At 70.8% G+C, this 57,671-nt stretch carries 42 protein-coding genes (1 of these 42 running past the window's edge); 24 read left to right on the top strand and 18 right to left on the bottom strand.

All coding sequences use genetic code 11. From position 1 onward, the window contains the following. The 4 genes in view from POF73_RS38545 to POF73_RS38530 are tightly spaced (each overlapping or abutting the next) and all read left to right on the top strand, a layout consistent with a single transcriptional unit that may run on beyond the window. Positions 1–2,476: the 3' portion of a dynamin family protein gene (locus POF73_RS38545; RefSeq protein WP_272123995.1), read on the top strand. The gene continues 197 nt to the left of window position 1, outside the view; the window shows 2,476 of its 2,673 coding nt (coding positions 198–2,673); the start codon falls outside the window, past its left edge; its stop codon occupies positions 2,474–2,476. Next, entirely contained in the window at positions 2,473–5,907 is a 3,435-nt protein-coding gene (locus POF73_RS38540) for a hypothetical protein (protein ID WP_272123994.1), read from the top strand. The genes POF73_RS38545 and POF73_RS38540 overlap by 4 nt, the downstream gene beginning before the upstream one ends. Beyond that, a complete protein-coding gene (locus POF73_RS38535) occupies positions 5,904–7,346 on the top strand; it encodes a hypothetical protein (RefSeq protein WP_272123993.1) in 1,443 nt (480 codons plus the stop codon). The genes POF73_RS38540 and POF73_RS38535 overlap by 4 nt, the downstream gene beginning before the upstream one ends. Next, positions 7,343–8,296, top strand: coding sequence for a hypothetical protein (locus tag POF73_RS38530; protein WP_272123992.1), 954 nt, complete (start codon positions 7,343–7,345; stop codon positions 8,294–8,296). The genes POF73_RS38535 and POF73_RS38530 overlap by 4 nt, the downstream gene beginning before the upstream one ends. Here the strand turns inward: POF73_RS38530 and POF73_RS38525 are convergent. From POF73_RS38525 to POF73_RS38500, 6 genes are all read right to left on the bottom strand, one after another. Beyond that, positions 8,291–9,115, bottom strand: coding sequence for a hypothetical protein (locus tag POF73_RS38525; RefSeq protein ID WP_272123991.1), 825 nt, complete (start codon positions 9,113–9,115; stop codon positions 8,291–8,293). The genes POF73_RS38530 and POF73_RS38525 overlap by 6 nt on opposite strands. Further along, positions 9,112–9,951: a vWA domain-containing protein gene (locus POF73_RS38520; RefSeq protein WP_272123990.1), complete on the bottom strand. Its 840-nt coding sequence runs from the start codon at positions 9,949–9,951 to the stop codon at positions 9,112–9,114. The genes POF73_RS38525 and POF73_RS38520 overlap by 4 nt, the downstream gene beginning before the upstream one ends. Before the next feature lie 41 nt (positions 9,952–9,992). Further along, positions 9,993–11,003, bottom strand: coding sequence for a M48 family metallopeptidase (locus tag POF73_RS38515; RefSeq protein ID WP_272123989.1), 1,011 nt, complete (start codon positions 11,001–11,003; stop codon positions 9,993–9,995). Further along, positions 11,000–11,569: a hypothetical protein gene (locus tag POF73_RS38510; protein WP_272123988.1), complete on the bottom strand. Its 570-nt coding sequence runs from the start codon at positions 11,567–11,569 to the stop codon at positions 11,000–11,002. Before POF73_RS38510 ends, POF73_RS38515 begins: the two co-directional genes overlap by 4 nt. A 92-nt stretch (positions 11,570–11,661) precedes the next feature. Then, positions 11,662–12,591, bottom strand: a complete 930-nt coding sequence (locus POF73_RS38505) for a hypothetical protein (protein ID WP_272123987.1) — start codon at positions 12,589–12,591, stop codon at positions 11,662–11,664. Positions 12,592–12,638: 47 nt separating this feature from the next. Beyond that, a complete protein-coding gene (locus tag POF73_RS38500; RefSeq protein ID WP_334313651.1) occupies positions 12,639–13,697 on the bottom strand; it encodes a hypothetical protein in 1,059 nt (352 codons plus the stop codon). A gap of 319 nt (positions 13,698–14,016) precedes the next feature. Between POF73_RS38500 and POF73_RS38495 the strand changes: the two genes are divergently transcribed. The 5 genes from POF73_RS38495 to POF73_RS38475 all read left to right on the top strand — a co-directional run bounded on the left by POF73_RS38495 (position 14,017) and on the right by POF73_RS38475 (position 20,720). Further along, positions 14,017–16,143: a CHAT domain-containing WD40 repeat protein gene (locus tag POF73_RS38495; RefSeq protein ID WP_272123984.1), complete on the top strand. Its 2,127-nt coding sequence runs from the start codon at positions 14,017–14,019 to the stop codon at positions 16,141–16,143. Beyond that, positions 16,136–16,609 carry a hypothetical protein gene (locus POF73_RS38490; protein WP_272123983.1) on the top strand — a complete coding sequence of 158 codons (474 nt, stop codon included), beginning with the start codon at positions 16,136–16,138 and terminating at the stop codon, positions 16,607–16,609. Before POF73_RS38495 ends, POF73_RS38490 begins: the two co-directional genes overlap by 8 nt. A gap of 66 nt (positions 16,610–16,675) precedes the next feature. Continuing rightward, positions 16,676–18,880 carry an McrB family protein gene (locus POF73_RS38485; RefSeq protein ID WP_272123982.1) on the top strand — a complete coding sequence of 735 codons (2,205 nt, stop codon included), beginning with the start codon at positions 16,676–16,678 and terminating at the stop codon, positions 18,878–18,880. Next, positions 18,877–20,082, top strand: a complete 1,206-nt coding sequence (locus tag POF73_RS38480) for an McrC family protein (RefSeq protein WP_272123981.1) — start codon at positions 18,877–18,879, stop codon at positions 20,080–20,082. Before POF73_RS38485 ends, POF73_RS38480 begins: the two co-directional genes overlap by 4 nt. 80 nt (positions 20,083–20,162) lie before the next feature. Then, positions 20,163–20,720, top strand: a complete 558-nt coding sequence (locus POF73_RS38475) for a glycoside hydrolase family 25 protein (protein WP_272123980.1) — start codon at positions 20,163–20,165, stop codon at positions 20,718–20,720. Positions 20,721–21,299: 579 nt separating this feature from the next. Here POF73_RS38475 and POF73_RS38470 read toward each other — a convergent pair. The 7 genes from POF73_RS38470 to POF73_RS38440 form a co-directional block, all read right to left on the bottom strand. Further along, complete coding sequence (locus tag POF73_RS38470) at positions 21,300–21,518, bottom strand: EF-hand domain-containing protein (RefSeq protein ID WP_126901671.1); 219 nt, start codon at positions 21,516–21,518, stop codon at positions 21,300–21,302. Positions 21,519–21,710: 192 nt separating this feature from the next. Then, positions 21,711–22,367 (bottom strand): ADP-ribosyltransferase, encoded by a 657-nt coding sequence (locus POF73_RS38465; protein WP_272123979.1) that lies wholly within the window; start codon positions 22,365–22,367, stop codon positions 21,711–21,713. 102 nt (positions 22,368–22,469) lie between these two features. Beyond that, a complete protein-coding gene (locus tag POF73_RS38460; RefSeq protein WP_272123978.1) occupies positions 22,470–23,657 on the bottom strand; it encodes a YncE family protein in 1,188 nt (395 codons plus the stop codon). Positions 23,658–23,812: 155 nt separating this feature from the next. Continuing rightward, positions 23,813–24,316, bottom strand: coding sequence for an ATP-binding protein (locus POF73_RS38455; protein ID WP_272123977.1), 504 nt, complete (start codon positions 24,314–24,316; stop codon positions 23,813–23,815). Between the two features lie 351 nt (positions 24,317–24,667). After that, complete coding sequence (locus tag POF73_RS38450) at positions 24,668–25,435, bottom strand: enoyl-CoA hydratase/isomerase family protein (RefSeq protein ID WP_272123976.1); 768 nt, start codon at positions 25,433–25,435, stop codon at positions 24,668–24,670. A gap of 338 nt (positions 25,436–25,773) precedes the next feature. After that, on the bottom strand, positions 25,774–27,012 hold the full coding sequence (locus POF73_RS38445) for a L,D-transpeptidase (RefSeq protein WP_272123975.1): 1,239 nt from the start codon (positions 27,010–27,012) through the stop codon (positions 25,774–25,776). Between the two features lie 201 nt (positions 27,013–27,213). Continuing rightward, complete coding sequence (locus POF73_RS38440) at positions 27,214–28,455, bottom strand: L,D-transpeptidase (RefSeq protein WP_272123974.1); 1,242 nt, start codon at positions 28,453–28,455, stop codon at positions 27,214–27,216. Between the two features lie 340 nt (positions 28,456–28,795). On the opposite strand from POF73_RS38440, the gene glgX reads away from it, so the two are divergent. Together glgX and POF73_RS38430 are read left to right on the top strand one after the other, a co-directional pair. After that, positions 28,796–31,051 (top strand): glycogen debranching protein GlgX, encoded by a 2,256-nt coding sequence (gene glgX / locus POF73_RS38435; protein WP_272123973.1) that lies wholly within the window; start codon positions 28,796–28,798, stop codon positions 31,049–31,051. An 89-nt stretch (positions 31,052–31,140) separates the two neighbouring features. Next, complete coding sequence (locus POF73_RS38430; protein WP_272123972.1) at positions 31,141–32,568, top strand: sulfatase family protein; 1,428 nt, start codon at positions 31,141–31,143, stop codon at positions 32,566–32,568. 159 nt (positions 32,569–32,727) lie between these two features. Here POF73_RS38430 and POF73_RS38425 read toward each other — a convergent pair whose 3' ends face one another. Genes POF73_RS38425 through POF73_RS38410 form a run of 4 tightly spaced genes read right to left on the bottom strand, consistent with a single transcriptional unit; the run spans position 32,728 to position 36,310 of the window. Next, a complete protein-coding gene (locus tag POF73_RS38425) occupies positions 32,728–33,372 on the bottom strand; it encodes a response regulator (protein WP_272123970.1) in 645 nt (214 codons plus the stop codon). Continuing rightward, complete coding sequence (locus POF73_RS38420; RefSeq protein WP_272123969.1) at positions 33,365–34,612, bottom strand: sensor histidine kinase; 1,248 nt, start codon at positions 34,610–34,612, stop codon at positions 33,365–33,367. The genes POF73_RS38425 and POF73_RS38420 overlap by 8 nt, the downstream gene beginning before the upstream one ends. 25 nt (positions 34,613–34,637) lie before the next feature. Then, positions 34,638–35,387 (bottom strand): ABC transporter permease, encoded by a 750-nt coding sequence (locus tag POF73_RS38415; protein ID WP_272123968.1) that lies wholly within the window; start codon positions 35,385–35,387, stop codon positions 34,638–34,640. Next, entirely contained in the window at positions 35,384–36,310 is a 927-nt protein-coding gene (locus POF73_RS38410; protein ID WP_272123967.1) for an ABC transporter ATP-binding protein, read from the bottom strand. Before POF73_RS38410 ends, POF73_RS38415 begins: the two co-directional genes overlap by 4 nt. Positions 36,311–36,539: 229 nt before the next feature. Here POF73_RS38410 and POF73_RS38405 point away from each other — a divergent pair, with 229 nt between their 5' ends. From POF73_RS38405 to POF73_RS38355, 11 genes are all read left to right on the top strand, one after another. Continuing rightward, positions 36,540–38,351 carry an ABC transporter ATP-binding protein gene (locus POF73_RS38405; protein ID WP_272123966.1) on the top strand — a complete coding sequence of 604 codons (1,812 nt, stop codon included), beginning with the start codon at positions 36,540–36,542 and terminating at the stop codon, positions 38,349–38,351. Next, the gene (locus POF73_RS38400) at positions 38,348–40,216 is read left to right on the top strand and encodes an ABC transporter ATP-binding protein (RefSeq protein ID WP_272123965.1); all 1,869 of its coding nucleotides are present in this window, start codon (positions 38,348–38,350) and stop codon (positions 40,214–40,216) included. Before POF73_RS38405 ends, POF73_RS38400 begins: the two co-directional genes overlap by 4 nt. Positions 40,217–40,258: 42 nt before the next feature. Then, complete coding sequence (locus POF73_RS38395) at positions 40,259–41,971, top strand: ABC transporter ATP-binding protein (RefSeq protein WP_272123964.1); 1,713 nt, start codon at positions 40,259–40,261, stop codon at positions 41,969–41,971. Next, positions 41,968–43,821, top strand: a complete 1,854-nt coding sequence (locus POF73_RS38390; RefSeq protein WP_272123962.1) for an ABC transporter ATP-binding protein — start codon at positions 41,968–41,970, stop codon at positions 43,819–43,821. The genes POF73_RS38395 and POF73_RS38390 overlap by 4 nt, the downstream gene beginning before the upstream one ends. Before the next feature lie 75 nt (positions 43,822–43,896). Further along, positions 43,897–45,927, top strand: coding sequence for an NAD(+) synthase (locus POF73_RS38385; RefSeq protein ID WP_272123961.1), 2,031 nt, complete (start codon positions 43,897–43,899; stop codon positions 45,925–45,927). Between the two features lie 305 nt (positions 45,928–46,232). Next, positions 46,233–48,281 (top strand): M4 family metallopeptidase, encoded by a 2,049-nt coding sequence (locus tag POF73_RS38380; protein ID WP_272123960.1) that lies wholly within the window; start codon positions 46,233–46,235, stop codon positions 48,279–48,281. Between the two features lie 210 nt (positions 48,282–48,491). Beyond that, complete coding sequence (locus tag POF73_RS38375; protein ID WP_272123959.1) at positions 48,492–50,150, top strand: M4 family metallopeptidase; 1,659 nt, start codon at positions 48,492–48,494, stop codon at positions 50,148–50,150. A gap of 72 nt (positions 50,151–50,222) precedes the next feature. Continuing rightward, positions 50,223–50,732 carry a DUF1990 family protein gene (locus tag POF73_RS38370; protein ID WP_272123958.1) on the top strand — a complete coding sequence of 170 codons (510 nt, stop codon included), beginning with the start codon at positions 50,223–50,225 and terminating at the stop codon, positions 50,730–50,732. 168 nt (positions 50,733–50,900) lie between these two features. Continuing rightward, a complete protein-coding gene (locus tag POF73_RS38365) occupies positions 50,901–51,461 on the top strand; it encodes a PASTA domain-containing protein (protein WP_272123957.1) in 561 nt (186 codons plus the stop codon). Positions 51,462–51,574: 113 nt separating this feature from the next. Further along, positions 51,575–51,934, top strand: a complete 360-nt coding sequence (locus POF73_RS38360; RefSeq protein ID WP_272123956.1) for a hypothetical protein — start codon at positions 51,575–51,577, stop codon at positions 51,932–51,934. Between the two features lie 26 nt (positions 51,935–51,960). Beyond that, positions 51,961–52,383: a hypothetical protein gene (locus POF73_RS38355; protein ID WP_272123955.1), complete on the top strand. Its 423-nt coding sequence runs from the start codon at positions 51,961–51,963 to the stop codon at positions 52,381–52,383. A gap of 73 nt (positions 52,384–52,456) precedes the next feature. On the opposite strand, the gene POF73_RS38350 is transcribed toward POF73_RS38355, so the two are convergent. Then, complete coding sequence (locus POF73_RS38350) at positions 52,457–55,075, bottom strand: glycosyltransferase family 1 protein (protein ID WP_272123954.1); 2,619 nt, start codon at positions 55,073–55,075, stop codon at positions 52,457–52,459. 355 nt (positions 55,076–55,430) lie between these two features. On the opposite strand from POF73_RS38350, the gene POF73_RS38345 reads away from it, so the two are divergent. Then, entirely contained in the window at positions 55,431–56,633 is a 1,203-nt protein-coding gene (locus tag POF73_RS38345) for a S8 family peptidase (protein ID WP_272123953.1), read from the top strand. 229 nt (positions 56,634–56,862) lie between these two features. Further along, on the top strand, positions 56,863–57,671 hold an 809-nt coding region (locus tag POF73_RS38340), incomplete at its 3' end, for a maltotransferase domain-containing protein (RefSeq protein ID WP_272123952.1).

The raw sequence follows: 57,671 nt of genomic DNA, 5'->3' as shown, positions 1-57,671 counted from the left end.
GGGCAAATCCCTGCTGCTCGGGCTGCTGTTGGGGCGGCCCGAACTCCTCCCGGTGGGCGAGGAGGCGGTGACCGGGAACGTCACCCTCATCCACGCCAAGGCGGCACCTCCTCACATCCGCGAGTCGTACCCGTCCGCCGTCCGCGTCGAGTACTTCACCCAGGCGCAGACGCTCGACTACCTGCGCCACCTTCGGGACGAGCTGGCGGACCAGGCCCAGAAGGCAGGCCTGTCCCCTCAAGTCGTTCTCCAGTTACGGGAGTTACCGATCCATGAACCCGACTGCGGTGGGCTGCTTGGCTTCCGGGACACGTATCTGACCGGCGGCCTGGCACAGTCGCTCGCCGGAGTGCTCCAGGAAATCGGCTCCCTGGACCGGGCGTTGCGGCGGATGCACGAGTCCGGTCTCCCGCTGCTCGGACACACCGCCGAGCTCAACGACGAACTCGCGCGCGCGGCCGTCGTCCTGCCCGGGGCGGACGCCGAGCAGGGGGTGGATCCGCGCGCCGGTTCCTGGTCCGGCGCCTCCGACAGCTCCGGCTTCTCCGCCCGTCCTGCCGGCCCCGCCCACTCCGGCCTCGGAGTGCCGCTCACCGCCGACCTGCTGCGCGCGACGCTCCCTCTGATCCGCAGGCTCGTCCGGGAAGTGCGGGTGGCCCCGTCCGTCTGGGACCTCTCCGCGTTTCCCGGAGCGGAGCTGCGGCTCCTCGACTTTCCAGGGCTCAACAGCGACTTCAGCGCCGTACGGGACGCGTATGTGTGCGGCACGGAACTCCACTCGGTGCACACCTTGCTGATGCTGCTGAAAGCCGGCGGGCCTGCCACCGACACACTGCGGCGCGTGTTCCGGATGTGGCACGCGGCGCAGCGGTCGGACTCCATGGAGGACTCCGTCATCGCGCTCATCAGCCGGTTCCACGACCTGCGCGTCCCCGAATCGGTGCTTGAGTCCTATCGGCGTGACACCCAGCAGCTCACCAGGGAACGGCTGCTGGGCGACGTCGCGGTGCTGGGAGAACTGCTTGCGAGCGCCGAGCGCCTGGTGACCTCGCCGGATACGCCCCCGGCGACCATGGGGCCGACCGACCGTGTGCTGCTCACCTCGGCCATGCGGGCGATGGGGGTCGGCGGCTGGAACGAGCGGGTGAGCAAGGAGTTCCGCGACAAGTGCGATCTCGACGCCCGGACAGCGGAAGCCGACGAGCGTGCGAAGACCTGGCGCGACATCGGTCGCCGGCTCAGCGCCGACGCCCTGAGCGGCGGCCTGGACCGGATACTCACGGACTTCGCGGACGACGGCGGACTTGAGCGGCTGCGCGGGCGGCTGGGCGACCATGTGAGCCGGCACGGTGCCGCGTTCCGCCTGGGCCAGTTCGCCGAACGTCGCGAAGACGTCGTCGAGGCGCTGCGCGAGTTGCACACGGCCCTGGAGGCGTCGGGCGGCCGGGACCACGTGGATCACCAGGCCGAGACCGCGGTACGCGAGCACCTCATCGCCCTGCAGACGGTATGGAACGAGGTACGGGACCGGGCCAAGGTCGAACTCCTCGATGCCCACCGGCTGTACTCCCGGCGGGCACAGAGCACACCGGGTCCGAGCCTCTTCACGGAACTGGAGCGGGAGACCGCCGAGCGGGTCTACACATGGCCGTCCTGGAACAGCCTGCTCGGCACGGTCGACGAGGAGCACGTGGACCCGCGCCGCCTCCAGGGCGGCCACCGGGTGCCGGTGCGGACGGACGAGTTCTTCGCGGAGTTCCGCGACTCGTGCCGCGAGATCGAGGCTGCCGGTTCGGCGCGGTTGCTGGCCGCGGTGGAGGCCTGGCTGCTCGGGTATCAGCGGCGGGTCGTCGCGACGGCCGAGCAACTGGCGACAGTGATCACACCGGAGGTCTTCGCGCTGCTGCGCTCCACGTCCGACGGGGAGAAGGCGGCCGCTCGTCTGTCTCGGGCCACGTCCCTGCAGTGGCTGCGCGACGAGGCGGAGAAGGTGTTGCGAGACATGGGTCCGGCCGAGGTGGTGGACGAGGAGAAGCTGCGTGAGCACTTCCCGCTGCGCCCCGGGCACATCCTGCCCTGGCATCCGGACAGCCTTGTCGCCTCCGGCATGGACGCCTCGTCGCGGCACCAGACCACCATCGCCCGCCACCGGCGCGAAATGGCGGCGATGGTGCTCCGCCAGTCCCTGGCCGGACTCGCGCGCCGGCAACGGCTGCTGGCGAGCCACCTGCGTACCCAGGCCGCGTCCTTCATCACCGATGAACTGCGTGTGAACGAGATGGCCGGCGCGCTGGCCACAGCCGCCGCCGGGGGCAGGGAGAGCACCCTGGGCCTCGCGGACGTCGCCGAGCAACTGCGCCGGCACGCGGCGGACTCGGTCTACTCCTGGGAGCCTTCCGCGGAGACCGGCTCCTTCGGGTCCGGAAGTCCGGCGGTATTCCCAGTAGGGCCTTTCGGCGGGGGAGACGGGAAATGACCCTGGAGACCGTTCTGCTGGGTACCGACCGCGCCGGCAACATCGAGCTGCGTCCCGACGGGCAGGGCCTGTACCTGCTGCCCACGGTCCGGCTGACGTCCATGGACCAGGGCACCGGTCCGGTGTGGGTGGAGTACTTCTCCTGCCGGGCCGAGGGGCTGCCACCGTCCGCCCGGGACTGGGCGGCGCGCCTGGCCGACATCTGGCAGGAGGACGATCCACGCGGCCGTCGTGTGGCGGGGACGTACGACATACGGCCGGCCCCGGTCCCGCATCCGGGCTTCTTCGACGAGCACGGGAACACGACCCTCCGGCTGGTGGTCGACGTGGAGTACTTCCATGTCGACCCGCTGACCGGCCGTGAGGTACGGGGCATCCCCTACCGGAGCGGTGCCTACGCCACCGTGTCCTTCCGTGCCCCCGCCGCTGTGCCGCCCGGCGCGCCGGTGTGGGCCGATCCGGCGCGAACCCGTGAAGCGACCTTCTCCGAGTCGGCGCCCCCCGTCACCGCGCCTGCCGCTCGCTCCGCGCAGTCGCTGAGTCGCGTCCCCGACAAGGACGACCAGTACCTCGGGCACGCGGCGATCGACTACGGCACCTGCAACTCGACGGTGACCCTGTACGACGGCCAGTTCAAGGTACGGGAGCCCTTCTCACCGGCCCAGGCGGCGCGTCTGCGCGAAGGGGTCCTGAAGCATGTGCTGGGCGAGCCGTACCCGGACATGGTCATGACGGAATGGGGGTCCGTACTGGCCCTGGCCCTGGCCCAGGCCGGGCTGGGTGACGGGGGCCCGGCCGACCCCCGGTCCCCGGCCGAACTCATCGCGTCGGAGACGGGGACGGAGGGGCTGTTCCGGCTGTGTCTGCTGCTGGAGCAGCGGATCCCGGACTGTTCGAAGTTGCTGCGCACCGAGTTGGCGACGCGCCTGCACCGGTGTTACGACGCCGCGTTCGCCGTGCCGCCGTTGGAACAGATGCGGCTGTTCCCGGTGGAACTCGGCGACGGTACGGCAGAGGTGTCCAGTCGCCTCGAAGTGCTGTCCACGGACCCGCTCACCGTGCGCCTCGGCGAGGAGGAGCGGTTGCCCGGGCAGGTCACGACACCGGCGGGCGGTGTCGCGCGGGTGCCCCTGGCCGCCTTCCGCGGGCTCAAACTGCAGCTCGGCAGGGAGCGCGTCATGGACGAGCTGCCCGGCCATCCGCCGCCCACCTCGGACATGCTCATCCAGTCCGCGCTGGGGTATCTCATCGACCGCTCCGACCGCTACATAGCCCGGCAGGCCCCCGGCCGCCTCGGCTCGGGCCGGCTCAACGACGTGGTCGTGACCTACCCGACGGTGGCGACCCCGGACGTGCGGCGCACCCTCAGGTCGCTGGTGTCGGAGGGGCTCGGCGTCGAACGGGTGTCGATGCACTTCGACGAGGCCGTGGCCGCCGTCATGTTCTTCGTGATGCGGGACTTCGGCGGCGATCTGGACACGGGAGTGGAGGCGTTCCGAGCCCGCTCCCGTTCCCTGGGAGCGGGGGCCGGCTGGACGCAGAACGTGCTCGCCATCGACATCGGGGGCGGGACCACGGACATAGCGTTGCTGACGCTCACGCTGACGGACACGACCCCCGTCGAAGTGCTGAGGCGGCCCGACGCGCACCTGCTGGGCCGGCACTACACACTGACGCCGACCGTACAGGGATCGAGCGGGCACACCCGGCTCGGCGGTGACCTTCTGACCCTTTCGGTGTTCCACTGGCTCAAGGCGGAGCTGGCGGACCGGCTCATCGCCGCGCACCCCGAGCGGTTCCGTTCGGATCTGCTGGAGGCCAAGTCCACCTACCTCGACAAGGCCGGTCACTACATGCCGGGGCGGCTGGCCCGGGACTACCGCTCGACACAGGTCGAACCGCGTTCCCGGGCCCGGACACTCGTCGAAGCCGTGGTGCCGACCTGCTGGCAGACCGCCCCGGCCAGCGAGCGTGAGCGGATGCTGTGGACGTTCGAGCAGTTGTGGAAGCTGGCCGACCAGGCGAAGATCCATCTGGGGGGCGCCGACTCCACGATGCCGAACGGTCCTTCGCCGTACCACTTCGCGGAGCAGGAGCTGTCGGGTCTGCTGGACAGTCTCGGCTGGGGCGGCGACCCGCCTGCCGCCGTCGCGTTCGAGCTGGACGGTGCCGGGTTCCGTGAACTCGTGAAGGGGCACCTGGAAGGCGTCGCCGCTCTCGCTGACGGCATGCTCGGTGAGTTGCACAAGGACATGCCGCTCGACCGTGTGGTCCTGACCGGCAAGTCCAGCGCCATGCCGCTGGTGCGTGAAGTGCTGGCAGACGGCCTCGGGAAGGGCCGGGAGCTGGACTGGGACCCGGCGAACATCGAGGTGGAGCGGGAGTACGCCAAGACGGCGACCTCCATCGGTGCCGCTTGGGCCGAGCAGGTGCGACAGGCCTCCTTCACGTCGGAGGGATCCGTGCAGGCTCTGGAGGACGGACGCACCGTTGTCCAGATCAACGTCAACAACCTGTTCTTCTCACTACCGTGCCACTTCACTCTGGGTCTGCAGGAAGGGAGCAAGGATCTCGCCCTGTTCGGGGCCAACACGGTGCTGCACCAACTTGTGCACACCGAGGGAGTGCCGCCGGTCCTGGCCGTGCGCAGTGCGAAGGCCCAGCACATCCAGGAGGTCATCCGGATCATCCGGGTGCGTCAGGGCGGCACGGACATCACCTGGGGGCAGTTCAAGTGCCCCGGTCCCCGACCGGGGCGGCCAGGTGACCCGCCCCATCAGTTCCCGGTGAAGATCTGGCCATACCGGATCAAGGCGCGGTACGAGATCACGATGGACCTGGACGTGTACGCGTACTTCTCGCAGGGAGATCCGCACTACACGGTCGTTCCCCAGGGTCCTTCTATCGACGTCTGGAAGAGGCTCGGCAAGGAGGGGCTGCTGCAACCCGGTGAGCGGCCGGAAGACGTACCGATGGCGATCTACGTGAACTCCACGATCGCCGGTTCCGCCAAGGTGGGCGAAGGAACACCGGTCTTCGGCGCCGGCAGCGCGTTCGCCGAGGTGTTCCACGATTCCAACGCACCGGGCTCGCCCACCCGTCGGGGGCTGCTCGGAGCCAAGCCACTGCCCGAGACGCTCGCGTCCGGGGAGTGGGAGTTCGACGTACGGATCAAGGAGAAGGACACCGTACGAACGATGACCCTCGGACGGCTGTCCCGCCCCGAGACCGAGGCCAAGTCCCGCGCGCTGTTCGTCGCCTCGCTGGACGAACACGGTGCGCTGCGCGTGCACTTGGGCGGTGTGCCGTTCTGGCAGGCGCGGGATCGGGAGCATGTGGAGGACGAACCCGGGCGGGTGCTGAGGCATCTGATGACCGTCCAGGACACGGACGGGGCCGATGAGGACGACCCCTTCGGGGGCCTGCAGTGACGGCCCGACCGCGTCCCGGGTCCGAGGTGCGGGTCCCCTGGGAGGACTTGCTGTGCACCGAGGACTCCCTGCTCGCCTCGGTGACAGCCGCCGGGCTCGCCGGGCTGCGCGGCACCCTGCGCGCGGCCCTCACGGCGGCCCCGACGGACCGGGGCGCGGACGCGTGCGAGGCGCTGCTGGAGGCACTGGACCGGCTACTCGCCGAGACACGGCAGGGCGTGCCCGGATCGGGCGGGGTTCCAGAGGGCAGTGCCCCTCCCGCCGAGGTTCCGCAGGCCGGATTCCCAACCGCCGGGAGTCCGCAGGACGACTCCCCGGCCGCCGCGGTTCCGCAGGGCGGCGGTCGAGCCTCCGGGGGCTCACGGTTCGCATCCCCCCAGGCCGGAGCCCCGCAAGCCGAGGTCTCGCAAACCGACAGCACGCGAGCCGGGATCCCCCAGGCTGGATTCCTACCGGCGGGGGAGATCCCCCAGGCCGATCCCGCGCAGGCCGGAGCCCAACCGGCCGACGTCCCCCGGCCCGGGGCGGCCCAGCCCGGCCCCCCACACCCCACCGGCGCCCCCAACGGCTCCACCACCCCCCGCACACCACCCCGACCCGCCACTCCCCCTCCCCCACCCATCCTGGCGCTGGCCACCGAACTCGCCCGCTCCCCCGAGGTCAACGACTTCGCGACCGGTGCCATGCCACCCCCGTCGGACGGGCCGGACGGTACGGACCGGGTCCGGCGCTGGTACCACCTCACGCTGCTCCGGCTGCCCGACCGGCATGCCGGTGTCTGGCGTACCCGGGCGGCGGGGGCCGACCCGGTGGGGGCGGAGCCATGGGAGACGCTGCCGGGCTGGGCGGACGAGGTGTTGTTGCCGCCGTCAGGGGACGGGCGGGGCGGGATCCGGACCGTGCGGAAGAAGGTGACCGAGGCGTCCGACCTCGCCGAAATCGTCTTCGCGCTGCTCAAGCACGACGAGGCGCTGTGTCTTCTGCTCGACCGGGTGTGGACGGGCGGCTCCACACGGTTGACGGATCCTCAGGTGTCGCAGGCCTACCGGAGTGAGCTGACCAAGCGTCTGGAGTCGCTGGAGCGCAGTCCGCGCGACGGCGCCGAACGGCTGCGGGCCTCGGTGTCCGTGGACGAGGCGCTGTGCTCGGTCACCCATCTGCCGCCGGGTGCGCCGGGCAGCTGGTGGAACCAGCTGGCGGCGGAGTCGCACGCGGCCCCGCTCGATCTCTACCGCGAGCTGCACTCGGCGGGCCGGAACGTGGAGGCCGTACTACCGGCCCGGCCGTACCGCCAGGCCCGCCGGCACACCCGGGCGGGCGACGACATCCGGCTCGGCGTCGGCGGACGCCCGGGCGACACCCTCACCTGTCTGCGGCTCTGGCTGCGCGTCGGCGACCAGGTGTTCCCCGGCCGGGTCGTCTACCGGGGCCAGGAATGACGTCCCCCGCCGTATGGCCGGCGAAGCCCCAGTACGCGTCGGCGGTGCGCAGGCCCGGCGAGGTGTTCGCCGATCCGCGGCTGTCGCACTGCGAGATCCTGTTCGGGGCCACGGGGATGCCGCTCGCGTCGACCGGCCGTAACGCCATCGTCTTCGCGGCCCGGACCCGGCAGGACGAACGCGTGGCCATCCGCTGCATGTCCCGTGAGCCGGCCTCGGGCGGTGAGCGGTACCGCGCGCTGACCGCGCACCGGCACGCACAGCCCGTCGAGCACGGCACGCCGCTGGTCGAGGCCGAGTGGATCGAGCACGGCATCAGGCTGTCGGGGCAGTGGTGGCCGCTGGTCCTGATGCCCTGGATCGAGGGCAAGTTGCTGGACGAGGCGGTGTCGGACCTGTGCGGGGACCGAGCGGCGCTGCATCATCTGATCGGCAACTGGCGGGTGGCGATGGGCCAGTTGACCTCGTCGCGGATCTGCCACGGCGATCTGCAGCACGGCAACATCATCGTCGGGGACGATCTGCGGGTGGTCCTGGTCGACCTGGACGCCGTATGGGTGCCGTTCGCCGCGCATCTCGCGCCCGGCGAGTTCGGGCACCGCAACTACCAGCACCCGCACCGGGACATCGGCCACTGGGGTCCCGGTGCCGACGCCTTCCCGGCGCTGGTCATCCTGCTGTCGCTGCGGGCCGTGGCCGCGGATCCCTCGCTGTGGGCGGACCGGCCGGACGGCGAGCATCTGCTGTTCACCCGCGACGACCTGCTGGCCCCCGGGCGTACGAAGATCTGGAAGGGACTGGCGCGGTCGCCCGACACGGCGGTACGGCGACTGGCCGAGCGGCTCACCGACCTGTGCGCGGGTCCGCCGGACGCGGCGCCGCCGCTGGAGGACGTGCTGCGCGCGTGCGCGGCGGGCGGCCCTCCGCACCCGGCGTACGCCGCGTCATGACGCGGCGGTGGGCGTAAGGGCGACGGCTCGGGCGGTGGCGACCGCGCGGCAGCGCACCAGCGATACGTCGTCCTCCTTCATCTCCCGCGAGGCGCGCAACTCCCTTACCCTGACGCCGAATTCGTCCGGGTCGGCCCGTTCGAGGAACGTCCAGACCGTGCTGCCGTGCTCGGCGGCCGCCTCCAGTGCCCACTGTGCGAGCGCGTCGGTCATCAGCAGCAGGACGTCGTCCGGACCGCAGGCGCCCTCGGTGGTCCGCAGCACCGGAGCCAGGGACGCCGGCGCCTCTGCCCGGGTCGACACCAGGTCGGGATGGGTGTCGAACTGGTCGGGCCGGTCCAGCGGGAACAGTTCGGTCGGGCGGCCTTCGCGCAGGTGGAACAGGCAGGAGTCCCCCACGGCGAACGCCCGGTACTCCATCAGCGGCCCGGTGCCGGCGCGGGTCGAGGTCACGTCCCGGGTGTCCACGCCGACAAAGGTCGCCGCCGAGCCGCGCGCCAGGGCCCCTCGGATGTAGACGGGGACCTCGGCGGCCTGCGCGGTCTGCTCCGCCCACAGCCCGCGCGCCTCGTGCAGCCAGCCGTCGAGCATGTCGGGCCCGCTCCGGTCCGGCCCGTCGAGTTCGGTGACGAGGAAGGCGCGGGCCAGCAGCGTCGCCCAGCGGCCCGAGGCGAACGCCCGGGACGCACCGTCGCAGACCGCCGCCCGGTGCGCGTTCCAGGCGTGCGCGTCCTCGCACTCCGCCGCGCTTGCCTTGGGCACGACGAGCGCCTCGCACAGCAGGACGGCGCGCCCCGGCAGCGGGCCGTTCTCGCTCAATGCTCGCCGATCAGAGAGGTGGTGCTGGTCCCGATGCGCAGGAAATCCATCAGGGCCGTCGCACCGCCGTTGAACACGAACCCCCGGGCGCCTGGCGCGATCCGGCCCCCGTACCCCGACGCCTGGACGAGTGTGCCGGGCAGGACGCTCGACATCTCGAAGAGCAGCTCGGCCTGGGGCACGCCCGTGGGCGCGAGCACCGGGAAGGACATGGGCGTGCCCTGCGCCTCCGACAGATGCAGATTGAACAGCAGGGTGCGGCCGTCGCCGGTCTCCAGCCGGGTGATGCGCCGCGCCGCGCGGCGCGGGTCGCCGTCCGTGGCCTGGCCGTCCGTGATGTTGAGGACGATCGGCGGGAACGAGGAGCGGTGCTCCTTCACCCAGCCGCGCAGCACCTTGTACGCCGTTCCCAGCGCCTCGCACATCGGTGTCCAGCCGGCGTTGAGGGGCGCGATCCACTCCGGGACCGTGGTCTGCTCGTGCTCCACGCCGCCGTCGGCGCGGCGCAGCGTCCGGGAGTGCTCGACGGGGCGTCCGGTGCCCGCGTAGGCGTGGACGGGGACGAGGGCGCGGCGGCGCGAGGTGCCGGGCAGCAGTGGCCGCACGCCGTTCCCGGAGTAGCCGATCACCCCGACGTCGAAGTAGTGCCTCGGCAGTTCCTGGAAGTCCTTGGTGCATTCCAGTACGACCGCGTAGAGCAGTTCGTTGATCATCGCGGCCAGGGCCGAGGCCTTCGGCGCGGGGCTGCCGGAGATCGGGGCGCCCATCGAGTAGGACTGGTCGAGAAGGAAGAGGAAACAACCCGGGTTGCGCCTGCTGATCTCTTGCTCGTACACCGCGGCCTCCCCGTGCCGTGCCGGTGGTCAGCTGTCCTGCGTCACTGAGGGCGGCCGAAGAAGCCGCGGGTGCCGTCCCCCGCGCGGCCGCCGAGGCTTCCGAGGCGCCCCAGCCGGCCGCTCGCGGTGCCGTCGGTCGCGTCGAGGGAGGCCCGTGCCCGCCCGACCCCGCCGAGGCCCTCGGCGAGCCGGTCCTTCACCGACGCCGACTCGCCGCGCAGCGGGTAGTCGCCCTCGTGGACGATCCGGCTGTACGAGCCCTCGCGCACCCAGCGGTCGAGTTCGGCGGCGCGGACCACCAGCAGGGGGTGGTCCGAGGAGGGCATCATCCACTTGACGATGCGGTTGCGCAGGCCGGTGGCGTCCTGGAACTCGGCGGCCTGTTCCAGGAAGGCGCTGGGGTTCATCTCCGCGGTCTGCCGGCCGCCCGCGAGCATCATCAGTGTCCGGACGGCGACTTCCAGGTCCTGCCCGACCAGGAGTCCGGCGCGGTCCCCGGACAGCTCGGACTTGCGTCCCCAGTCCTGCAGGCCCAGCTCGATCCCCTTCAGCACCAGGGGTCCGCCGGGTACCCCGTGCAGACCTCCCGCGCCGACCGCGGCCAGGAACCAGGCCACGCTCTGGTAGAGGGCGTGCCCCGATATGGCGTGACCCAGTTCGTGCCCGATGACGAAGCGGATCTCGTCCTCGTTCATCTGGTCGATGAGTTCGGCGCCGAGCACGATGAACGGCTTGTCGAAGCCGATGGTCACGGCGTTGAAGCCGATGCCCCGGTTGACGTAGAGGCTCGGCGGCTCGACGACGTCCAGGGTGTGCGCGGCCTCGTTCATCACCTGGTTGAGCCGGCGGAACTGGCTGTCGCCGACCTTCACCGCGCAGGCGAGGTGGTGCATCCGCATCGCGGCCTCGCCCGGGGCGCCCATCACCTTCCTGAGCACGAGGTCGAAGCCCTTGGCCTTGCGTACGGTCGACAACGCGGCCTGCGCGAAGGGGTGTTCGTAGGCTTCGGAGGAGATTCCCGGGAAACGCACCCGGCGCGGGGACGTGGTCACTGTTCCTGGCTTCCTGACAGCGGCAGGAGTACGCAGATTCCGCCGCCGTGCGGTTGATCGCATTCTTGACAGGGCACCGGCAGTTGCGCGACCGCCAGGGTGGTGCCCGCTCCCGTACGCCAGACAGGCGTCAGCAGGAGGTTCCATTCACCGGCCGGTACCGGCCGGTGAGCCGACCGTGGAGCCGGGACGCCGTCCACGCTCAGCAGGGCGCGCCGCGGGGTCCGGTCCAGGCCCGGTCCGCGCCCCGGCAGCACACCGCTCGTCGCACGCAGCACGCCCCGCCACAGGCGGCCGGCGAGCCGATGCCTCGGCGGCTCGACCCACAGACTCCCCGCCGCCAGCCCCTGCCGGGTGAGCAGCGCCTCCCGGGCTCCGTCGACGTCCTCGGCACCCCAGGTCACCTGCAGGTCGAACTGCCGGAAGGCATCCGGCGACCGGGCCATCGACCGGGCCATGCCCCCGGCGTCCGGTGCGGTCGCACAGCCGGGCGAGAACATGACGAGCGACGCGGCGGACGGCCTCGGCGTATCCGGGCGCGGCGGTGCGTCTGCGTGCGGTGGCACGGTCGGACGTAGCGGCACCGTCGGCCCCTGCGGCACACCCCGGTGCCGCGACGCGTCCGGGCGCTGCAGTGCGGGCGTTGCGGGCCGCGCCGTCAGGTGTCCCGTTGCGGCGATGCGCTCCGCCGCCGGGCGCACCGCACCAGGACGATCGCCACTCCCACCGCCAGGGCTGCCCACACCAGCCGGCTGTCCACCGGGGCGGCCGGTGGCCGCCCTGAGACTTTTCCCCCGATGGCCACCGGCGTACGGCCGAACCTCTCCTCCGGCGCGTCGGCGAGCACCACGAGGTGTTCGCCGGGGGCCGGCCTGGGCAACGCGTCCGGATCATGCAGGCTGTTGAGGACCAGGGCACGTCCGGTGACCGTCCCGTTGAGCAGGGCGCCGGCGTGGCCGACGAACGCCTCCCGTGCCTCGGCCCCGCCGATCCCGGCCACCCATGAGCCGGTGGGCGTGGACGGCGACTGGGCGGGCGAGCGGTCGACGGGTGACCGGTTCCCGGCCGTGTCCGCAGGTCCGCGTACGGCGGTGCCGCCAGGTCCGCGTACGGCGGTGTCGGCGGTGTCGGCATGTCCGCGTACGGCGGTGTCGACCAGGTCGTCGGCGCCCGCTCCCGGTTCGGGTGGGCCCGCGAACAGCGCGGCCACGGCCGCCTCGTCGAAGACCTGGTCGAGCGCCCCCAGCGCGCCCTTCTCCACGGCCGCACCGGCCTCGTCGCCCCGGCCCTGGCCGTGGACGTGTTCCTCGACGAGCCTGGCCGCCCAGTCCGTCTCCCTCCCCGGGCCGCAGTCCCCGGCGAGGGCGAGGGAGAGCCGGATGGGGGTGCCGGTGACGTCCTCACGCGAGGTGGTCAGGCCGCCGAGGTAGGCGCGCCAGGAGACCCCGTCGGCCTCCACGAGCAGCGACGGGTAGTCGAAGTCGACGTATTCGCCGTACCGCTCCCACCAGCGGTCCTCCGGAGGCGCGGGGAAGAAGGTGTAGTCGTCCTGCCGTCGCCAGCCCCGTGTCAGTACATGTGCTCGCACCGTCGTTTCCTCTCACGCCCGGCGGATGGTGATCGGTGGTGACGGGTTCACAGCTCGCGAATCCGGGGCCCCATGGGGCGCAACGCCAGGTCGGCGACCAGCTGCTCGAAGTGTTCCTCCTGGCGGAGCGCGCGCACGGCCTGCTTGCGGGCGAACTCCCCTCTCTCGCGCAGTTCCCACCGCTCGCCGCTGACCAGGCTGCGCCATCGCTGACGGAGGGTCATCGGGCGGCCTCGTTCCTCCACGATCTCGTCGTGGCGCCGCTCCCACTGCCGGGTCTTCTCCTGCTGCCCGGCGTGCCGTACCGCGGCGAGGTTCTGGCAGACGGCGATGAGGATCTCCTCGGCCCCCTTCACCGAGATCTCGCCCGGGGGACGCACCGTGAACTCGGCGCTGAGCTGGAGCCCGTCCCCGTCCGGCAGCCAGCTCTGCGCACCGGTCAGCTCGACACAGCCGAGGGTGTCGAGCGGGCAGTAGAGGATCTGGGCGTGCGGGGCGTTCGCCCGGACGACGTCCAGGGCACGGCCGTAGATCTTCTCCACCTTCTTGAACAGCAGCCCGGATTCGTCCTTCGAGCCACCATTGTCATTGAAATAGCTCTCGCACTTCATCGGCACCAGGAGAAGGAGAGCGCGGTTTTCCGGTTCTGTTCCGCGGGCCGTGGCCCAGGATTCGGCCACTTGTTCCACCTGGGCAATTTTCAGCAGTTCCGGAACCATCCGTTCATGTTCCGGGTCGGTGGCGGACATCACGACGGTGGAATCCACCGGAACCAGCAGCACCGTACTTCGGCTGATGAACTCGCGGCACTCCTGCCACTTTTCCTCGGGACGCGGTGCGTTCTGCTCCGGGCTCAGCCATCCACCGGGAAAGTCCAGCACGTTCAGATACACCGCGATACCGGCTATCCCGGTTTCCAGGGCCAGTTTGTAGTACGTCATCCGCTCGGTGCTGCGCAGCGCCTGCCTGCGGAAAGATCCCGCACGGACCGCCCCGCGCAGCTCGTTGAGCCTGCGGTTGACGGCGTCGGTCGTGGGCTGGTCATGAACACGCAGTACCGCATCCCGGCCGGCCAGAATGCGGGGGGCATCCTCGATCAACGACACGATCAAGGAGGTCTTTCCGACCCGACTGGGGCCTACTACACCTATTCCGAACCAGAGTTGTTCCTGTGGCTGCTGCTGAAATCCACCCGTTGCCATGATCCCCCCGATAACGCCTCCGACCGGCGATCATCATTCGTGTGGCCGGAAACGGCAGGAAGTCAGCATGGCACGACGGGCGGCGCGCGGACATGCCCTTTCCGAAATTACTGTCGGCATGCCCGTCAAACCCCTGCTCGGGCCCGACGCCCGGCCGTACCATCGGGCTCACATTCGCTCGCCGTGGGGGTGGCGAGGTCAAATCGGTTCGGGGGAAGCGCACATGGGAGAGGTACGGGAGGCGCTCGATTTCGACATCGCTCTCCATGCCGTGGGAGACGCGCAGATGGCGCACCTGAGGACGTCGATCGGCAGCTGCCGCGTGGAGCGACCGCTCCTCACCGCGGATCCGCGGGCGAGCGCGCTGCTGGAGCGGGTCGCCGAGAGCGTCAGGCTGTCGACGGACCTGCCGGGCCCGGCGACGGCACTGGTCCGGGAGCTGGGCACGCTGATGTTCGGCTCGCTCTTCGACGAGACGGCCCGTGCCCTGCTGCTGCGCTGCCGGGCGCAGGCCCAGCACGACCGGCGGACGCTGCGGATCAGCCTCAACGCCCACTCCGGCGGTCTCGACCGGCTGCCCTGGGAGTTCCTCTACCACCCCGTGGCGGGCGAGCACCTCGCGGTGGACCACGCCTTCGTCCGCGAGCTCGATCTGCCCACCACACGGGGCCCGCTGTCGGTCGAGACCCCGCTGCGTGTCCTCGGCATGGTCGCCCGCCCCTCCGACCTGGCGGAACTCTCGGTCGAGCAGGAGCGCGCGGAGCTGCACCGGGCCCTGCGCGAGCTGATGCGCGCCGGGATCGTCGATCTGACCTGGGTGCCGGGCCAGAGCTGGCGCGATCTGCGCGAGGAGGTGCGGCGGACCCGGCCGCATGTGCTGCACTTCATCGGGCACGGCGGCTTCGACCCGGGCACGGCCAGCGCCACGCTGACCTTCACCGACGGGAGAACCGGCGACCGGCACGACATGGCGGCGCCCGACGTCTCCCCGCTGATGAGCGACGGCACCCTCCGGCTGGTGGTCCTCAACGCGTGCGGCACCAACTACTCCCCCACCTCGGACCCGTTCTCCAGCCCCGCCGCCTCGATCCTGCGCAAGGGCGTGCCCGCGGTGGCCGCCATGCAGTTCCCGATCAGCGACCGGGCGGCCCTGGAGTTCGGCCGGGAGTTCTACACCTGTCTGGCGCGCAACGACGCCGTCCACGTGGCCGTGCAGAAGGCCCGGCTGGCGATGCGCACCGAGCTGAAGGGGTCGTTGGAGTGGGGGACGCCGGTGCTGTATCTGGAGTCCGGAACCGACCGGATCTTCGATGTGCACCCTCAACCGCCCGCCGCTGCCGTGCCGTCGACTGCGCACCCTCGCCCGAGCGGGGCGGGCCGCCCCGACCGCGGCCCCTGTTCCGGGCACGGGGTGTGCCTGGAGCGGCCGACCGTACCCCGGTTGAGCCTGGTCCGGGAGCTGGGCTCCCGTGCCTCGGCGCACTCGCTCGGTTTCAGTCCCGGCGGTGAGCTCCTGGCGATCGGGGCGGAGAGCGGCACCGTCCAGATCATCGACGTCGAGAAGGGCCGGACGGTGCTGACGCTCTCCCTCGGCCTGCTCAACCACGGCCCTCGCACGGTCCGTTTCAGCCCGGACGGCACCTTCTTCGCCGCGGCCACCAAGCACCGGATGCGCATCTGGCGGACCGCGAACGGGAAGGAGGTCGGCGCCGTCGACTTCGGGCGGGAGACCGTCACCGGCCCGCGCCGGCTGTGCTTCAGCCCGGACGGCGCCCGTATCGCCACGGCCGGCTGGACCGGGGCCGCCATCTGGCGGGCCGAGGACGGGCGGATCCTGCACCGGCTGCCGGTCCACCACACGGTGACCGGCCTCGACTTCAGCCCGGACGGCAGCCACCTGGTGACGGCCGACACCGCGGGCCGGCTGCTGCTCTGGGACACCCACGGCCGGTACACCCCCGACCGCACCTTCACCCACACCGAGCCGGCGCGGGCCGTGGTGTTCAGCCGCCCCGACGGCAGGCGCCTGATCACCGGAGGCGCCGACGGGTTCGCCTGTCTGTGGGAACTGCCGTACGGCACACCGGTCCGCCGCATCCCCCACCGCGGCGCCCTGAACACCGTCGCCGTCGGTCCGGACGGCCGCTACCTGGCCACCGGCGCCGACGACGGCCGGGTCTGCCTGTGGTCGCTGGAGAGCGACAAGGTCCACGGGCGCCCCCGGGTCGAGCACCATCGCAGCCCGGTCACCGAGGTCGCCTTCAGCGACGACGGCCACCTGCTGGCCGCCGCGGAGGCCGACGGACGCGTACAGATCTGGCGCCTGGAGAAGGAGCAGCACGATGACTGAACCGAACGCGGCCACCCCGACCGCCGCCCACGTCTACTTCGCCCCCGGCACCACGGCCGAGCAACAGGCGACGCTGTACGAAGGCCTGGCCGGACTGGGCGTACGGGCACAGGGCGCGGTCGTCGGCAACTACCGCAGCGCCACGCTGACCTGGATGGTGCTCGTGGTGCTGCCGCTCAGCGGCTTCCTCCAGGAGTGCGGCAAGAACCTCGCCCAGGACGCCTACCGCGAGCTCAAGGGCGTCATCGGCGGAGCGCTGCGCCGCACCACGGGCACGGCGCCCGAGCCGGAACCCGTCGTCGAGGACGACCCCGTGCTGATGCTTGAGGACGCCGAGACGACCGTACGTCTCGTCTTCACACCGGATCTGCCGGACGACGCCTTCCGGCAGCTCTTCGACCTCGATCTCTCGTCCTCCCCGGGCCGGACCATGCGATACGTCTCGGAACGCAACCGCTGGGAGTAGCGCCAAGGTCCCTTCTACTGTGGGCACTTCGAGCACGGGAGTGAGCAAGCGAGCACAGGGAGCGGCATGGCAGCGGAACAGCCGGTGGGGGCCGACATCGTGGGGGCGGACGTCGTGGCGGCCGTGGGGCGGGTCTTTCGGGACGGGCTGCTGAGCGGGCGGTCCGCCTTCGCACCGACGCACGAGGCCTGGACCCGGCCCCGTGCCGTCGATCTGCGGACCCGTTTCGTGGACCAGCCGGACGAGTCCTCGGACACGTTCCTGGTCAAGCTGCGTCGCCAGCTCGACGGCGCGCCGGACCTGACGATCGTGCTGGCGGCCGAGCTGCTGTTCGTGAACATGGCGCCGCTGGTGCCCGAGCAGATCGGCGTCGCGAAGAAGCTGCAGATCCTGGGCGAGGTGCTGTCCTGGAACGACCTGGTCGAGCCGACCGTCCCCGAGGACCTCGCAGCGTGCCTCAACGGCTTCATGAACGGTGGCCAGGGCTTTCTGAACTACCGGTGGGCGCAGTTCCAGATCCTGGTCCTGCTGGTGGAGCGGCTCACCGGGATGCCGCCTGCCGAGCGGAACGCCGTACTGAACGACCCCTGGCGGTTCCGGGACGAGTGCCTCGACGTGCAGCGGTCGGTCGGGCACAAGAAGGGACGGGCGCAGATCCACGTCCTGCTGTACCTGCTCTTCCCGGACGACTTCGAGCCGATCGCCAGCGCCCATCACAAGCAGGAGATCATCCGGGCCTTCGCGGACGAACTGCCCGACGTCACCGGCGACGACGACCGCGACCTGCTCGCGCTCCAGCGCACGCTGCGGGCACAGACCGGGGAACGCGTGTGGTTCTACCACGAGCCCTGGGTGAGCCGGTGGCGCAAGGGCTCCGTGGAGCGGGGGCAGCGCGGCTGGCTGGTGCGCGGGAACAACGTGGACGGGCACGACTTCGTCCCGGCCTGGCTCGCGCAGGGCTACTGCTCGCTGTCCTGGCGGGAGATGCCGGAGATCGCCGCCGGCTCCGCCAAACGCGACGTCCAGCGGGCCGTCGCGGAAGCCATGCCGGAGTCCGGCGTCCAGTCGCGCGGCCAGGCCGCCTACCAGCTGCACGCCTTCCTCACCGTGATGCAGCCGGACGATCTCGTCGTCACCGTCACCCCGGACGAGGTCCACGTCGGCACGGTCCAGGGCCCGGCGTCGTACGACCTCTCGGACGGGCCGGACAACGCCCGCCGCCGCCCGGTGCGCTGGGCCACCGCCGAACGCCCGCTGCTCAGGGCCGAGTTGCCCGAGACGGTGCAGGTCCAGCTGACCCGGCCGCCCGCGTTGTACGACATCAGCAGCGTGGCGGCCGAACTCGCCGAACGGGCCGGGCTGGAGGACGCCGTAGCCGAGCCGCTGATCGAGGCGGACGTCACCAAGCCGCTCGAACTCCCGCCGGTCACCGAGGAGTTGGCCGCGCAGCTGCTGATGCCGTTGCCCTGGCTCCGGGAGACCGCCGAGCAGCTCCAGGAGCAGCGCCAGCTCGTCTTCCACGGCCCGCCGGGCACCGGCAAGACATACCTGGCGCGCACGCTGGCCCGGCATCTGGCCGGCCCGGACCGGGTGCAGTTGGTGCAGTTCCACCCCTCCTACACCTACGAGGACTTCTTCGAGGGCTTCCGGCCGGTCCGGGGCGAGGACGGCTCCGTGGTGTTCGACGTGCTGCCGGGGCCGTTCAGACTGCTCGCCGAGCGTGCGGCCAAGGACCCTGCGAACCCGTACATCCTGATCGTCGACGAGATCAACCGGGCCAATGTCGCCAAGGTCTTCGGCGAGCTGTACTTCCTGCTGGAGTACCGGGACGAACCCGTCACCACGCAGTACAGCCCGCACGACCCGTTCCAGCTGCCCGGCAACCTGTTCCTCATCGGCACCATGAACACCGCCGACCGCTCCATCGCCCTGGTCGACGCCGCGATGCGCCGCCGCTTCGCCTTCCGGCGGCTGTCACCCGAACGGCCGCCGGTCCAGGGGCTGCTGGAGCGCTGGCTGCACTCCCGCGGTCTGCCGGACACCGCCGCCCGGCTGCTGGCCGAGCTGAACGCCCGGCTCGGTGACGCCGACCGTGCGATCGGGCCGTCGTACCTGATGAAGCCCGGAGTGGCCCGGCCGGAGGGGCTGGACCTCATCTGGCGCACTCAGATCCTGCCCCTGCTGGAGGACCAGCTGTACGGCACGGGCGTCGACGTCGAGGAGGAGTACGGGCTCGCCGCACTGCGTGCCGCGCTCATGGAGGAGGCGTGAGCGTGCTGGAGCTCACGGTGCGCGAGACCGGGCCGGGTACGGTGCGGGAGCTGACCGGCGACCAGGTCGCCGCCCTGCTCTCGGTCCCGGGGCTGGTACGGCTGGCCCCGATGACGGGCGGCCGCTGGCGCGTGTCCGGCAACCAGAGGGTGGGCCTGGTGCGGCTGCGCGGCCCGTCCGGCGGTACGGTCCGACTGCGCCTGCGCCCGAAGCTCGCGGTCCGGGACCTGCTGTTCCTGCTCTCCTACTCCCCCACCGACCCCTGGCTGCCGGAGCCGGTCGCCGCGGCCGAGGCCGACGAGCTGCTGCCGGCCGTCGCGGATCTCCTCGCCCGCACCGCACGACGCACCCTGGAGGCGGGAGTCCTGCACGGCTACCGCACCGTCGAGGAGGACCTCCCCCTGATCCGCGGCCGTATCCGCACCGCCGACCAGCTGCGCCGGGTCGGCCTGCCGCTCCCGGTCGCCGTCCGCTACGACGACCACACCCCGGACATCGCCGAGAACCGCATCCTGCTCGCGGCCCTGCTCCTCGCCGCCCGGCTGCCCGGCGTCCCCGCCCCCACCCGCCAGGCATTGCGTCACCTCGCCGACCGCCTCACCGGCGTACAGCCGCTGCGGCCCGGCGAGCCGACGCCCCGCTGGACACCAACCCGCCTCAACACCCGCTACGGTCCCGCGCTGAGACTGGCCGAGCTGGTCCTGGCGGGCCGGTCCGTGCAGCCGACGGGCCGGACCCCCGCCGCGACGGACGGCTTCCTGCTGCACATGCCGGACGTGTTCGAGCGCTTCGTGGAGCTGGCCCTCGGGGCCGCCCTGTCCCGCCACCGGGTCCGGTGCGCCGCCCAGGAGGTCCACCACCGCCTGGACGAGGCGGGGCAGGTCCGCTTCCGACCGGACCTGGTGCTCTACCGGGCCGGCCGCCCCGTCTCCGTCGTGGACGCGAAGTACACCCACCTCCGCACCGCCGCCCCGCCCGTGGACCACCTGTACCAACTGCTCGGCTACTGCACGGCCTTGAACCTCCCGCGCGGGCACCTCGTCTACGCCGCCGCCACCGCGGACGGCCCGACGGACCACGTCATCCGGCACGCCGGGATCACCGTCACCGCCCACGCGCTGGACCTCGGCCGGCCCCCGGCGGCGCTGCTGTCGGCGGTCGCGGTGCTGGCCGACCGGATCGCGGACGCCAACGCGACCTGATCGAGCCGATGTTCCCGCGGCACGCCCGCGGGGCATCATCAACTCCCGTCCCCCCACTCCACCTTCTGGGAGCCCCCACCATGCTCCGTGGCATCGATGTCAGCGCCTACCAGCCCTCGTCCTACGACACCGACGGCGTCTCCTTCGTCTTCATCAAGGCGACGGAGGGCCGTTCCTACATCAATCCCAAACTCGCCGCCCAGACCAAACGCGCCCGCGACGCCGGCCTGGTCGTCGGCTTCTACCACTTCCTGTGGCCGGGCAACCTCTCCGCCCAGGCCGACTACTTCGTCAGCAAGGCCCCCGAGAAGGCGGGTGACATCCTCGCGGTCGACTGGGAGACGACGAGCGAGGGGACGCATGCGAGCAACGCGGAGAAGGACCTGTTCATCCGCAAGGTGAAGGAGAAGCGGCCGAACAATCCGGTGATCTTGTACGCGAACAGGCATTACTGGCTCAATGTCGACCGTACGTCCTATGCGGGCGATGGCCTCTGGATCGCCGACTACGTGACGGCAGGAAAGCCTCGCATCCAGGCGAAGTGGCGCTTCCATCAGTACACGGACCACCCGCTGGACAAGAACGTCGCGAATTTCTCCAGCAAGGCCGCGCTGCGTGAATGGGCTGAGAACGCCTGACGGCCCAATCGCCCGCCACGGCCAGTTCCGCCTTGCGCCGCTTCGCGGGCGGATCAGCCAGGTACGTGTTGAGCAGCTCGAAGGTACGAAGCTCGGGCGGCAGAGCTTCGTACCACCCCAGCGCGCGGAAGTTGCAGCTGTTTCAGACGAGGCCCCACACGCACGCACCGCAGCTGCGCCGCCCCGGACAACACCCGTGATCGTGGTCAATGCCCATGGCCCTCCGCCCCGCATCAGCCCGGCCGCAGACCGTGCATGTATTGAGCGCCGAGTAGTCGGACACTGGCTTGTGCTCGCCGCATCCGCGACACTCGACGATTCCACGCTTGCCCACCTCTTTCCCCCCGGGAGGACACCGCTCCCGGGCATCCCCGGAAGGAACATGTGCGGCCTTCAGCCGTTGCTCGTTCTCGGTTGATGGGCGCCATCCCCCTACCTCGCCGGCTCTGCAGGTAGTGGGCCTTGCACAGCCCCTTCGTCAGTGGATTCTGGTGCTTACGAGGGCATCGGCGAGGGGAAGCCGATCACGCACGCCGAAGGGGCGCCCTCCCAGCCAGGAAGGCGCCCCTTCGGAGGAGGTCACTTGTTCAGGAAGGCCCAGAACTCGTCGAACGACAGGAGCTTGTCGCCGTTCAGGTCGCGGCTCTTGATGATCGCCTCGGCGACCGCCTCGGTGACGTTCCAGTCGCCGCCCTGAGCCAGCGCGGACTTGAACTCGGCGGCGGTGATGGTGCCGTCACCGTCCGCATCGATGCGCTCGAACTGCTTGCGTGCTTCCTCGATGTCGATGTGCGCCACCGGTCCGCCCCTTTACTCGCGTTTTACTCGCGTCTGTCGTGTTGTGCTGGCTTGCTGCCGCAGGTCAGATTAACCGCCCGTCCGCACCTCCAGCGCGGCGACCACCCGGGCGGACTCCGAGCGGTGCGCCGAGGCGGGCGCAGGGGCTGCGCCGGAGGACGCCCGTGGTGTACGGGCGTCCTCCGGAAGACGTCAGTGCCAGGACTCGTAGTGCGGGTTGCTCTGGCAGCCGCTCATGATCTCGACCTTGGTCGTCTTGTTCACCGGACAGACGCCGATGATGTACTTCCGGGCGATGCCGCCGGGGAAGGCGACCTCCACCTGGTCGGCCCATTTGTGGGTGTCACCGATGGTCTTGTTCACGTCGATGCCGCCGGGGGCGTCGATGTAGTAGTTCCAGCCCGACTTCCACCACGTCTTGTACAGGTCGTGGTCGTACGACGTGGACACGAACGGGGAGGGCTGGTTGACCAGGACGTACTGCTCCAGGTCGTACTGGCCGGTCACCACGTCCTTGGGCTTGAAGCCCTCCTGGAAGACGATCTCCGGGCCCCGCCCGTCGGCCCGGTAGAGCGTGCCGCAGCTGGTGCGCCACGCCGGGGCGGGGGTGATGCGGTCGACGTCGACACGTCGGTCGACGGCAGCCTTGATCTTGTCGTCGTACTGGACGGGACAGGCGGCCGGGCCGGGAGCGGCGGCCTTGGCACCGGTCGCGGCAGCCGTGGCGGCAAGCCCGGTGGCCGAAGCGGGGACGGGGGCGGCGGGAGCCGTGGCGGCAGTCGTCGTGAGGACGGCCGAGAGGGACAGAACGGCGGCAGCGGCCCGCCGCCGCAGGCGAGAAGTGATCATGCGAGTACGATCCCGGGCACACGACGGCCACTCGTGGAGCGTCACCCATTCGGCGGCGTGTCCGCTGACCCCCGGTCAACCAACGGCCCAACTCGCCGTCGGCTAACGGAAGATGCCGGTGTGCCCCAGGGAGTAGCGGCCGGGCTGCGGGTAGACGGCGAGGCCGTGCGGGCCGCTGCCGACGGGGATGCGGGCGAGCTGTTTTCCGGTGCGGGTGTCGAGGGCATACACCTCGCCGTCGTAGCGGCCCGACAGCCACAGCACCTTGCCGTCGGCGGAGACGCCGCCCATGTCGGGGCTGCCGCCGTCGGGCAGGTGCCACTTCTTGGTGAGCCTGTTCTTCCTGAAGTCGAAGACGGAGACGCTGCCCTCGCCGCGGTTGGAGATGTACATCTCGCGTGAGTCACGGCTGACGTAGAGGCCGTGGCAGCCCTTGCCGGTGGGCAGGAGGGTGGGCTCGGTGAACTTGTCGCCGTCCAGGACCCACATGCCGTGGGCCATCATGTCGGCGACGTAGAACCTCTTGCCGTCCGGTGAGACCTTCACGTCCTGGGGCATCGCGCCGTCGAAGGGCAGCTTCTCCTGCCCCACGACCTTCATCCGCTCCGTGTCGACCTTGAGCAGTTCGCCGCTGAACTCGCAGGACACGATGAAGTACCGGCCGTCGAGGGAGAAGTCGGCGTGGTTGACGCCGTAGCAGCTGACCGGCTCGGTCTTGATCCGCTTCATGGTGTGGGGGTCGCGGAAGACGAGTTCGCGGTCGAGGGAGGCCATGACGACGGCGTACTTGCCGTTGGGCGTGAAGTAGAGGTTGTACGGGTCGTGGACCTCGACGTCCTTGCCTGCCCTGCCGGTCTTCGGGTCGATGGGGGTGAGGGTGTGACCGCGGTTGTTGTTGACCCAGAGCGTCTTCATGTCCCAGGAGGGCACGACGTGCTGGGGCTGGCGGCCGACGCGGATGGTCTCGGTGATCTCGTACGTCTTCGGGTCGATGACCGAGACGGTGTCCGACTCGCTGTTGGGGACGTAGACCCGGGACGGGAAGTCCTTGACGACCGGGGAGAGCTTGCCCGGGCGGTCGGCGGCGTAGACGTCCTTCGGGTCCAGTACGGGCGGCATGCCGGGCAGAGCGTCGACGGCCCTCTTCTTCGCCGGGGCGGGGATGGCGGCCCGGGTGCCCTTGCCAGGGGACTCGACGGTCCGGCTGCCGTCCTTGACGGACTCGGTGCCGCAGGCGGCGAGCGCGAGGAGGCCGATGCCGGCGAGGAGGGTGCGGGGGGTGAGGTTCATCGGCGGTTCTTCCGTGCGGCGGGGTGGGCCCCGGGGCGGTCGGTCGAGGTCACCGCACTATTTAATGAGGATTGCGTCGAAAAAAGCACGATTCACCCGATAAGCGGTCCGTGCGGGTCGCCACCCGCGACCGCCCCTCGCCCTCGCCGTGCTGTCTAGCGGTCGGCCACCCTCATCTCGAACCATGTCGTCTTGCCGCGCGGCAGCAGATCCACGCCCCACCGGTCGGAGAGTTTGTCGACGAGGAACAGACCCCGGCCGCTGACGTCGAGCTCCTGGACCGGCATCAGACAGGGCAGCCCCCGCGACGGGTCACGGACCTCGATGCGGATCCAGCCTCGGCGGCGGCGCATCCGGAGGCCGAAGACCCGCGCTCCCGTGTGGCGTACCGCGTTGCCGACGAGCTCCGAGACGAGCAGGACCGCGTCCTCCGTCATCTTCGGGGTCAGGCCCCACTGACGCAGCACGACCACCTGGGCCAGCCGTCGCGCGGTCGCCGCGGACTCGGGGCGGGACGGGAGCGGAACCTCCGCCTCCGTGGGATTGCCGAACAGCTCCAGCGCCTTCGAGGCAGCCTCGTCCTCGACCCCCGGCGACCAGCGCGCCGCAGTGGCACGGCCATGTCCCCGCGGCTGTTCGATACCCTCCAGCCCCGCCATGCCCCCATCATGGCCGCCCACCGGGCCCTCCGGGGCCGTTCCCGCGGAATACACCCCCCGGAACTTCGCATTCCGCAAGACTCCGTCGGCATATGACAGAGGCAGTTCGGGGTCATCCACAGCCCGTCCGACCTGCGACGATGAGTCTGCTGGAGACAATCGACGGGCTCCCTCGACAAGACACGCTTAAGGCTGCCTTAAGGCTGCCATAAACCGCCCCATCGAGGGACCCGGATCAGACGTCCCGTCAATTGCAAGGGGTCCGACAGTGATTCGGCCGCTTTTCAGACCGGCGTTTCACCGACCGTCGACCGGGGGTTTCACCGGCCGTCGACCGGGGTTTCCCCGCCGTCAGAGGAACTTCGCCTTGCCCGGCCCCTCCTCCACGAAGCTGCGCATCCCCCGCTCCCGGTCCTCCGTCGCGAACAGCCCCGCGAACCAGTTCCGTTCCACCGCGAGGCCGGTCTCGATGTCCGTCTCCAGGCCCGTGTCGATCGACTCCTTCGCCGCACGCAGCGCGATCGCCGGACCCTGCGCCAGCTTCGCCGCCCAGGCGTGCGCCTCGGCATAGACCTGCTCCGGCGCCACTACACGGTCCACCAGGCCGAGCTCGCGCGCCTCGTCCGCCTTCACCATACGGCCCGTGAAGATCAGGTCCTTCGCCTTGGACGGGCCGACGAGACGGGCCAGCCGCTGGGTGCCGCCGGCGCCCGGGATCAGGCCGAGCAGGATCTCCGGCTGGCCCAGTTTGGCGTTCTCCGCGGCGATCCGGAAGTCCGCGCACAGCGCCAACTCGCAGCCGCCGCCGAGCGCGTAGCCCGTCACCGCGGCCACCACCGGCTTCGGGATCCGGGCCACCGCCGTGAACGAATCCTGCAGGGCCCGTGCGCGCAGGACCATCGCGGTGTGGTCCATGGCCTGCATCTCCTTGATGTCCGCGCCCGCCGCGAACACCTTCTCCCCGCCGTAGATCACCACGGCCCGTACGTCGTCACGCCGCCCCGCCTCCTCGGCGAGCTCCTTGAGCCGGTCCTGGGTGGCCACATCCAGCGCGTTCATGGGCGGACGGTCGAGGCGGAGGGTACCGACACCTTCGGCGACTTCGAGATTCACGGTCATGCGAGCAGGTTAACGGGGACTAACGGGGGTGGGGCAGGTGCGGTCAGTCACAGTCGGCCGGGGGTCTGGGGGTCGCCCCCCAGGCAAGCACAGCACGGGGACTAACGGGGGTGGGGCAGGTGCGGTCAGTCACAGTCGGCCGGGGGCCTGGGGGTCGCCCCCCAGGCAAGCACAGCACGGGGACTAACGGGGGTGGGGCAGGTGCGGTCAGTCACAGTCGGCCGGGGGCCTGGGGGTCGCCCCCCAGGCAAGCACAGCACGGGGACTGACGGGTACGGCCCCGGTGCCGGACCTCACATGAGGTCGTGCACCGGGGCCGTTGCCGGAGAAAGGGCTGCCTACGCCTTCCACTTCTCCCAGGACATGTTCCAGCCATTGAGGCCGTTCTCGGGAGCGACGATGTCGTCGTTGGAGCGCTTCACGACGACGACGTCGCCGACGATCGAGTGGTCGAAGAACCACGCGGCCGGCAGGTCGCGGTCGTAGCCGCCGCGCGCGTCCCGCAGGCCGATGCAGCCGTGGCTGGCGTTGTAGTTGCCGAAGGCGTCGCCGCCCCAGTAGTTGCCGTGGATGAAGGTGCCCGAGTCGGTCAGCCGCATGGCGTCCGGGACGTCCTTGATGTCGTACTCGCCGCCGTAGCCGACGGTCTCGCCGTTCATACGGGTCACCCGGAGCCGCTCGCTGATGACCATCTGGCCGTTCCAGCTGTCGTAGCCGGGCTTGCCGGTGGTGACCGGGATGGTCTTGACGACCTTGCCCTCCTGCATCACCTTCATGGTGTGCTTCTTGGCGTCGACGACCGAGACCTGGTTGCGGCCGATGGTGAAGGAGACCGTTTTGGCCTGCTTGCCGTAGACGCCTGGGCGGCCCTCCACGCCGTCGAGGTTGAGCTGGACCGTCACCTTGGTGCCGGCCTTCCAGTACTTCTCGGGACGGAAGTCCAGGCGGTCGTTGCCGAACCAGTGGCCCGCGACCTCGACGGCCGGCTCGGTCTTGATGCTGATGGCCTTCTCGACGTCCTCGGGGTTGGTGATGCCCCGGGTGAAGCGGAGGGAGAACGGCATTCCGACGCCGACCTTGGAGCCGTCCTCGGGCGTGAAGTTGCCGAGGAAGGTGTTCTTCGGGGTCAGAGTGGTGAAGTCGGCGTCCTTGGCGGCCTCCAGGCCGGCCGAGTCCTTGGCGACCGCGTGCACCGAGTACTTCGTGGCGGCGGCCAGATGGGTGGACGGCGTCCAGCTGGCGCCGTCGCCGGATATCTGCCCGGCTATCGCCTTGCCCTTGGCGTCCTTGACCTCGACGTCCGTCAGCTTGCCCTTGGCCGCGGTCACCTTCAGCGCGCCGCTGGTCTCGACGGACTTCGCGCCGTCCCCCGGCGCTATCGTCACGACGGCCCGGGACTTCTTGGCCTCCGCAGTGCCGGAGTCCCCGCCCTTGCCGTCGCCGGTCCCCGAGTCCGCTCCGCCGCCCCCGCACGCGGTGACGGCCAGCAGCAGCACACCGGCCAGCGCCGGCAGCCCCTTGCGCCCACGCCTGGCGCGCGCGTCAACCGACGCCCCCGATATCGGCCGCACGTTCAAGTCTTTCTCCCCTCCCGGGCTCAGCGCCCTCTCGGGCCCGTGGCCCTGTCGGGCCTGGTCAGCCCGCTCCCCCGCGCGCCCGCAGCGCGCACCGGCGAATATTAACCACAAGGCCAGGGCCTCGACGCCGCGCGTTTGTCACCGTTCCGTTCCAACATCGGCAGCCGGCCGACGGGTCGAGCAACCCACCCCCCTGTCCTGTTACTTCACCGCACTCCCCGCCTTCCACTCCTTCCAGCCCATATTCCATCCTCCGAGGCCGTTGTCGGGAGCGACCTTTTTGTCGTTGCTGTGGACGACCTCGACCACGTCCCCGACCAGGCTGCGGTCGAAGAACCAGCCCGCGGGTGTCTCGGAGCCGCCGCCCTTGACGTCCCTGAGTCCGACGCAGCCGTGGCTGACATTGGTCCGTCCGAAGATGTCGGAGTCGGCCCAGTAGTTGCCGTGCAGGAAGGTGCCGGAGTCGGTGAGGCGCATGGCGTGCGGGACGTCGGGGATGTCGTACTCGCCCTTGCCGTTCTTCTTCTTGAAGCCGACCGTGGCGCCGTTCATCCGGGTCAGTTCGAGCATCTCGGTGACGACCATCTTGCCGTTGTAGGTGGTGTTCTTCGGGGAGCCGGCCGTGACCGGCACGGTCGCGAGCAGTTCACCGTCGCGGCGGACCTGCATGGTGTGCTTGGCGGCGTCGACGAGGGCGGCCTGGTGGCGGCCGATGGTGAACGAGAACGTCTTCTCCTGGAGCCCGTACACCCCGTGCGCCCCTTCGACGTCCCGCAGGCGCAGCGCGACGGTGACCCGGGTGCCGGGCTTCCAGTGGTACTGGGGGCGGAAGTCGAGGCGGGCCTTGCCGAACCAGTGCGGGCGGATCTCGACGGCCGGTTCGGCGGTGACCTGTACGGCGCGTTCGACGGCGGCGCGGTTGTCGACCGCCCGGTTGAACTCCAGGGAGACGATCATGCCGGTGCCGACGGTGGAGCGGTGCTCCGGGGTGACGTATCCGATGAACCGCTCGTCGGGGACGTGCGTGGTGAAGGTCGTGTGCCGTGCGTTGCGGCGCCCGTGGCCGTCGAGGGCCACCGCGTCGATCGTGTACTTGGCGGCCAGCGCGAGCCCGGGGTCGTCGGGTTCCCAGCGCAGGCCGTCCTCGGAGATGTGCCCGGGCACCGGGGAGTCCTGGGCGTCCTGGGACCTGACGACCTTCACCGACTCCAGGCGCCCGCTGAGCACTCGGACGAGCAGCCGGTCGTCGGGGCGTGCGTCCTTGCTGCCGTCGTCGGGCGTCACCCGGATGACGTCCTCGGGCGCCGACCCTTTGCCCAGCATCTGGTCGATGCCACCGCCGTCCGTAGTGCAGCCGGCCACCCCGGCCAACAGGCCGGCCCATGTCATTACGGCGGCCAACACGGCCCCCGCGCGCCGCGCGCGCCCTTGTACGTGCCTCACGAAGACCCCAACGACCGGGGCGGCCCTGGGGAAACGTGAGTGCTAGCGGCCCCGGGGAAGTGCGGGTGCGTTCCCGCGTCGTCCGGTGCGTGCTCTCGGCGTGCCGGACGAAGGCCCTCGTAGCGGAGCCACTTGGGCCTTCGGCCGGTGCGGCGAGTGGGGGTGCCCCCTCTGGGGGAGCGTGCCGGGCGGCGTGGGGGCGTGCCCGCACTTCCCCGGGGTCGCTTGGCCACGCGGTGGGCAGAACAGTGGGGAGGACGACGCGATGGGAGCCGCGGACCGGGACACCGTGGCTCTCCTTCCACACTCGTGTGGTCCCTGAGCCGTGGGAGGCCGACAGGTGTCGAGCGCAGCCGAGCAGGAGGCGGTGACCGCCGCGGTCACCGCTGAGGAGGGGCGCCCGGCCGCCGTCGTGAACGGCGCGCGGCGCAAGACCCCTGCCGTGCCCGTGTGGCCGGGCACGCCGGTGCCGCTCGGCGCCCGCTTCCGGGTCGGCCCGGACGGGGTGGCGGGCACGAACTTCGCGCTGTGGGCGGGGGGCGCGGAAGCGGTCGAGTTGTGCCTCTTCGACGACCAGGGCAAGGAGACCCGGGCCCGGCTCACCGAGCTGACGCACGAGATCTGGCACGGCTTCGTGCCGGGTGTGATGCCGGGTCAGCGCTACGGCTACCGAGTGCACGGCCGCTGGGACCCGTGGACCGGCGGCCGCTGGAACCCGGCGAAGCTGCTGCTCGACCCGTACGCGCGCGCGGTGGACGGCGACTTCAGCCTGCCGCCGGAGGTGTACGGCCATGTCCGCGACTGGCCCCAGCAGCATGTCGCGGACACCGTGCGCGACGACCGGGACTCGGCGCCGTACGTCCCGAAGGGCGTGGTCGTCCATGACGACGCCCCCGACGACGAGTGGATGGACGACCGCCGGCCGAAGACGCCGTGGGCCGACTCGGTGATCTACGAGGTGCATGTGCGGGGGTTCACGAAGCTGCACCCGGGGATTCCGGAGGAACTGCGGGGCACGTACGCCGGTCTCGCGCATCCGGCGGCGATAGAGCACCTCGTCAGGCTGGGTGTGACGGCCGTCGAGCTGCTCCCCGTCCACCAGTTCGCGCACGAGGACCATCTGCTGCGCAAGGGCCTGCGCAACTACTGGGGCTACAACTCGATCGGCTACTTCGCCCCGCACGCCGCCTACGCCGCCTCCGGTACGACGGGTCAGCAGGTCGGCGAGTTCAAGCGGATGGTGCACGCCCTGCACGCGGCCGGGATCGAGGTCATCCTGGACGTCGTCTACAACCACACGGCGGAGGCGGGCGAGCTGGGCCCGACGCTGTCGCTGAAGGGCATCGACAACCGGGGGTACTACCGGCTCCAGTCGGACGCGCGCCGGTACGCGGACTACACGGGCTGCGGGAACACGCTGCACGTCGTCCAGCCGCACGTGCTGCGGCTCATCACCGACTCGCTGCGGTACTGGGTGACGGAGATGGGCGTGGACGGCTTCCGCTTCGACCTGGCGGCGGCGCTGGCCCGCTCGATGCACGACGTCGACATGCTCTCGCCGTTCCTCGCGGTGATCGCCCAGGACCCCGTGCTGCGGCGGGTGAAGCTGATCGCCGAGCCGTGGGACGTGGGGTCGGGTGGCTATCAGGTGGGGGCCTTCCCGCCGCTGTGGACGGAGTGGAACGACCGCTACCGCAATGCCGTACGCGACTTCTGGCGGGGCGCGCTGCCGGACGTACGGGATCTGGGATACCGCCTGTCGGGGTCCAGCGATCTGTACGCGTGGGGCGGCCGCCGGCCGTATGCCTCGGTGAACTTCGTGACCGCGCACGACGGTTTCACCCTTCGCGACCTGGTGTCCTACGAGCGCAAGCACAACGAGGCGAACGGCGAGGGCAACCGGGACGGCTCCGAGGACAACCGGGCCTGGAACTGCGGCGCCGAGGGCGAGACGGACGACGAGAAGGTACGGGCGCTACGGCGGCGGCAGCTGCGGAACCTGCTGACGACGCTGTTGCTGTCGACGGGCGTGCCGATGCTGGTCGCGGGCGACGAGCTGGGGCGCACCCAGCGCGGCAACAACAACGCGTACTGCCAGGACAACGAGATCAGCTGGCTGGACTGGGGGCTGCTTCAGGAGCCGGGCTGGAAGGCGCTGTTCGATCTGACGTCCCGGCTGATCGAGCTTCGCCACCGGCACCCGGTGCTTCGTCGCCGGGCGTTCTTCTCCGGGCGGGCGCACTCGGCGGACGGGCTGCGGGACCTGGCCTGGTTCACCGCGCGGGGCACCGAGATGACGGAACGGGACTGGTACGCGCCCGCCGCCACGCTGGGCATGTATCTCTCCGGGCGGGACATCCCCGGCCGCGACGAACGGGGGGCGCCGGTCCTCGACGACAGCTTCCTGGCCGTGCTGCACGCCGGGGACCGGGCGACGAGCTTCGTGCTGCCGGGGCCGCCGTGGGCGGAGCGGTACGAGGTGGTCGTCGACACGTCGAGGGAGGAGCAGGGGGAGGCGCCGGGCGTGGAGCATCCGGCGGGGGCGGCGATCACGGTGCCGGGGCGGGCGGTGCTGTTGCTGCGGGTGCTCGACTGAGCGCGGTTTGCCAAGGCGGCGTTTCAGTCCCATGAACTCCGCGCCGGATTCCTGGTCAGGGGGCCGGGCCCGCTGATCGACTGAGGCACATGCCCGAGCTATCCCGCCGTGCCTTCGGTGGTCTCGTCGGCGGTGGCGCGGTGACGGCCGTCGCCGGCACGACCGCCGCCGCCGAGGCCGCCGAAACCGCCGCAGCCGCCCCCGCCGAGCGCCCCTTCAAGGCCCGCCCCGCCGCCTCCGGCAAGCGCCCCAACCTCCTGGTCATCCTCGGCGACGACCTCGGCTGGGCCGATCTGTCGTCGTACGGCGCCCCGCACATCCGCACCCCCCACCTCGACCGGCTGGCCCGGCAGGGCGTGCGGTTCACGGACGCGTACTCCGGGTCGGCGACCTGCTCACCGACCCGGTTCAGCCTGTACACCGGGCGCTATCCGGGCCGTACGCCGGGCGGTCTCGCCGAGCCCATCGCCGACAGGGCGCAGGGGCTGGACCCGAACCACCCCACCCTGGCCTCCCTGCTGAAGCGGGCGGGTTACGCCACCGCGCTCATCGGCAAGTGGCACTGCGGCTGGCTGCCCGACCACAGCCCCACCAAGTCGGGCTGGGACGAGTTCTTCGGCAATTTCGGCGGGGTCCTGGAGTACTTCTCCAAGCTCGGCCAGCTCGGCACGTACGACCTGTACGAAGGCGACGCCGAGTACAAGGACCTGCGCTACTACACGACCGTGCTGACCGAGCGGGCCGTCGAGTACGTCGGCCGGGAGCATGACAGGCCCTGGCTGCTGAACCTGAACTTCACCACCCCGCACTGGCCCTGGCTGGCGGAGGGGGACGAGGAGACCGGCGCCGAGATCGAGGCGAAGATCCGGGCCGCGAAGAGCCGGGCGGAGGTCAGCAGGGCGCTCAACCACTACGACGGCGGCTCGGTGGAGAAGTACACGGAGATGGTGCAGAGCCTCGACGCCGCCGTCGGGAAGGTGCTCGACGCCCTGCGCCGGTCCGGGCAGGAGGAGAACACGCTGGTGCTGTTCGCCAGCGACAACGGCGGGGAGCGCTACTCCTACAACTGGCCGCTCAGCGGCGAGAAGTTCGTGCTGCTGGAGGGCGGCATCCGGGTCCCGGCGATCGTGCGCTGGCCCGCCCGGCTCGACGGCCACCAGGTCAGTCACGAGCCGAACTTCTCCCCCGACTGGACGGCCACCCTGCTGGAGATCGGCGGCGCCCGGCCGGACCCGGCGTACCCCCTGGACGGGACCAGCCTCGCCGGCCACCTGCTGCGGGGCGAACGGCTCCCGGAGCGGGATCTGTTCTGGCGGGTGCGGGCCAACCGGGCACTGCGGCGCGGCGACTGGAAGTACTACCGGGACGCCGACGGCACCGACCACCTGTACAACCTGGCGAACGACCAGCGCGAGCAGGCCGACCTCGCCCCGGACGAGCCAGCGCTGCTCGCCGAGCTGAAGGCGTCCTGGGAGAGAACCGCGGGCACCCTGCTGCCGTACCCCGACAAGCCCTAGCCCTGGCCCTAGCCCTAAAGCGTGTTGCAGAACTCGGACCGATCTCCAGAAAGCTGCTTCGAAGGCCCCGTCAGGACGGAGGAAATCGGCGCACAATCGGGCAGTTGATCTTGCCGCGGGTGGCCGGATCCTACTGTGATCGTCGTTCTGCAACAGCCTTTAGCCCAGAATCCCGCGCTCGTACGCCGTGGCCACCGCCGCCGCCCGGTCCTTGACGCCCAGTTTGGCGTACAGGTGGGTGAGGTGGGTCTTCACGGTCGCCTCGCTGATGAAGAGTTCGCGGGCGATCTCGCGGTTGGAGGTGCCCTTGGCGACCAGGGCGAGGACCTCGCGCTCGCGGGCGGAGAGGGGTTCGTTGCCGGGGGCCCTGGGGGTGCGTACGGCGGAGACGAGGCGGGAGGCGACCGCCGGGGAGAGGACCGTGCGGCCCTCGGCGGCGGCCCGGACCGCGGTGAAGAGTTCGTCGCGCGGGGCGTCCTTCAGGAGGTAGCCGGTCGCGCCCGCCTCGATGGCGGGGAGGGTGTCGGAGTCGGTGTCGTACGTGGTCAGGACGAGGACCTTGGCGCGGGCGCCGGTGCGGGTGAGGTGCGCGATCGCCGCGACCCCGCCGCCGCCCGGCATGCGCAGGTCCATCAGGATCACGTCGGGGTCGAGTGCGGCGGCCCGCTCCAGGGCCTCCTCGCCGCTCGCCGCCTCGCCGAGCACGACGAAGCCGGGCGCGGACTCGAACATGCCGCGCAGACCGTCCCGTACGACGGGATGGTCGTCGACGATCAACAGGGAGACGGACACCTCGTCACTCATGGCGCACCAACGGTACGCGAGCCGACAGCGCGGTACCGCGCCCCGGCTCGGACTCGACGGTGAGGCAGCCCGCGATGCGTTCGGCGCGGGCGCGCATGCCGGGGAGGCCGAAGCCTCCGCCCCGGCCGCGCTCGGGAAGGGCCAGGAGGTCGAAGCCCCGGCCGTCGTCGCGGATGTCGAGGATGACCTCGTCGCCGAGGAAGGAGAGGGTGACGCCGACGCGGGTCGCACGGGCGTGCCGGGAGGCGTTGGAGAGGGCCTCCTGGGCGATCCTCAGCAGAGTCGCGGAGATCTCGTCGTGGAGTTGTTCCGCGGTGCCGGTGACTGTGAACTCGGCGCGTACGCCAGTCCGTTCGCCCCATTCGGCGACCGTGCCCTTCAGCGCCTCGGGCAGTCCGTCGTGCTCCAGGGCGACGGGGGCGAGGTTGTGCACCGAGCGGCGGGCCTCGCCGAGGCTGTGCCGGGCCAGGGTCGCGGCGCGGTCGAGGTGGGTGCGGGCGGTGGGCAGGTCGGGGGCGTTCGCGACGACCTGGAGCTGGGCGATGATGCCGGTCAGGCCCTGGGCGATGGTGTCGTGGATCTCGGCGGCGAGCCGGCGCCGCTCGTCGGCGACGCCCGCTTCCCGGGCCTGGACGAGGAGTTGGGCGTGCAGGGCGGCGTTCTCGTCGAGGGCCTGTTGCAACGCCGTGTTGGTGCGCTCCAGTTCGATGATGGTCTCGGCCTGAACGAGGGCGCGCTCCTGCTCTTGCTGGGCGAACCGGGTGAACACGCTGACCAGGCCCATGTTGAGGCTCAGGACGAGGAGGAAGCCGGTCCACAGGAGCAGCCCGTGCGGCGGCCAGCCGCCCACCTCGCTGCCCGCCATGGTGATCGCGGTCAGGAACAGGCCGGGCATCACCAGCCGGCGGGGCAGCTCCCGGCCGGCGGTGTAGTAGCCGGTCACGGCGTAGAAGGCGAAGAACGGGTTGAGCCAGGTCAGCACGAATCCGATGGCCCAGCGCAGGAGGTAGAAGCACACGCCGGTCCGGCTCGGGCCCGGCTGCCGCCGCTTCACCCTGCCCCAACACACCTGCAGGACGGCACCCGCGGCCACCAGCGCAGTCGAGGCGATGACCGCGGACCGGCCCATGCCGACCGGGCGAGCGGAGACGGCCGCCGCGACGACACCGGCGATCAGCAGCGCGTAGGGCCCCCAGCTGTCGAAGGAGGCCCGGGGCTCCTGTGGTGCGGCGTTCGTCATGCCGCCAGTGTCCGGCACAGCCCGCTCACTCCCAGCGGAACCATCGACTGGCCGCCCCGGTCAGCAGCAGGATCCACACCGCCAGCACGCCCAGGTGGCTCCAGCTCGGCCAGTGCCCCGCCGCGGCCCGGTTCAGCGCCTCGGCGGCCGCGCCGAACGGGGTGTACCCGACGATGCGTGCCAACACGTCCGGCATGGTCTGCACCGGCGCCCACACGCCCGCGCAGAACATCGAGGGGAAGAACACGGCGGACCCGATGGCACCGGCGATCTTCGTCGTACGGGACAGTGCCGACACCACCGATCCGAGAGCGAGGGCGACCAGGACGGCCATGACCAGTGCGAGGGCGTATCCGAAGAGCTGCTTCGGCAGTCGTACGTCGAAGGCGAGCCGCCCCACGGTGAGGGCCAGCAGCGCCGAGGCCAGGGCGGCACCGCCGAACACCAACACCTGGGCACAGAGCAGGGCGGCCGGACGGACGGGGGTCGTGGACATCCGGCGCAGGATGCCGCGCTCGCGGTAGCCGGTGAGGGTCTGCGGCATGGCCTGGATCCCGCCGACGATCAGGCCGAGCAGCACGGCCACGGGGACGTAGACGTCGATGGTCCGCAGTCCGCCGAGGTCGGCCTCGGCCTCCCGGAAGGACGGGATCGAGCCGAGGATCACCAGCAGCAGGGTCGGGAACCCCAGGATCCAGAAGAGGGCGCCGGGCTCCCGGCGCAACAGCCGGACCTCGCTCCTCAGTACTGCGGTGTTGACCAGGGCCGCGCTCATGCCGCCGCCTCCTTCGTGTCGGTCTTCGTCAGGTCCAGGAAGGCGTCGTCCAACGTGGCGTCGGTGACCCGGAGTTGATGGGCCGTGATGTGGGTGCGGGCGAGGAGCGTGATGACGGCGTTGACCGTCTCGTCGGTGCCGGAGAGGGTGATGCGGCCGTCCCGGCCGTCCCTGTGCTCTACGGACGCGAGCGCGGGCAGGGCGTTCAGGTCGCGCTCGTCCAGTGGGGCGGACGGCGTGAAGCTGATGACGGTGGCGCCCGCCGAGCGGCGGATCAGCCCGGCCGGGGTGTCCAGGGCGGCCACCCGGCCCTTGTCGATCACGGCGATCCGGTCGCAGAGCCGCTGTGCCTCCTCCATGAAGTGGGTGACGAGGAGCACGGTCACGCCGTTCGCGCGGATGTCCTCGATCAGTTCCCAGGTGTCCCGGCGGGCGCGCGGGTCGAGGCCGGTGGTCAGTTCGTCCAGCACGACGGCCCGCGGGTTGCCGACCAGGGCGAGCGCGATGAACAGCCGCTGCTTCTGGCCCCCGGAGAGTTTGCCGAACCGGCTGGTGAGCTTGGCGGTTAGGCCGAGACGTTCGGCCAGGGGCCGCCAGTCGAGCGGGTTCGGGTAGAAGGCGCTGTACAGCTCCAGCGCCTCGCGGACGGTGAGCTTGGCCTGCAGCTCGCTCTCCTGGAGCTGCGCGCCGAGCACGCGGGACACGCGCGCGTGCTCGGCGACGGGGTCGAGGCCGGTGACACGGACGCGGCCGGCGTCGGGGACGCGCAGGCCCTCGACGCACTCGACGGTGGTGGTCTTGCCGGCGCCGTTGGGGCCGAGGATGCCGAAGATCTCGCCCTCCTCGACGGCGAAGGAGACGCCGTCGACGACGGTTCGGCCGCCGTAGGACTTGCGCAGGTCGGTGACTTCTATGACGGACATGGCATCAGGGTCGCGGCGCGGCGGTGTCCGGCACATCGGCCGTCGCGCTCGAAGCCGCATCGACCGATCGGTTGATGGCACCGTACGACCCCCGCGCGGCGCTCCGTACGACCCCCGCGCGGCGCTCCGTCCGACCCCTCGAACGCGCAGGTCGTAGGACCAGCGGCCGATCGCGGACCGGCCAAAACTCAGTGGGCAGTGTCAGTGGCGATCCGTAGGCTCGCTGCTGATGGTGACGACACGTGCAACCGCCGAGGACAGGTCCGACCGATCCGCCGTACGTACGCTGCTGCGACTGTGGCCGTATGTGCGGCCGGTGCGTTTGCGTCTGTTCACCGCCGCGTTCGTGGCAGTTCTCGCCTCCTGTCTGGCGCTGGTCATTCCGCTCGTCCTGAAGTGGATGGTGGACGGGCCGGTCGCCGACCGGGATCCGGCCGGGGTGTGGCTCGGGGCGCTGTGTCTGCTGCTGCTCGGGATCGGGGAGGCGCTGCTGTTCGGGCTGCGGCGGTGGCTGGTGGCACGGCCGCTGGCGGGGGTCGAGGCGTCGATGCGGACGGATCTGTACCGGCATCTGCAGCGGCTGCCGGTGGCGTTCCACGACCGGTGGGCGTCGGGGCAGTTGCTGTCGCGGGGCACGACCGATCTGATGCTGCTGCGCATGTTCCTGGCGTTTCCGCTGACGTTTCTGCTGGTCAACGGGGTCACGATCTTTGTTGGCGTGATCATCATGCTGCTTCAGGACTGGACGCTGGGGCTGGTGATCCTGATCCCGGCGGTGCCGGTGATCGTCACCTGTGTGATCTTCGAGAAGCGGTACGCCACGGTGGCGCGCCGGGCGCAGGACCAGGTCGGCGATCTGACGACGGTCGTCGAGGAGAGCGTCCTCGGCATCCGCATCATCAAGGGCTTCGGGCGGCACCGCAGTCAGGCCCGGGCGTTCCGGGAGCTGTCGGGGACGCTGCGCGGCACGGAGCTGCGCAAGGCCCGGATGCTGGCGACGATCTGGGGCGTCATCGTGACGCTGCCGGAACTGGCCATCGGGGCGGCGCTGGTGCTGGGTGCGGTGCGGGTGGCGGACGGGGAACTGTCGGCGGGCACGCTGGTGGCGTTCCTGTCGACCGCGCTCGCGCTCAGGTGGCCGGTGGACTCGATCGGGTTCCTGCTGGCCATGAGCCAGGAGGCGGCTACGGCCACGGAGCGGTACTTCGAGGTGATGGATGAAACGCCGGAGACGGAAGCGCCCCAAAGGGGCGCGGGGAACTGCGCGACCAGCCCCCACAGACCCGCAGCCGACAACGACGGCATCCGCTTCCACAACGTCCGATTCCGCTATCCCGACGCCCCAGAGGACTCCCCACCCGTCCTCGACCGGATCGACCTGCACATCCGCCCCGGCGAGTCCATGGCCCTGGTCGGCGCGACGGGCAGCGGCAAGACGACCCTGACCGCGCTCGTCCCCCGTCTGCACGAGGTGACGTCGGGCCGCATCACCCTCGACGGCCGGGACATCTCCGCGATGTCCAGACAGTCGCTGCGCGAACTCGTCGCCGTCGCCTTCGAGGAGCCCACCCTCTTCTCGGCCAGCGTGGCGGAGAACGTTCTCATGGGCACCGGGGACGGCGCGGGCGAGCCCGAGCTGGAGCGGGCGCTGGCGGTCGCGCAGGCCGGCTTCGCGCACGCCCTGCCCGACGGGACCGCGACCCAGGTCGGCGAGCAGGGCCTCAGCCTCTCCGGCGGGCAGCGGCAGCGGCTGGCGCTCGCGCGGGCGGTCGTCGGGCGGCCCCGCTTCCTGGTGCTGGACGACCCCCTGTCCGCGCTGGACGTGCACACCGAGGCCGCGGTCGAGGCCGCCCTGCGGGAGGTGCTCGCGGAGACCACCGCCCTGATCGTCGCCCACCGCCCGTCGACGGTGCTGCTCGCGGACCGGGTCGCCCTGCTGTCCGGCGGCCGTGTCGCCGCCGTCGGCACCCATCACGAACTGCTGCGCACGAACGCCGAGTACGCCCACCTCATGGCCGGGACCGAGGAGGCCGACCGATGACGGCGACCACCGCCACCGCACCGGACAGGGAACAGCCGGACAAGGAACAGCCGGCCGAGCAACCGCTGGGGCCGGACGCCTCCTTCGACCACGACGTCCTGCCCACTCCCCCGGGCGCCACCTCCGCCCTCCTGCGCTCCCTGCTCACCCCGATGAAGGCCCGCGTCGCCCTCACCACGCTCCTGCTGCTCCTCCAGCAGGCCGCGGTGCAGGCGGGCCCGCTGCTGGTGGCGTACGCCATCGACTCGGCCGTACCGGCGTTCCGGCGCGACGACCTGGGACCGCTGATCGCGGTCGCCGTCGGCTATCTGCTGTGCGCGCTGGCCTCGGGCGCGCTCCAGTACGGGTTCATCCTGGTCTCCGCCCGCGTCAGCCAGGACGTGCTGCTCGATCTGCGCGGCCGTATCTTCCGCCATGCCCAGGCCCTGAGTATCGACTTCCACGAGCGCTACACCTCGGGCCGGCTCATCTCCCGCTCCACCACGGACGTGGAGTCACTGCGCGAGCTGCTCGAAGAGGGCCTTCAAGAGCTCGTGACCGTCATCCTGTCCTTCGTCTACATCTCGGCGATGCTGCTGTGGCTGGACCTCGGTCTCGGCGCGGTCGCCGTGGCGTCGTTCGTGCCGCTGTATCTCCTCGTACGGCGCTACCGGCGGCGGGCCGCCCGCGTGTACACCCTGCGGTCCACCGCCATCGCCGCCGTGATCGTCAAGTTCGTGGAGACCATGAACGGCATCCGCCCGGTGCGCGCGTTCCGGCGCGAGGCCGCCAACGACGCCGACTTCCGGGTCCTGAACACCCGTCACGAGCGCACGAACGGCGACGCGCTGCTGGAGATGGCCCGCTATGTCGTCGGATCCCGGCTCGTCGCCAACACGGCGGTGGCCGGGATCGTGCTGTGGGGTGCCTACCGGGTCGCGGGCGGCACGCTGGCCCTCGGTGTGCTGGCGGCCGCCGTGCTCTACCTGCGCCGCCTGTACGACCCGATCGACCGGCTCGGCATGTTCCTCAACTCGTACCAGTCGGCGGCGGCCTCCCTGGAGAAGATCGCCGGACTGCTGGCCCAGACACCGTCCGTCCCCGAACCGCAGTCCCCCCGTCCGCTCCCGGCACTGGAGTCGGAGCACCCCGGCCGCGAGGTCGTCTTCGACGGCGTCCGGTTCGCCTACCGCACCGGCGGCGAGGTGCTGCCCCGCTTCGACCTCACGATCCCGGCCGGTCAGACGGTCGCGGTCGTCGGCTCCACCGGCGCCGGCAAGTCGACGCTGGCCAAGCTGCTCGCCCGCTTCTACGACCCCTCCGAGGGCCGGGTCCTGCTGGACGGCGTCGACCTGCGCGAGCTGGCCGTGCCCGAGCTGCGGCGCGGGGTGGTGATGGTGACGCAGGAGGCGTTCCTGTTCTCCGGCACGGTCGCCGAGAACATCGCCATCGGCCGGCCCGACGCCACCCGCGAGGAGGTCGAGCAGGCCGCCAAGGCCATCGGCGCGCACGACTTCATCAGCTCGCTGCCCGACGGCTACGACACCGACGTACGCAAGCGGGGCGGCCGTATCTCCGCCGGTCAGCGCCAACTCGTGGCGTTCGCCCGGGCGTTGCTCGCCGACCCGGCCGTGCTGATCCTCGACGAGGCGACCAGCTCGCTCGACATCCCCGGCGAACGGGCCGTGCAGCGCGCGATGTCGACGGTCCTCAACGGACGCACGGCCGTCGTCATCGCCCACCGCCTGTCCACGGTCGAGATCGCCGACCGGGTCCTGGTCATGGAGTACGGCCGGATCGTCGAGGACGGCACACCGGCCGAACTCACCGCCGGGACCGGCAGGTTCGCGGATCTGCACCGGGCGTGGCGGGACAGTCTGGCGTAGCGGCCCGGCACGGTAATTGCACAGGAACGGAACGGGGGAACGATGATCGACGCGTACGAGGATCCGGGCGAGCCCGACTGCCGCGGCGGCGGCCGCTATCTGTGGTGGCTGGTCACCCGACAGGCCGGCCGGTCGGCCCTCGGGGCGCTGATCTCCGCCGTCTGGATGGTGCTGCTCGCGGCGACGCCGTATCTGCTGTCGCGCGCCGTGGACGAAGGGCTCGCGACCGGTGACTACCCGGCACTGGTCGGCTGGACCGCCGCCCTGGTCGGGATCGGGGCGTTCAACGCCTGGCTGAGCATCATGCGGCACCGCACGATGACCCGGGTGCGGATGGACGCCCTGTTCCGCACGATCAAGGTCCTGGTCGGCCAGTCGGTCCGGCTGGGTGCCGCGCTGCCGCGCCGGATCGGGGCCGGGGAGGTCGTCACCATCGGGGTGGGCGACGTGCAGACGATCAGCGGCTCGCTGACCGTGATCGGCCCGGGGTTCGGCGCGATCATCGCCTATCTGGCCGTCGCGGTACTGCTGGTGTCGGTCTCGGTGCCGATCGCGGTGGTGGTGCTGCTCGGGATGCCGGCGATCGCCGTACTGGTCGGCCCCCTGCTCGGCCGGCTGCAGGGCACCGAGGCCGAGTACCGGGAACGCCAGAGCGTCCTGACGGCCCGCATCGCCGACCTCGCGGGCGGGCTGCGCGTCCTCAACGGCCTCGGCGGCAAGGACCTGGTCGCCGACGCCTTCCACCGCGACTCGCAGCGGCTGCGCGCACAGGGCTACCGGGTCGGTGCGGTGACCAGCTGGGTACAGGCGCTCGGCCTGGGCCTGCCGACCCTGTTCCTGGCCGTGGTGACCTGGCTGGCGGCGAGGCTGGCCGCCCAAGGCGCCATCACGGTGGGCGAGTTGGTCTCGGTCTACGGCTATGTCGCGGTCCTCGTCCGCCCGGTGGCGTTCTTCGTCGAGTGCGGTTACCAGGTGAGCCGTGGCCTGGTGGCCGCACGCCGGGTCGTAGGTTTCCTGCGCCTGGAGCCGATGACCGACACCGGTACCGGCGACGCCCCCGCGGAACCGGCCGCACTGCACGACCCCGAGTCCGGGGTACGGGTGCTGCCGGGCCGTCTGACCGCCCTGGCCGCCGCCCAGCCGACCGACGCCGCGCACGTCGTGGACCGCCTGGGCCGCTACACGCACTCCGCGGCGACCTGGGGCGACATCCCCCTGGCCGACATCGCGTTACCGCAGGTCAGACGGCGCATCCTGGTCGCCGACCACGAGTCGGACCTGTTCGCGGGCACGCTGCGCGAGCTGGTGGCCGGCCACACGCACCGTGACGAGACGGCGATCGCACAGGCGGTGCACACGGCAGTGGCCGAGGACATCGTCCGGGGCCTGCCCGAAGGCCTCGACACCCCCGTCGACGCCCAGGGCCGCAACCTCTCCGGCGGCCAACGCCAGCGGGTGCGCCTGGTCCGCGCGCTCCTGGCCGACCCGGAGATCCTCCTCGCGGTGGAGCCGACGTCGGCCCTGGACGCCCACACCGAGGCAAGGGTCGCCGAACGCCTGCACACGGCACGCCGGGGCCGCACGACGATGGTGACGACGACGTCCCCGCTGCTCCTGGACCGGGCGGACACGGTCCACTTCTTGGTGGACGGCAAGGTGGCGGCCACAGGCACACACAGCGAACTGCTGGAGGAGGAGCCGGGCTACCGGGCATTGGTGGCACGGGACGAAGACGCCGAGGAGCTTGCCCGATGACGGAAGCCAAACGCCCCTCAGGGGCGCGGGGAACTGCGCGACAAGCCACGAAACGCCCGCACCCGGCGAACAACACGGAGCCCCGAGCCCTCCCCCGCAAAACCCTCCCCATCGCAGAACCCAAAGACGTACGACGAGCCACCACCCGCCTGATCCGAGCCGACGCCAAAGCCTTCACGGCCGTACTCGCCCTGAACTCCCTCGCAGCACTGGCCGGCTTGGCCAGCCCCTGGCTGGTGGGCCGCATCATCGACGAGGTCCGCGCCGGCACCGACGTGACGACCGTCGACAAACTGGCCCTGGCGATCCTGATCGCGGCAACAGCCCAGCTGTTGCTGGCCCGCTGGGCCCGCTACATAGGCCACCGCTTCGGCGAACGCACCCTCGCCCGAGTCCGCGAGGACTTCGTGGACCGCACCCTCGCCCTCCCCGCGAACGTCGTCGAACGCGCCGGCGCGGGCGACCTCACCGCACGCGGCACCGCGGACGTCGCCCTGGTCGGCACCACCCTGCGCGACGTGGGCCCCGAGCTGCTCATCAGCGCCGTACAGGCCGTGTTCCTGCTGGCCGCGGTCGTCACGCTGAACCCCCTGCTAGGCCTCTGCGGAATCCTCGGCTTCGGCGGCATCTGGTGGGCCCTGCGCTGGTATCTGCGCCGTGCCCGCGACGGCTACCTGGCCGAGGGCGCGGCCACCTCGGAGGTCGCGGAGATCCTCGCGGCGACGGCCTCCGGCGCCCGCACGGTGGAGGCACTGCGCCTCGAAGAACGCCGGGTGAGCGCGAGCCGCGACGCGCTGGAGACGTCCCGCCGCACCCGCCTCCACACACTCTTCCTGCGCTCGGTGTTCTTCCCGGTCGTCGACGTCTCGTATCTGTTCCCCGTGGCGACGGTCCTGCTGCTCGGCGGCGTACTGCTGGAGCAGGGCGCGATGACGCTGGGCTCGGTGGTGGCGGCCGCCCTGTATCTGCAACGGCTCAGCGAACCCCTGGACGAGATCCTGATGCGGGTCGAGCAACTGCAGAGCAGCGGCGCCTCGTTCGCCCGGGTGGAGGGACTGGCGCAGGCCCCGCAGACGAGGGAGACCGACTCCCCCGCCCCCGCGGACGACCGCATCGACGTGACCGGTGTGCGCTACGCCTACGACCGTGGCGGCGAGGTCCTCAGCGACGTCGACCTGACCGTGCGGCCGGGAGAACGCCTCGCCGTCGTCGGCCCGTCCGGCGCCGGAAAGACCACCCTGAGCCGGCTGCTCGCGGGCGTGGACGCGCCGACCGCCGGTTCGGTGACGGTCGGCGGTGTGCCGGTCGTCGCGCTCGGCCCGGAGCAGCTGCGCCGCCAGGTCGTCCTGGTCACGCAGGAGCACCATGTCTTCCTCGGCACGGTCCGCGACAACCTCCGTATCGCCGCGCCGTCCGCCACGGACGACGACCTGTGGGCCGCCCTGGCCGCGGTCGGCGCCGACACCTGGGTACGGCGGCTGCCCGACGGCCTGGACACGGCGCTGGGCGACGGCGGCGGCAGTACGGACGGCTCGCAGGCCCAGCAGCTCGCGCTCGCCCGCGTGGTGCTGGCCGACCCGCACACCCTGATCCTCGACGAGGCCACGGCGCTGCTGGACCCGACGACGGCCCGGCACACCGAGCGCGCCCTGGCCGCCGTACTGGACGGCCGTACCGTCATCGCGATCGCGCACCGGCTGCACACCGCCAGCGACGCGGACCGCGTGGCCGTGATGGAGAACGGCCGTCTCACCGAGCTCGGCACGCACGACGAGCTGGTCGCGGCGGACGGGGCGTACGCGGCGCTGTGGCGATCGTGGCACGGGGAGCGCCCCGGGGCACCCGCCTGAACAGGCGATCTATGCTCGTTGCCGTAGGAGATCCCTGGCACGCTGAAGAAAGCCACAGTAGAAAGCCGCAGTGCATTGAACTTCTGGTCGATCTACCAGCACGGCTTCGCGCGGGTCGCCGCGTGTACGGGCCACACCGTCATCGCCGATCCGCAGGCCAACGCGGAGGCGGTGCTGCGGCAGGCGCAGTCGTGCGCGCGGGAGGGCGTCGCGGTCGCCGTCTTCCCCGAGCTGGGCCTGACCGGCTACTCGATCGAGGACCTGCTGCTCCAGGACCCGGTGCTCGACGAGGTCGAGCAGGCGCTGCGGACCGTGGTGGCCGGGTCGGCGGACCTGCTGCCGGTGCTGGTCGTGGGCGCGCCGCTGCGGCATCGCCACCGGATCTACAACTGCGCGGTGATCGTGCACCGGGGCCGCATCCTCGGTGTGGCGCCGAAGTCGTACCCGCCGAACTACCGGGAGTTCTACGAGCGCCGCCAGATCGCGTCCGGCGAGGACGAGCGCGGCGGGACGATCAGGGTGGGCGGCGAGGAGGTGCCGTTCGGGATCGACCTGCTCTTCGAGGCGGCGGACGTCCCGGGCCTGGTGCTGCACGCCGAGATCTGCGAGGACATGTGGGTGCCGGTGCCGCCGAGCGCGGAGGCCGCGCTGGCCGGGGCGACCGTGCTGGCGAACCTCTCGGGCAGCCCGATCACGGTGGGCCGGGCCGAGGACCGGCGGCTGCTGTGCAGGGCGGCGTCCGCGCGCTGCCTCGCCGCCTACGTCTACTCGGCGGCCGGTCTGGGCGAGTCCACCACGGACCTGTCCTGGGACGGGCAGACCATGATCTACGAGAACGGCGCCCTGCTCGCCGAGTCGGACCGCTTCCCGCTCGGCGACCAGTACGCGGTGGCCGACGTCGACCTCGACCTGCTGCGGCAGGAGCGGCACCGGATGGGCACGTTCGACGACAACCGGCGCGCGCACGCCGGGCGGACCGGGGACTTCCGGACCATCAGGTTCCAGCTGGACCCGCCGACGACCGACCTCGGGCTCAAGCGCCGGGTCGAGCGCTTCCCGTTCGTGCCCGCCGACGCCGACCGGCTCGCGCTGGACTGCTACGAGGCGTACAACATCCAGGTCGCGGGCCTCCAGCAGCGGCTGGGCGCGATCGGCGGCCCGAAGGTCGTCATCGGGGTGTCGGGCGGGCTGGACTCCACGCACGCGCTGATCGTCGCCGCCCGTGCCATGGACCGCGCCGGCCGGCCGCGCAGCGACATCCTCGCCTTCACCCTGCCGGGCTTCGCCACCAGCGACCACACCAAGGACAACGCCCACAAGCTGATGAACTCGCTCGGCGTCACCGCGGCCGAGCTGGACATCACGCCGACCGCGCGGCTGATGCTCAAGGAGATGGGCCACCCGTTCGCGTCCGGCGAGCCGGTGTACGACGTCACCTTCGAGAACGTCCAGGCGGGCCTGCGCACCGACTACCTGTTCCGCCTCGCCAACCAGCGCGGCGGCATCGTCCTCGGCACCGGCGACCTGTCGGAGCTGGCGCTGGGCTGGTCCACGTACGGCGTCGGCGACCAGATGAGCCACTACAACGTCAACTCGGGTGTGCCGAAGACGCTGATCCAGCATCTGATCCGCTGGGTCATCGGCAGCGAGCAGTTCGACGAGGAGACCGGCAAAACGCTCGCCGCGATCCTCGACACCGAGATCAGCCCCGAGCTGGTGCCGGGCGAGGAGATGCAGTCGACGGAGTCGAAGATCGGGCCGTACGCGCTGCACGACTTCACGCTCTTCCATGTCCTGCGGTACGGCTTCCGCCCGTCGAAGATCGCCTTCCTGGCGTGGCACGCCTGGCACGACACGGCGGTTGGTGCGTGGCCTCCGGGGTTCCCCGAGGCGAAGCGGGTGGCGTACGACCTGGCCGAGATCCGGCACTGGCTTGAGGTGTTCTGCCGTCGCTTCTTCGCTTTCGCACAGTTCAAGCGCTCGGCGATGCCGAACGGTCCGAAGGTCTCGGCGGGCGGTTCGCTCTCGCCGCGCGGCGACTGGCGCGCGCCGTCCGACGGCAACGCGGCTGCCTGGCTGCGGGATCTCGGCCGTATCGACGTGTGAGCGTCCGGCCCGCTTCTGGTCCCCTTCCGGTCCGTGTCTGTTCCGTTTATCGAACGTGAACTCCCGGACAACGAACGATTTCCAGCCAAGTTCCTGACGCGGTCCTGACAGAAACCGCGGTCAGCTGGCACTCTTCCCACGGCCGCGACACAGCAACCCCACAACACCGTCACATGACGGTGTCCGCGGCCGAACTCCCGCACGCGCACGTCGTTCTGCGTACCACCCCGTATCGCCCGGACGGCCCACCCGCCGGCCGGTCTCCCCTGGCCGCGTGATCCGCGGCCGCGCAGAAGGAGTCAGTGTTGAGAGACAGTTCCTCCCACAGACGCACCCCCCACGCAGCGCAGCGCCGGGCCGCCGCGGTAGCCCTCGTAGGCGTCTCCGCCCTGATCGCCGCGGCCGTCCAGACGGGCGCCGCCACCGCAGCCCCGGAGAAGGCACCGTCGGCCGCGGGCAAGGTCATCCCGGGCGCCGAGTCCGTCAAGCTGTCCCCCGCCCAGCGCGCCGAGCTGATACGCGAGGCCAACGCCACCAAGGCGGACACCGCCAGGGGCCTCGGCCTGGGCGCCAAGGAGAAGCTGGTCGTCCGTGATGTCGTCAAGGACGGCAACGGCACGGTCCACACCCGCTACGAGCGGACCTACGACGGCCTGCCCGTCCTCGGCGGCGACCTGGTCGTCGAGACCACGAAGTCCGGCGCCACCAAGGACGTCGTGAAGGCGACCCGCGCCGCCATCAAGCCGGCCACCACGACCGCCGCCGTGTCCGCCGCCAAGGCTCAGAAGCAGGCGCTGGCCGCGGCGAAGGCCGAGGACGCCAAGAGCCCGGACGTCAACAAGGCGCCGCGCAAGGTGATCTGGGCCGCGAAGGGTACGCCGACCCTCGCCTACGAGACCGTCGTGGGCGGCCTCCAGGAGGACGGCACCCCGAACGAGCTGCACGTCATCACCGACGCCGCCACCGGCAAGAAGTTGTACGAGTACCAGGCCATCGAGACCGGTACCGGCAACACCATGTACAGCGGCACGGTGACGCTCGGCACCACGCAGTCGGGGTCGACGTACAACCTGACCGACGGCGCGCGCGGCGGCCACAAGACGTACAACCTCAACCGCGGCACCTCCGGCACCGGCACCCTCTTCTCGGGCTCCGACGACGTGTGGGGCAACGGCAGCGCGTCCAACACGGAGACCGCGGGCGCGGACGCCCACTACGGCGCCGCACTGACGTGGGACTACTACAAGAACGTGCAGGGGCGTTCGGGCATCCGCGGTGACGGCGTGGGCGCCTACTCCCGGGTCCACTACGGCAACGCGTACGTCAACGCGTTCTGGTCCGACAGCTGCTTCTGCATGACGTACGGCGACGGGTCGGGCAACACCCACCCGCTGACGTCCATCGACGTGGCCGGGCACGAGATGACCCACGGCGTCACCTCCAACACCGCGGGCCTCAACTACAGCGGCGAGTCCGGCGGTCTGAACGAGGCGACCTCCGACATCTTCGGCACGGCCGTCGAGTTCTACGCCAACAACTCCTCCGACGTCGGTGACTACCTCATCGGCGAGGAGATCGACATCAACGGCGACGGCACCCCGTTGCGCTACATGGACAAGCCGAGCAAGGACGGTTCGTCCAAGGACGCCTGGTACTCGGGCATCGGCTCGATCGACGTGCACTACTCCTCGGGCCCCGCGAACCACTTCTTCTACCTGCTGAGCGAGGGCAGCGGCACCAAGACCATCAACGGTGTCACCTACAACTCGCCCACCTCGGACGGCCTTCCGGTCACCGGCATCGGCCGCGACAAGGCGGAGAAGATCTGGTTCCGCGCGCTGACCACCAAGTTCACCTCGAACACCAACTACTCGGGCGCCCGCACCGGCACCCTCGCGGCGGCCGGTGAGCTGTACGGCACCACGAGCGCCGAGTACAAGGCGGTGCAGGACGCCTGGGCGGGCGTCAACGTGGGCACGCGCTCCGACGGGGGCGGCGGTGGCGGTACGTCCTTCGAGAGCGGGACAGACGTATCGATTCCGGACAACGGGGCGGCCGTGACCTCCCCGATCACCGTGTCCGGCCGGACCGGCAACGCGCCCTCCAACCTCCAGGTCGCCGTGGACATCGTCCACACCTACATCGGTGACCTCAAGGTGGACCTGGTCGCCCCCGACGGCACGGCGTACACGCTGAAGGGGTACGGCACCGGCGGCAGCTCGGACAACCTCAACACCACGTACACCGTGAACGCGTCCTCCGAAGTCGCCAACGGCGTCTGGCAGCTGCGCGTCCAGGACAACGCGGCCATCGACACCGGCTACATCAACAGCTGGAAGCTCACCTTCCCGTAGGCCCGTTCGCGGTCCAGCCGGACAGGGCGTCGTCTCGGAGGGTTCAACTCCCGCCGGGACGGCGCCCGTTCACATTTCTGAAACATTTACCGGACAGTCAAGTTTTGGCCAACATCACCGCACCCTCCTGACATGTACGCGCCCCAGGTGTCACTCTTCGTGCACCCGCCGCACAAGCACCACAGCGCTTCCCCCACAAAAGGAGCTCGTGTGACCCCCCTCTACGCGCGTCGCAAGCGCACCACTCTGGCCATCGCCACCGCAGTGGCGGCCGGAGCCCTCCTCACCACCGGTCTGACCGCCGGCAGTTCCGCCGCCGATGACCAGGCGCAGGGCAGCAGAACGGCGGCTGAGCTCGCCGTCCCGGTCGCGCTGGCCCCCGCCGCGCGCACCGCGCTCATCAAGGACCAGCAGGCCGAGGCCGCCGAGACGGCCGACGCGATAGGCCTCGGCGCCCAGGAGAAGCTGGTCGTCAAGGACGTCGTGAAGGACGCCGACGGCACCGTCCACACCCGCTACGAGCGCACCTACGCGGGCCTCCCGGTGCTCGGCGGCGACCTGGTCGTCCACGAGTCGAAGGCCGGCAAGACCCAGGGCGTCACCAAGGCGACGAAGGCCACCATCAAGGTCGCCTCGCTGAAGCCGGCGATCAGCGCGGCCAAGGCCGAGGGCCAGGCCGTCTCGCTCGCCAAGTCGGCCGGTTCGAAGAAGACCGAGGCGGACAAGGCGCCCCGCAAGGTGATCTGGGCGGCCGACGGCAAGCCGACCCTCGCCTACGAGACCGTCGTCGGCGGCCTCCAGGACGACGGCACCCCGAACGAGCTGCACGTCATCACCGACGCCGCCACCGGCAAGAAGCTCTTCGAGTACCAGGGCATCGAGACCGGCAGCGGCAAGAGCCTCTACTCGGGCACCGTCACGCTCGGCACGACCAAGTCGGGCTCGACGTTCCAGCTCTACGACACCACGCGCGGCGGCCACAAGACGTACAACAAGGCCCGCAGCACCAGCTCCTCCGCCGGCACGCTGTTCACCGACGCGGACGACACGTGGGGCACCGGCGCGGCCTCCAACGACCAGACCGCCGCCGTCGACGCGGCCTACGGCGCGCAGGAGACCTGGGACTTCTACAAGGACACCTTCGGCCGCAGCGGTATCAAGAACGACGGCAAGGCCGCCTACTCCCGGGTCCACTACGGCAACGCCTACGTGAACGCCTTCTGGGACGACAGCTGCTTCTGCATGACGTACGGCGACGGCGAGGGCAACGCCAAGCCGCTCACCTCGCTGGACGTGGCCGGCCACGAGATGACCCACGGCGTCACCTCCAACACCGCGGGCCTGAACTACACCGGCGAGTCGGGCGGTCTGAACGAGGCCACCTCCGACATCTTCGGCACGGCGGTCGAGTTCTACGCCAAGAACTCCTCCGACGTCGGTGACTACCTCATCGGCGAGAAGATCGACATCAACGGCGACGGCACTCCGCTGCGCTACATGGACAAGCCGAGCAAGGACGGCGCGTCCAAGGACAGCTGGTCCTCGTCGCTGGGCGGCCTGGACGTCCACTACTCCTCGGGCCCCGCGAACCACTTCTTCTACCTCCTGTCCGAGGGCAGCGGCAAGAAGACGATCAACGGGGTCAGCTACGACTCCCCGACGTCCAACGGCTCGACGGTCACCGGGATCGGCCGCGACAAGGCAGCCGCGATCTGGTACAAGGCGCTGACCGAGTACATGACGTCGACCACCAACTACAAGGCCGCCCGCACGGCGACCCTGAGCGCGGCGTCCGCCCTGTACGGCGGCACCGGCAGCACCGAGTACAAGGCGGTTGCGGCGGCCTGGTCCGCCATCAACGTGAGCTGACGCACACGTAGTTGCAAAGGGGCGGCACCCGGGACGAAGGCATCCCCGGGTGCCGCCTTACGCTTGTGACCCATGTCCTTCACGTACGACCACGTCGGCGCGACCCGAGAGAGCGGCTTCTGCCCGCCCGGGTTCCACCCCCTGCACGTGCGCACTCGCATCGGGGAGGGCGAGGACGTCTTCCGCAGAGCCGCTGAGGCGGTCATGACCTGGGAGATGCACCGCGCGATGGGCGTCGGCATCGACGCCTCGGCCGATCGCGCCGCCTCCGACGTCGAGGTCACGGTCACCCTCGCCGGCATGATCAAGGCACCCTGCCGGGTGGTCTGGACGGTGGCGGAACACCGGCGGATCGGCTGGGCGTACGGCACGCTCTCCGGACATCCGGAGTGCGGCGAAGAGGCGTTCGTCGTGGAGCGCACGGGCGACGGCACGGTCTGGCTGACGGTGAACGCGTTCAGCCGCGGGGCGAAGTGGTACGCGCGGGCGGGCGGCCCGGCCACCCGCGGGCTTCAGCATGCGTACGCACGGCGATGCGGAGCGGTGTTGCGGCGATTGTGCGCACCGGCACAGGAGTACTGACCGGGCGATTCCGCGTTATCGGAATTACTCCACAATGAGGACAATCACCCGGAATCTTTTAATCCGCAAAACCCCTTGACCTCGCAGAACTCCTTGACCGGGAAAATCCCTTGACCCGACAAACGCTTCCATGATTCCTTTACCCCCATACCGGGGGGGAGCGATTCCGTGAGACTCGCGAGCGTGATAGCGGCTCTGGCAATTCTGGGCGGTGCCACCGCGTGCGGCCATCAGGACACAGCCGACGAAGGGCCCGAGCCCTCCATTCGCCGAGTGGACCTCCCGCTCGACACGGCCATGAAAACGGCGGCGGACCAGGGAAAGGGATTCTCCCTCCGCGATGCGACAAGCCTGGGCCGGTACATCAGCCCGGCCTACGCGAGCCACTTCAAGGCGTGCTTCGAGAAGCAGAAGCCGAACCTCAGCGCCGTGGACTATTTCGCGGTCCGGAGTTCCGAGAAATGCCCACTTCGCGTCGGCGAGGACATGCCGCCCGGCAAAACGCCCAAGGTTGTCGGCGTGAATCTGCGCAAGGCGGCCCAGCAACTCGTCGAGGCGGGATTCGCTCCGGACCACATCAGCGTCGACACACTGGACGCGAAGGGGCGCAGGACCGGCGGGCGCCATTGGTCATGGAAAGTCTGCGAGCAGAATCCCACTGCCGGGACGCCCTTCTCGGCAGATCTACGGCCGAAGCTCGTCGTTGAGGCCTCCTGCTCCGGGAACTGAACCGGCTCGTATCGCGAGAGCACGTATCACCGCGAGAGCACATATCACTGCGAGAGAAGGAGAACGTAATGAGAATGCGCTCGTTCAGCCGTGCGGCGGCGATTGTTCCGATCATGGCGGCACTCACTCTGGGGCTGTCGACGACCGCCCACGCCGAGGAGAACTGCAGCGACACATCCGACAACGGCGGCGCCAAGGCCACGTTCAAGGCGACCGGCGAACACCTCCTGGTGGACGACGTCTTCGCCGACGGCCACTCCGCCATCGGGCACATCGAGATCTACGGCGACGGCCACTACTGGTACTGGAACAGGAACGGCGCGGACAGCGGCCTCCGCGACGTGAACCTCTCCATAGCCGAGGGCACGACCGTCCACGTCGGAGCATTCCTCGGCAACTGGGACGGCACCACCACCGGCGGCATCGACTTCAACTCCAACAACGTCATTCCGTACTGCATCGGCGAGGCCTAGAGCCCACCCGGGGAAGAGAGGCAATCATGCGCACGTTTCTCAGAGTGGGGACCGTCGCGGCCACCGCGGCACTGACGTTCGGCGCCATGGCGGGGGTGTCGTCGGCCGACACGTACGACAAGGGCTGCGCGGCAGGGTGGAACGACGCGAACAGCAGGGACTGCTGGGCCGAGTGGCGCAACCCCAGTGGCGTGGTCGTCTCGTGGGCCGGCTTCACGGCCTATGACGAGATCCTCTATGCGGTGGACGCCGAGGCCGACGGTCGCGGGGTGTACATCAAGGCCACCTGGTCCGGCGGCTCGGCCGAGATCAAGCACACACAGGGCGCCGACGCGGGACGACTCGAAAAGGACCTCGACATCGCGGACGGCGCCTCCGTCTCCTTGACGATGTGCCAGACCAGCGGCGGCACGCTGATCAACTGCGCCTACGCGACGGCCATCGCCTGACCGCCCAGCAACGACTGGAGCAGTGCACGCGGGCGCTCGGCCGGGATTCCTCCCCCGGCCGAGCGCCTCGCGCTCACCGCATCAGCACCCCGGCCCCCTCACCCGTCTCCTCCGAGGGCACCGCCACCAGCCCCAGCTCCGCGCCGGACGCCAGCAACCGATGCGCCGGGAGGATCCGGACGGTGTAGCCGTACGGGCCCGTCCGGTCCAGGGCGAGCGGGCCCTCGTACACCCACCGCCCCTCCATGTCCGGGTTCCCGGTCGGCTTCAACGGCACCGTCGACGCGTCCGCGATGCGGTCCTCGGCGTCCACCCGCCCCGAAACCGCCTGGACCTCGACGTCGTCCGGCCCGAGGTCGCCCAGCGCGACCCGCACCCGGAGACTGAGCGTCGACCCGAGTTCCGCGGTGGGCGTCGCCGCCGACGTCTCGACATGGTCGACCGTGACACCGTGCCAGGCCGAGCGCACCCGCGCCTTCCAGCCCGCGAGCTCACGCGCCGCGTCCGGTGTCATCGCGCGATGGGCGTGCGCGGCCGGGGTGTAGAGGCGCTCGACGTATTCACGGACCATCCTGCCCGCCAGCACCTTCGGGCCCAGATGGGTCAGTGTCTGACGGACCATCTCGATCCAGCGGTCCGGCAGCCCGGCCTGGCCACGCTCGTAGAAGCGCGGCGTGACGCGCTGCTCCAGCAGGTCGTACAGCGCCGCCGCCTCTATGTCGTCGCGGTGGTCCGGCTCCGTACCGGTGCCGTCGGCCGTGGGGATCGCCCAGCCGAAGTCGGGCTGGAACCACTCGTCCCACCAGCCGTCCAGGACGGAGAGGTTGAGGCAGCCGTTCAGCGCCGCCTTCATGCCCGACGTGCCGCACGCCTCCAGCGGCCTGAGCGGGTTGTTCAGCCAGATGTCGCAGCCCGGATACAGCTTCTGCGCCATCGCCATGCCGTAGTCCGGCAGGAACACGATCCGATGGCGCACCCGCGGATCGTCCGCGAACCTCACCAGCTCCTGGACCAGCCGCTTACCGCCGTCGTCCGCCGGATGCGCCTTGCCCGCCACCACGATCTGAATCGGCCGCTCCGGGTGCAGCAGGAGATCCATCAGCCGGTCGCGGTCCCTGAGCATCAGCGTCAGCCGCTTGTACGACGGGACGCGCCGCGCGAATCCGATGGTGAGGACGTCGGGGTCCAGCACGCCGTCGATCCAGCCCAACTCGGCCGTCCCCGCGCCGCGTTGCCGCCAGGAGGTGCGCAGCCGGTCCCGGACCTCCGTCACCAGCTGCTCGCGCAGGTTCCGGCGCAGCTCCCAGATGTCCTGGTCCGGGATGTCCCCGACCGCGTCCCAGCGGTCCGAGCCACCGACGGTCAGCGCGTCCTCGGTGCGCTGGGCCCCGATCTGGCGGGCGCCGAGCCGGAAGACCTCGGGGGCGACCCAGGTCGGGGCGTGGACGCCGTTGGTGACCGAGGTGATGGGCACCTCGTCGGGGTCGAATCCCGGCCACAGTCCCGAGAACATCTCGCGGCTGACGTTGCCGTGCAGCAGCGAGACGCCGTTCGCGCGCTGGCCCAGGCGCAGGCCCATCACGGCCATGTTGAAGAGGTTGGGTTCGCCGCCGGGGTAGGTCTCCATGCCCAGCTGGAGGATGTGCTCGACGTCGATGCCCGGGAGTTCGGCGTCGGGGCCGAAGTGGTGGGCGACCAGCTCGCGGTCGAAGCGGTCGATGCCGGCCGGGACGGGGGTGTGGGTGGTGAAGACGGTCCCGGCGCGGACCGCCTCCAGCGCGGAGTCGAAGTCCATCCCCCCGGCGGCCAGTTCGGCGATGCGCTCCAGGCCGAGGAAGCCGGCATGGCCCTCGTTGGTGTGGAAGACCTCGGGCTCCGGGTGGCCGGTCAGACGGCAGTACGTCCGCACGGCCCGCACACCTCCTATACCCAGCAGCATCTCCTGCAGCAGCCGGTGCTCGCTGCCGCCGCCGTAGAGCCGGTCGGTCACGCCGCGTTCGCCGAGGCCGTTCTCCTCGACGTCCGAGTCCAGCATCAGCAGCGGCACCCGGCCGACCTGTGCGAGCCAGACCCGGGCGTGCAGCGAACCGCCGCCGGGCAGGGCGAGGGAGATCCGGGTGGGGTTGCCGTCGGGTTCCTTCAGGAGCGCGAGCGGCAGCTCGTTGGGGTCCAGGACCGGGTAGTGCTCCTGCTGCCAGCCGTCCCGGGACAGGGACTGCCGGAAGTAGCCGTGCCGGTACAGCAGCCCGACCCCGATGAGCGGTACGCCGAGGTCGCTGGCCGCCTTGAGATGGTCGCCGGCGAGGATGCCGAGGCCGCCGGAGTACTGGGGCAGGGCGGCCGTGATGCCGAACTCGGGGGAGAAGTAGGCGACGGCGGCGGGAAGTTCGCCGGGCTGCTCCTGGTACCAGCGCCCGCCGCTGACGTAGTCGCCCAGGTCACCGGCGGCCGCGGTCAGCCGGCGCAGGAACCGGCGGTCCTCGGCCAGCTCCGCGAGCCGCCCGGGCGACACACTGCCCAGCAGCCGTACGGGGTCATGGCCCGATGCCGCCCAGCACTCGGGGTCGACGGTCTGGAAGAGATCGCGGGTCTCCGCGTGCCAGGACCAGCGCAGATTGCGCGCGAGGTCACTGAGAGGCCGGAGGGGTTCGGGGAGGACAGGACGGACGGTGAATCGACGGATCGCCTTCACGGTTCCACCTCGGCGCTTCGCTGGATGACGCCGCACGACAGTGTGCGTCGCCGTGGCCCATGACGTTACCGGCGAACGCGTCGCCCCCGCTGGGAGCTTCGCCCTCAGTCCCCGGTTCGGCTTGATCGTTCTTGTCCCCTGCCGCCGGACGGGTCTATTTCGCTCACCTTCATCCGAAAGCAGCCGCAACCTTTACACATCCCCCATGGACGATATGGCCGATTCCGCCCCCGTAGGCGTCCTTGTGACGACTTCTCACATGGAGGGAGGCTGACTCGTGGCGCACCGGTCCGCGCCGGGCGCACCCGGTGTCGGAGGGCCGTCGTGCGCCGAGTTGAGGAGGGGAACTCACACCATGGCACGGACGCGCATACGGCGTCTGCGCTGGGCGGGAGGCCTGACCGCGGTGACCTGTGTCGCCGCACTGTCGGCCAGCACCCTGCCCGCGCACGCCGCACCGGAGGGGCAGATACTCGGCGCCGGGGTCCCCGGCACCATCAGCGGCAGTTACGTGGTGACACTCAAGGGAGGAACGAAAGCTCCGTCGGCGGCCGGAAAGAGCCTTGCCGACAAGTACGGGGCGAAAATAAGCCACACCTACGGCACGGTCCTCAACGGCTACTCCATCCGGGCCGACGAGAGACAGGCCAAGCGGCTCGCTGCGGACTCCCGCGTCGCCTCGGTCGTCCAGGACACCCGCGTGGCCCTGGAGCACAATCAGCAGAATCCGCCGTCCTGGGGGCTCGACCGCATCGATCAGGCCAACCTTCCGCTGGACAAGAGCTACACCTGGCCGGAGTCCGCGGGCAGCGGCGTGACGGTCTACGTGATCGACACCGGCATCCGCATATCGCACAAGGACTTCGGCGGCCGGGCCGGCTACGGCTGGGACTTCGTCGGCAACGACAGGACCGCGAGCGACGGCAACGGCCACGGCACCCATGTCGCCGGCACCATCGCGGGCAGCCGGTACGGCGTCGCCAAGAACGCCAAGGTCGTCTCCGTACGGGTCCTCGACAACGCGGGCAGCGGCACAACGGCCCAGGTCATCGCAGGCATCGACTGGGTGACCAAGCACGCCAGGAAGCCGGCGGTCGCCAACGTCAGCCTCGGCGGCTACCGCAACGCGCAGTTGGACGCCGCCGTACGCAACTCCATCGCGTCCGGCGTCACCTACACGGTCGCGGCGGGCAACGACGGGCTGCCGGCGTCCCTGTACTCCCCCGCCGCGGTGCGGGAGGCCATCACCGTGGGCGCCACCGACAAGAAGGACGCGAGGGCGAGCTTCTCCAACTTCGGCCCGTCCCTGGACCTGTTCGCCCCGGGGGTCGCAATCACGTCGGCGTCGTACGCGAACGACTCCGGCAAGGCGACCTTCTCGGGTACGTCGATGGCGTCGCCGCACGCGGCGGGCGTGGCCGCGCTCTATCTGGCCGACCATCCCAAGGCCGGTCCCGCGCAGGTGTCCAAGGCGCTGGTGGCGCAGGCCGCGTCCGGCAAGGTCTCCGGGCGTGGGCTCGGCTCGCCGAACAAACTCCTGCAGGTACCGGGCTCATAGCGGCCACTTGTCGGCGAATTGCAGACACCGGCCCCGTTCCTGAGGAACGGGGCCGGTCTTGTGCGTAGACATACGCGTGAGTAGTTAACAAAGTGCCGGATTGCCCACCCGAATAGGGTGGGAAGGCTCCTCCGGTACACCCCACCCGTGCGCCCCCGGGCGCACCACCCGCAGGACCCACCTCCCCACAGCCATCCGCCCACCCACGTTGACGCGGACAGGAGCGGTCATGCCCGCCATGCGCCACCAGTCGTCCTCACCCCCGACGTCCCGTACCGACGCACTCCCGGTCCATCGCGGCATCGCTGCCGACCCCGGACCGCCGGCTCCGGAGCGACCCTCCGTGACCGGCAAGGGCAACGGTGTCGGGCGCATACCGGTTCTCGACGTCCGCCCGATCGTCCAGCACGGGCGCGTGCCCGCGAAGGCGGTGACCGGCGAGACCTTCGAGATCTCGGCAACGGTGTTCCGCGAGGGACATGACGCCGTCGCCGCCAACGCCGTACTCATCGACCCGGACGGCCGTCCCGGCCCCTGGACGCCGATGCGTGAACTCGCTCCCGGCACCGACCGCTGGGGCGCCGACGTCACCGCCGGCGAGCCCGGTCGGTGGACCTATCTGGTCGAGGCCTGGGGCGACCCGGTCGCCACCTGGCGGCACCACGCCCAGATCAAGATCCCGGCCGGCATGGACACCGACCTGGTCCTGGAGGAGGGCGCGCGGCTCTACGAGCGTGCGGCCGCCGGAGTGCCGGAGGACGAGGGTCGGCAACAGGTCGTTCTCACGGCCGTCGAGGCCCTGCGGGACGAGAGCCGCCCGGCCGCCTGGCGGTTGGCGGCTGCGCTGACCCCCGAGGTGGACGCGGTGTTGGGGCGGTATCCGCTGCGGGACCTGGTCACCGCCTCCGAGCCGCTGCCGCTGCTGGTGGAGCGCGAACGCGCCCTGTACGGCTCCTGGTACGAGTTCTTCCCCCGCTCCGAGGGCACCCCCGAACACCCCCACGGCACCTTCACCACCGCCGCCCGCCGGCTGCCCGG

This window comes from Streptomyces sp. HD (genome assembly GCF_028369295.1).
Lineage (GTDB): Bacteria > Actinomycetota > Actinomycetes > Streptomycetales > Streptomycetaceae > Streptomyces.
The sequence above is the reverse complement of the archived record's forward strand: the minus strand, read 5'-3'. Positions and strand labels throughout refer to the sequence as shown.

Excerpts from the sequence above, each read along its gene's own strand:
- POF73_RS38540 (WP_272123994.1), top strand. The coding sequence starts at position 2,473 with ATGACCCTGGAGACCGTTCTGCTGGGTACCGACCGCGCCGGCAACATC.
- POF73_RS38530 (WP_272123992.1), top strand. The coding sequence starts at position 7,343 with ATGACGTCCCCCGCCGTATGGCCGGCGAAGCCCCAGTACGCGTCGGCG.
- POF73_RS38495 (WP_272123984.1), top strand. The coding sequence starts at position 14,017 with ATGGGAGAGGTACGGGAGGCGCTCGATTTCGACATCGCTCTCCATGCC.
- POF73_RS38490 (WP_272123983.1), top strand. The coding sequence starts at position 16,136 with ATGACTGAACCGAACGCGGCCACCCCGACCGCCGCCCACGTCTACTTC.
- POF73_RS38485 (WP_272123982.1), top strand. The coding sequence starts at position 16,676 with ATGGCAGCGGAACAGCCGGTGGGGGCCGACATCGTGGGGGCGGACGTC.
- POF73_RS38475 (WP_272123980.1), top strand. The coding sequence starts at position 20,163 with ATGCTCCGTGGCATCGATGTCAGCGCCTACCAGCCCTCGTCCTACGAC.
- POF73_RS38465 (WP_272123979.1), bottom strand. The coding sequence starts at position 22,367 with ATGATCACTTCTCGCCTGCGGCGGCGGGCCGCTGCCGCCGTTCTGTCC.
- POF73_RS38460 (WP_272123978.1), bottom strand. The coding sequence starts at position 23,657 with ATGAACCTCACCCCCCGCACCCTCCTCGCCGGCATCGGCCTCCTCGCG.
- POF73_RS38455 (WP_272123977.1), bottom strand. The coding sequence starts at position 24,316 with ATGGCGGGGCTGGAGGGTATCGAACAGCCGCGGGGACATGGCCGTGCC.
- POF73_RS38450 (WP_272123976.1), bottom strand. The coding sequence starts at position 25,435 with ATGACCGTGAATCTCGAAGTCGCCGAAGGTGTCGGTACCCTCCGCCTC.
- POF73_RS38430 (WP_272123972.1), top strand. The coding sequence starts at position 31,141 with ATGCCCGAGCTATCCCGCCGTGCCTTCGGTGGTCTCGTCGGCGGTGGC.
- POF73_RS38425 (WP_272123970.1), bottom strand. The coding sequence starts at position 33,372 with ATGAGTGACGAGGTGTCCGTCTCCCTGTTGATCGTCGACGACCATCCC.
- POF73_RS38420 (WP_272123969.1), bottom strand. The coding sequence starts at position 34,612 with ATGACGAACGCCGCACCACAGGAGCCCCGGGCCTCCTTCGACAGCTGG.
- POF73_RS38415 (WP_272123968.1), bottom strand. The coding sequence starts at position 35,387 with ATGAGCGCGGCCCTGGTCAACACCGCAGTACTGAGGAGCGAGGTCCGG.
- POF73_RS38410 (WP_272123967.1), bottom strand. The coding sequence starts at position 36,310 with ATGTCCGTCATAGAAGTCACCGACCTGCGCAAGTCCTACGGCGGCCGA.
- POF73_RS38405 (WP_272123966.1), top strand. The coding sequence starts at position 36,540 with ATGGTGACGACACGTGCAACCGCCGAGGACAGGTCCGACCGATCCGCC.
- POF73_RS38400 (WP_272123965.1), top strand. The coding sequence starts at position 38,348 with ATGACGGCGACCACCGCCACCGCACCGGACAGGGAACAGCCGGACAAG.
- POF73_RS38395 (WP_272123964.1), top strand. The coding sequence starts at position 40,259 with ATGATCGACGCGTACGAGGATCCGGGCGAGCCCGACTGCCGCGGCGGC.
- POF73_RS38390 (WP_272123962.1), top strand. The coding sequence starts at position 41,968 with ATGACGGAAGCCAAACGCCCCTCAGGGGCGCGGGGAACTGCGCGACAA.
- POF73_RS38370 (WP_272123958.1), top strand. The coding sequence starts at position 50,223 with ATGTCCTTCACGTACGACCACGTCGGCGCGACCCGAGAGAGCGGCTTC.
- POF73_RS38360 (WP_272123956.1), top strand. The coding sequence starts at position 51,575 with ATGGCGGCACTCACTCTGGGGCTGTCGACGACCGCCCACGCCGAGGAG.
- POF73_RS38355 (WP_272123955.1), top strand. The coding sequence starts at position 51,961 with ATGCGCACGTTTCTCAGAGTGGGGACCGTCGCGGCCACCGCGGCACTG.
- POF73_RS38345 (WP_272123953.1), top strand. The coding sequence starts at position 55,431 with ATGGCACGGACGCGCATACGGCGTCTGCGCTGGGCGGGAGGCCTGACC.